Annotated in this window: 60 protein-coding genes and 4 pseudogenes (1 of these 64 cut by a window edge); 34 read left to right on the plus strand and 30 right to left on the minus strand. The window is 32.5% G+C overall.

Annotation, left to right across the window (positions count from 1 at the left end; translation table 11 throughout):
* Positions 1–455: 455 nt before the first annotated feature.
* Positions 456–794, plus strand: a complete 339-nt coding sequence (locus tag CD036_RS08250) for a transcriptional regulator, SarA/Rot family (RefSeq protein ID WP_002509528.1) — start codon at positions 456–458, stop codon at positions 792–794.
* Between the two features lie 85 nt (positions 795–879).
* Here the strand turns inward: CD036_RS08250 and CD036_RS08255 are convergent, their stop codons facing one another.
* The 3 genes from CD036_RS08255 to tadA form a co-directional block, all read right to left on the minus strand.
* Positions 880–1446 carry an NADPH-dependent FMN reductase gene (locus CD036_RS08255; protein ID WP_002509527.1) on the minus strand — a complete coding sequence of 189 codons (567 nt, stop codon included), beginning with the start codon at positions 1444–1446 and terminating at the stop codon, positions 880–882.
* 18 nt (positions 1447–1464) lie between these two features.
* Positions 1465–2334: a Cof-type HAD-IIB family hydrolase gene (locus CD036_RS08260; protein WP_002509526.1), complete on the minus strand. Its 870-nt coding sequence runs from the start codon at positions 2332–2334 to the stop codon at positions 1465–1467.
* Positions 2335–2434: 100 nt separating this feature from the next.
* Entirely contained in the window at positions 2435–2926 is a 492-nt protein-coding gene (gene tadA, locus CD036_RS08265; protein ID WP_002509525.1) for a tRNA adenosine(34) deaminase TadA, read from the minus strand.
* 62 nt (positions 2927–2988) lie between these two features.
* Here tadA and CD036_RS08270 point away from each other — a divergent pair, with 62 nt between their 5' ends.
* Both CD036_RS08270 and CD036_RS08275 read left to right on the plus strand, forming a co-directional pair.
* Positions 2989–3606: a deoxynucleoside kinase gene (locus CD036_RS08270; protein WP_021459104.1), complete on the plus strand. Its 618-nt coding sequence runs from the start codon at positions 2989–2991 to the stop codon at positions 3604–3606.
* Positions 3599–4267 carry a deoxynucleoside kinase gene (locus CD036_RS08275; protein ID WP_002509523.1) on the plus strand — a complete coding sequence of 223 codons (669 nt, stop codon included), beginning with the start codon at positions 3599–3601 and terminating at the stop codon, positions 4265–4267. The genes CD036_RS08270 and CD036_RS08275 overlap by 8 nt, the downstream gene beginning before the upstream one ends.
* Positions 4268–4317: 50 nt before the next feature.
* On the opposite strand, the gene CD036_RS08280 is transcribed toward CD036_RS08275, so the two are convergent.
* The 5 genes from CD036_RS08280 to CD036_RS08300 form a co-directional block, all read right to left on the minus strand.
* The gene (locus CD036_RS08280; protein WP_002509522.1) at positions 4318–4707 is read right to left on the minus strand and encodes a UCP033725 family protein; all 390 of its coding nucleotides are present in this window, start codon (positions 4705–4707) and stop codon (positions 4318–4320) included.
* Between the two features lie 74 nt (positions 4708–4781).
* Positions 4782–5471: an HAD family hydrolase gene (locus tag CD036_RS08285; protein WP_103388411.1), complete on the minus strand. Its 690-nt coding sequence runs from the start codon at positions 5469–5471 to the stop codon at positions 4782–4784.
* 233 nt (positions 5472–5704) lie between these two features.
* On the minus strand, positions 5705–6781 hold the full coding sequence (locus CD036_RS08290) for a branched-chain amino acid aminotransferase (protein WP_103388412.1): 1077 nt from the start codon (positions 6779–6781) through the stop codon (positions 5705–5707).
* 337 nt (positions 6782–7118) lie between these two features.
* Positions 7119–8285: an aminotransferase class I/II-fold pyridoxal phosphate-dependent enzyme gene (locus CD036_RS08295; protein ID WP_021459101.1), complete on the minus strand. Its 1167-nt coding sequence runs from the start codon at positions 8283–8285 to the stop codon at positions 7119–7121.
* 19 nt (positions 8286–8304) lie between these two features.
* Positions 8305–8832 (minus strand): sodium:solute symporter family transporter, encoded by a 528-nt coding sequence (locus CD036_RS08300; RefSeq protein ID WP_227006523.1) that lies wholly within the window; start codon positions 8830–8832, stop codon positions 8305–8307.
* Between the two features lie 11 nt (positions 8833–8843).
* Between CD036_RS08300 and CD036_RS13420 the strand changes: the two are divergent.
* The 3 genes and pseudogenes from CD036_RS13420 to CD036_RS08310 all read left to right on the plus strand — a co-directional run.
* Positions 8844–8924, plus strand: a pseudogene (locus CD036_RS13420) (hypothetical protein); the annotation flags it as partial.
* A gap of 57 nt (positions 8925–8981) precedes the next feature.
* A complete protein-coding gene (locus tag CD036_RS13315; RefSeq protein WP_021459099.1) occupies positions 8982–9143 on the plus strand; it encodes a hypothetical protein in 162 nt (53 codons plus the stop codon).
* Between the two features lie 4 nt (positions 9144–9147).
* Entirely contained in the window at positions 9148–9432 is a 285-nt protein-coding gene (locus CD036_RS08310) for an LOG family protein (protein ID WP_258027394.1), read from the plus strand.
* 87 nt (positions 9433–9519) lie between these two features.
* On the opposite strand, the gene CD036_RS08315 is transcribed toward CD036_RS08310, so the two are convergent.
* The gene (locus CD036_RS08315) at positions 9520–10806 is read right to left on the minus strand and encodes an MFS transporter (protein WP_021459097.1); all 1287 of its coding nucleotides are present in this window, start codon (positions 10804–10806) and stop codon (positions 9520–9522) included.
* Position 10807: 1 nt separating this feature from the next.
* Positions 10808–11566, minus strand: a complete 759-nt coding sequence (locus CD036_RS08320; protein ID WP_103388414.1) for a glycerophosphodiester phosphodiesterase family protein — start codon at positions 11564–11566, stop codon at positions 10808–10810.
* A 220-nt stretch (positions 11567–11786) separates the two neighbouring features.
* Between CD036_RS08320 and CD036_RS08325 the strand changes: the two genes are divergently transcribed.
* Positions 11787–11993 carry a helix-turn-helix domain-containing protein gene (locus CD036_RS08325; protein WP_103388415.1) on the plus strand — a complete coding sequence of 69 codons (207 nt, stop codon included), beginning with the start codon at positions 11787–11789 and terminating at the stop codon, positions 11991–11993.
* A gap of 92 nt (positions 11994–12085) precedes the next feature.
* On the opposite strand, the gene CD036_RS08330 is transcribed toward CD036_RS08325, so the two are convergent.
* Together CD036_RS08330 and cstR are read right to left on the minus strand one after the other, a co-directional pair.
* On the minus strand, positions 12086–12841 hold the full coding sequence (locus tag CD036_RS08330) for a sulfite exporter TauE/SafE family protein (RefSeq protein ID WP_103388416.1): 756 nt from the start codon (positions 12839–12841) through the stop codon (positions 12086–12088).
* Positions 12841–13101 (minus strand): persulfide-sensing transcriptional repressor CstR, encoded by a 261-nt coding sequence (gene cstR, locus CD036_RS08335; RefSeq protein WP_019468539.1) that lies wholly within the window; start codon positions 13099–13101, stop codon positions 12841–12843. The genes CD036_RS08330 and cstR overlap by 1 nt, the downstream gene beginning before the upstream one ends.
* Before the next feature lie 137 nt (positions 13102–13238).
* On the opposite strand from cstR, the gene cstA reads away from it, so the two are divergent.
* From cstA to CD036_RS08365, 6 genes are all read left to right on the plus strand, one after another.
* Positions 13239–14306 (plus strand): persulfide response sulfurtransferase CstA, encoded by a 1068-nt coding sequence (cstA, locus tag CD036_RS08340; RefSeq protein WP_103388417.1) that lies wholly within the window; start codon positions 13239–13241, stop codon positions 14304–14306.
* A 30-nt stretch (positions 14307–14336) separates the two neighbouring features.
* Positions 14337–15671, plus strand: a complete 1335-nt coding sequence (cstB, locus tag CD036_RS08345; protein WP_103388418.1) for a persulfide dioxygenase-sulfurtransferase CstB — start codon at positions 14337–14339, stop codon at positions 15669–15671.
* A 170-nt stretch (positions 15672–15841) separates the two neighbouring features.
* Entirely contained in the window at positions 15842–16435 is a 594-nt protein-coding gene (locus CD036_RS08350; protein ID WP_103388419.1) for a recombinase family protein, read from the plus strand.
* On the plus strand, positions 16407–17849 hold the full coding sequence (locus CD036_RS08355) for a TnsB C-terminal domain-containing protein (protein ID WP_103388420.1): 1443 nt from the start codon (positions 16407–16409) through the stop codon (positions 17847–17849). The genes CD036_RS08350 and CD036_RS08355 overlap by 29 nt, the downstream gene beginning before the upstream one ends.
* Positions 17842–18657, plus strand: coding sequence for an AAA family ATPase (locus CD036_RS08360; RefSeq protein ID WP_103388421.1), 816 nt, complete (start codon positions 17842–17844; stop codon positions 18655–18657). Before CD036_RS08355 ends, CD036_RS08360 begins: the two co-directional genes overlap by 8 nt.
* Before the next feature lie 254 nt (positions 18658–18911).
* On the plus strand, positions 18912–19463 hold the full coding sequence (locus CD036_RS08365) for a recombinase family protein (RefSeq protein WP_103388422.1): 552 nt from the start codon (positions 18912–18914) through the stop codon (positions 19461–19463).
* Between the two features lie 87 nt (positions 19464–19550).
* On the opposite strand, the gene CD036_RS08370 is transcribed toward CD036_RS08365, so the two are convergent.
* Positions 19551–20588, minus strand: a complete 1038-nt coding sequence (locus CD036_RS08370) for a 2,3-butanediol dehydrogenase (protein WP_002508690.1) — start codon at positions 20586–20588, stop codon at positions 19551–19553.
* Between the two features lie 196 nt (positions 20589–20784).
* Here CD036_RS08370 and CD036_RS08375 point away from each other — a divergent pair.
* Positions 20785–21459: pseudogene (locus tag CD036_RS08375) on the plus strand (IS6-like element IS257 family transposase).
* Positions 21460–21689: 230 nt separating this feature from the next.
* Here the strand turns inward: CD036_RS08375 and CD036_RS08380 are convergent.
* Positions 21690–22586 carry a glycerophosphodiester phosphodiesterase gene (locus CD036_RS08380; protein ID WP_167868116.1) on the minus strand — a complete coding sequence of 299 codons (897 nt, stop codon included), beginning with the start codon at positions 22584–22586 and terminating at the stop codon, positions 21690–21692.
* Positions 22587–22726: 140 nt separating this feature from the next.
* Between CD036_RS08380 and glpT the strand changes: the two genes are divergently transcribed.
* Complete coding sequence (glpT, locus tag CD036_RS08385) at positions 22727–24085, plus strand: glycerol-3-phosphate transporter (RefSeq protein ID WP_103388423.1); 1359 nt, start codon at positions 22727–22729, stop codon at positions 24083–24085.
* Between the two features lie 141 nt (positions 24086–24226).
* Here glpT and CD036_RS13030 read toward each other — a convergent pair whose 3' ends face one another.
* On the minus strand, positions 24227–24322 hold the full coding sequence (locus CD036_RS13030; RefSeq protein ID WP_107365925.1) for a type I toxin-antitoxin system Fst family toxin: 96 nt from the start codon (positions 24320–24322) through the stop codon (positions 24227–24229).
* A gap of 109 nt (positions 24323–24431) precedes the next feature.
* On the minus strand, positions 24432–26036 hold the full coding sequence (locus tag CD036_RS08390; RefSeq protein WP_103388424.1) for an amidohydrolase: 1605 nt from the start codon (positions 26034–26036) through the stop codon (positions 24432–24434).
* 242 nt (positions 26037–26278) lie between these two features.
* On the opposite strand from CD036_RS08390, the gene CD036_RS08395 reads away from it, so the two are divergent.
* From CD036_RS08395 to CD036_RS08405, 3 genes are all read left to right on the plus strand, one after another.
* Positions 26279–27460 carry a YhgE/Pip domain-containing protein gene (locus CD036_RS08395; protein WP_103388425.1) on the plus strand — a complete coding sequence of 394 codons (1182 nt, stop codon included), beginning with the start codon at positions 26279–26281 and terminating at the stop codon, positions 27458–27460.
* A gap of 58 nt (positions 27461–27518) precedes the next feature.
* A complete protein-coding gene (locus tag CD036_RS08400) occupies positions 27519–28058 on the plus strand; it encodes a PadR family transcriptional regulator (RefSeq protein WP_039069762.1) in 540 nt (179 codons plus the stop codon).
* Positions 28059–28119: 61 nt separating this feature from the next.
* The gene (locus CD036_RS08405) at positions 28120–29583 is read left to right on the plus strand and encodes an APC family permease (protein ID WP_103388426.1); all 1464 of its coding nucleotides are present in this window, start codon (positions 28120–28122) and stop codon (positions 29581–29583) included.
* Between the two features lie 120 nt (positions 29584–29703).
* Here the strand turns inward: CD036_RS08405 and CD036_RS08410 are convergent, their stop codons facing one another.
* From CD036_RS08410 to CD036_RS08425, 4 genes are read right to left on the minus strand one after another with little or no spacing between them, the layout of a single operon-like run.
* Positions 29704–30465 carry a glucose 1-dehydrogenase gene (locus CD036_RS08410; protein WP_039069760.1) on the minus strand — a complete coding sequence of 254 codons (762 nt, stop codon included), beginning with the start codon at positions 30463–30465 and terminating at the stop codon, positions 29704–29706.
* 25 nt (positions 30466–30490) lie between these two features.
* Positions 30491–31246, minus strand: a complete 756-nt coding sequence (locus CD036_RS08415; RefSeq protein ID WP_103388427.1) for an SDR family NAD(P)-dependent oxidoreductase — start codon at positions 31244–31246, stop codon at positions 30491–30493.
* Positions 31239–32519 (minus strand): MFS transporter, encoded by a 1281-nt coding sequence (locus CD036_RS08420; RefSeq protein WP_103388428.1) that lies wholly within the window; start codon positions 32517–32519, stop codon positions 31239–31241. Before CD036_RS08420 ends, CD036_RS08415 begins: the two co-directional genes overlap by 8 nt.
* 27 nt (positions 32520–32546) lie before the next feature.
* Positions 32547–32990 (minus strand): MarR family winged helix-turn-helix transcriptional regulator, encoded by a 444-nt coding sequence (locus CD036_RS08425; RefSeq protein ID WP_039069757.1) that lies wholly within the window; start codon positions 32988–32990, stop codon positions 32547–32549.
* Positions 32991–33141: 151 nt separating this feature from the next.
* Here CD036_RS08425 and CD036_RS08430 point away from each other — a divergent pair, with 151 nt between their 5' ends.
* Both CD036_RS08430 and CD036_RS08435 read left to right on the plus strand, forming a co-directional pair.
* A complete protein-coding gene (locus tag CD036_RS08430; protein ID WP_103388429.1) occupies positions 33142–33585 on the plus strand; it encodes a GNAT family N-acetyltransferase in 444 nt (147 codons plus the stop codon).
* Positions 33586–33653: 68 nt separating this feature from the next.
* Positions 33654–34388, plus strand: a complete 735-nt coding sequence (locus CD036_RS08435; RefSeq protein WP_103388430.1) for an SDR family NAD(P)-dependent oxidoreductase — start codon at positions 33654–33656, stop codon at positions 34386–34388.
* Positions 34389–34524: 136 nt separating this feature from the next.
* On the opposite strand, the gene CD036_RS13035 is transcribed toward CD036_RS08435, so the two are convergent.
* Together CD036_RS13035 and CD036_RS08440 are read right to left on the minus strand one after the other, a co-directional pair.
* Positions 34525–34620 (minus strand): type I toxin-antitoxin system Fst family toxin, encoded by a 96-nt coding sequence (locus tag CD036_RS13035; RefSeq protein ID WP_107617563.1) that lies wholly within the window; start codon positions 34618–34620, stop codon positions 34525–34527.
* Between the two features lie 880 nt (positions 34621–35500).
* Positions 35501–36067, minus strand: coding sequence for a GNAT family N-acetyltransferase (locus tag CD036_RS08440; protein WP_021459886.1), 567 nt, complete (start codon positions 36065–36067; stop codon positions 35501–35503).
* 294 nt (positions 36068–36361) lie between these two features.
* Between CD036_RS08440 and CD036_RS08445 the strand changes: the two genes are divergently transcribed.
* Together CD036_RS08445 and CD036_RS08450 are read left to right on the plus strand one after the other, a co-directional pair.
* Positions 36362–36670 carry a DUF2089 family protein gene (locus tag CD036_RS08445; RefSeq protein ID WP_232190796.1) on the plus strand — a complete coding sequence of 103 codons (309 nt, stop codon included), beginning with the start codon at positions 36362–36364 and terminating at the stop codon, positions 36668–36670.
* Positions 36671–36672: 2 nt separating this feature from the next.
* Positions 36673–36969, plus strand: coding sequence for a hypothetical protein (locus CD036_RS08450; RefSeq protein ID WP_021459884.1), 297 nt, complete (start codon positions 36673–36675; stop codon positions 36967–36969).
* Positions 36970–37199: 230 nt separating this feature from the next.
* Here the strand turns inward: CD036_RS08450 and CD036_RS08455 are convergent.
* Positions 37200–37292 (minus strand): annotated as a pseudogene (locus CD036_RS08455) (helix-turn-helix domain-containing protein); the annotation flags it as partial.
* 53 nt (positions 37293–37345) lie between these two features.
* On the opposite strand from CD036_RS08455, the pseudogene CD036_RS13385 reads away from it, so the two are divergent.
* Together CD036_RS13385 and CD036_RS08465 are read left to right on the plus strand one after the other, a co-directional pair.
* Positions 37346–37600 (plus strand): annotated as a pseudogene (locus CD036_RS13385) (hypothetical protein); the annotation flags it as partial.
* A 4-nt stretch (positions 37601–37604) separates the two neighbouring features.
* Positions 37605–37790 (plus strand): helix-turn-helix transcriptional regulator, encoded by a 186-nt coding sequence (locus CD036_RS08465; RefSeq protein WP_021459883.1) that lies wholly within the window; start codon positions 37605–37607, stop codon positions 37788–37790.
* 75 nt (positions 37791–37865) lie between these two features.
* On the opposite strand, the gene CD036_RS08470 is transcribed toward CD036_RS08465, so the two are convergent.
* Positions 37866–38216: a LysR family transcriptional regulator substrate-binding protein gene (locus CD036_RS08470; RefSeq protein WP_021459882.1), complete on the minus strand. Its 351-nt coding sequence runs from the start codon at positions 38214–38216 to the stop codon at positions 37866–37868.
* Between the two features lie 498 nt (positions 38217–38714).
* Between CD036_RS08470 and CD036_RS08480 the strand changes: the two genes are divergently transcribed.
* From CD036_RS08480 to CD036_RS08500, 5 genes are all read left to right on the plus strand, one after another.
* Positions 38715–39617 carry a PhzF family phenazine biosynthesis isomerase gene (locus CD036_RS08480; protein WP_103388432.1) on the plus strand — a complete coding sequence of 301 codons (903 nt, stop codon included), beginning with the start codon at positions 38715–38717 and terminating at the stop codon, positions 39615–39617.
* Between the two features lie 222 nt (positions 39618–39839).
* Positions 39840–41387 (plus strand): BCCT family transporter, encoded by a 1548-nt coding sequence (locus CD036_RS08485; RefSeq protein WP_103388476.1) that lies wholly within the window; start codon positions 39840–39842, stop codon positions 41385–41387.
* 282 nt (positions 41388–41669) lie between these two features.
* The gene (locus tag CD036_RS08490) at positions 41670–42650 is read left to right on the plus strand and encodes a tripartite tricarboxylate transporter substrate binding protein (RefSeq protein WP_103388433.1); all 981 of its coding nucleotides are present in this window, start codon (positions 41670–41672) and stop codon (positions 42648–42650) included.
* A gap of 12 nt (positions 42651–42662) precedes the next feature.
* On the plus strand, positions 42663–43106 hold the full coding sequence (locus tag CD036_RS08495; RefSeq protein ID WP_103388434.1) for a tripartite tricarboxylate transporter TctB family protein: 444 nt from the start codon (positions 42663–42665) through the stop codon (positions 43104–43106).
* Positions 43107–43120: 14 nt separating this feature from the next.
* Entirely contained in the window at positions 43121–44617 is a 1497-nt protein-coding gene (locus CD036_RS08500) for a tripartite tricarboxylate transporter permease (protein ID WP_172606427.1), read from the plus strand.
* A gap of 234 nt (positions 44618–44851) precedes the next feature.
* Here CD036_RS08500 and CD036_RS08505 read toward each other — a convergent pair whose 3' ends face one another.
* A complete protein-coding gene (locus CD036_RS08505; protein ID WP_103388435.1) occupies positions 44852–45808 on the minus strand; it encodes an L-threonine 3-dehydrogenase in 957 nt (318 codons plus the stop codon).
* Between the two features lie 339 nt (positions 45809–46147).
* Between CD036_RS08505 and CD036_RS08510 the strand changes: the two genes are divergently transcribed.
* Positions 46148–47578, plus strand: a complete 1431-nt coding sequence (locus CD036_RS08510; RefSeq protein ID WP_103388436.1) for a YfcC family protein — start codon at positions 46148–46150, stop codon at positions 47576–47578.
* 142 nt (positions 47579–47720) lie between these two features.
* Here the strand turns inward: CD036_RS08510 and CD036_RS08515 are convergent, their stop codons facing one another.
* Complete coding sequence (locus CD036_RS08515; protein WP_369946171.1) at positions 47721–49091, minus strand: MDR family MFS transporter; 1371 nt, start codon at positions 49089–49091, stop codon at positions 47721–47723.
* Positions 49092–49548: 457 nt separating this feature from the next.
* On the opposite strand from CD036_RS08515, the gene CD036_RS08520 reads away from it, so the two are divergent.
* On the plus strand, positions 49549–50196 hold the full coding sequence (locus CD036_RS08520; RefSeq protein WP_103388437.1) for a FusB/FusC family EF-G-binding protein: 648 nt from the start codon (positions 49549–49551) through the stop codon (positions 50194–50196).
* A 563-nt stretch (positions 50197–50759) separates the two neighbouring features.
* Here CD036_RS08520 and CD036_RS08525 read toward each other — a convergent pair.
* Positions 50760–51650, minus strand: a complete 891-nt coding sequence (locus tag CD036_RS08525; RefSeq protein WP_103388438.1) for a LysR family transcriptional regulator — start codon at positions 51648–51650, stop codon at positions 50760–50762.
* A gap of 120 nt (positions 51651–51770) precedes the next feature.
* Here CD036_RS08525 and CD036_RS08530 point away from each other — a divergent pair, with 120 nt between their 5' ends.
* Entirely contained in the window at positions 51771–52949 is a 1179-nt protein-coding gene (locus CD036_RS08530; RefSeq protein ID WP_021459871.1) for an MFS transporter, read from the plus strand.
* 207 nt (positions 52950–53156) lie between these two features.
* Here CD036_RS08530 and CD036_RS13320 read toward each other — a convergent pair whose 3' ends face one another.
* From CD036_RS13320 to CD036_RS08540, 3 genes are all read right to left on the minus strand, one after another.
* Complete coding sequence (locus CD036_RS13320; RefSeq protein ID WP_002509501.1) at positions 53157–53288, minus strand: hypothetical protein; 132 nt, start codon at positions 53286–53288, stop codon at positions 53157–53159.
* A 214-nt stretch (positions 53289–53502) separates the two neighbouring features.
* A complete protein-coding gene (locus CD036_RS08535; RefSeq protein ID WP_002509500.1) occupies positions 53503–53982 on the minus strand; it encodes an SRPBCC domain-containing protein in 480 nt (159 codons plus the stop codon).
* 39 nt (positions 53983–54021) lie between these two features.
* Positions 54022–55404, minus strand: coding sequence for an amino acid permease (locus CD036_RS08540; RefSeq protein WP_002509499.1), 1383 nt, complete (start codon positions 55402–55404; stop codon positions 54022–54024).
* Positions 55405–55712: 308 nt separating this feature from the next.
* Between CD036_RS08540 and CD036_RS08545 the strand changes: the two genes are divergently transcribed.
* Positions 55713–56654, plus strand: a complete 942-nt coding sequence (locus CD036_RS08545) for an agmatinase family protein (protein ID WP_103388439.1) — start codon at positions 55713–55715, stop codon at positions 56652–56654.
* 28 nt (positions 56655–56682) lie between these two features.
* Positions 56683–57671, plus strand: the 5' portion of a protein-coding gene (locus tag CD036_RS08550) for an Nramp family divalent metal transporter (RefSeq protein WP_103388440.1). The gene runs 235 nt beyond the window's last position; 989 of the gene's 1224 nt are visible here — the first part of the coding sequence; its start codon is at positions 56683–56685; the stop codon falls past the right edge of the window.

A 57671-nucleotide genomic window follows, 5' to 3' on the forward strand; every position in this document is an offset into this window, starting at 1 on the left:
GCCGGAAACTTGGTCAGTTTTAGCCATCCATGTCGAAGTAAGACAACGCAATCCATTTAATAAATTCAGATTTCTATCCCACCCCCATTTTGTTAATTTGTAAATAAAAGCATTATTTATTAATATTTTAACAATATCTAGATTATCAACATTTTATATAGTAAATATTTAGCTACTAAGAGTAAAAAAACTTTATTTCTATCTAGTCAAAAAAATATTACAATAATGGGCATATAGTAAATACTTATATGGCTACTACTTAATACCTGTTAACCATCTTATTTTAAATTTATTTTCCACCTATTATACATACATTAAAGTGACACAATGTTCGATAACACACTATCATTTCACACACAGAAATAACTCAGCTTAATTGATTTTTTATATAGCCGGAATTTATTAAAAATCCGACTCACTGACATTGTCACTTTATTCATTGGAGGTTTTATATTATGAATATTATTCATTACGAAGAAAAACGTACTTTAATAAAACGATTAATCAAGCAAGATTTAAATTTAACATTAGTTGAAATTGTTATATTAGATAAAATTGCGACAATTAATAAGCACAGCATCGAAGCAACTGAATTAAAACAAGCACTGTACAACAAAAACACACCCATTTCAACACAACTCAGTAACCTTATCGCTTTAGGTTTACTCAAGAAAGAACGTGATTTACACGATGAACGCCGCATACACTTATATGATATTCAATTAGCTAAAATCAACAACTTACTTTTACGGTTCAAAGAAATTGTTAACACTGTAATTATGACGCCACAATAAAAGCTACTTAAGTACGACGCCTTACGTAGACCGATGTAACTGTCTCTAACGCAAACATCATATTTAAGTAGCTAAGAAAAATGGTTTATTTTAAATGTTCATATGGACTATTTTGAGCAAATGAAACAATTTGATCTACGAACAATCTCGCACGTAATTGGAACTCTTCATTTGCTAAATAATATGTACCATCATCTAATTTTTTATAATCAGAGTCATGTGTAGCAATTTGAGTTGGTATCGCGATACCTAATAATGTACGGACGATCAAACGTAAATGAGATAGTGGTTCTGCACTGACAATTCCACCACTGTTACCAATTAAGCCAACTGGTTTCATTTTAAAATCATCCATAGTTAAATGATCTAACGCATTTTTTATAATACCAGAGTACGAACCGTGGTAGTTTGGTGTACCTAGCACGAAAAAGTCCGCTTCGCGTGCTTTAGTTTGTAGCTCTTGTAAATTTGCTTTGTAAGTTTCTAGAGGCGCTAACGCTCCTGAAACATCTAACTGATGTATAGGTTTATCAGCTAAATCAAAAATTTCTACTTCAAAATCATGCGTTTCAAAATGACCTTTCAAATATTTTGATAACGCTGTTGTATGAGAGCCAACTTTGGCACTTCCAACAATTATTAAACCTTTCATTTATGTCACCTCATAGTATTATTTGTTACATTCTGCAAGCAATTTCATGATGGCTTTGCCCACACCACTGTTTTCATTTGTTTCAGTGATATATTTAGATGCTGCTTTCACTTCTTCAGTACCATTTGACATTGCTACCGGATAACCAACACGTTCTAACATAGAAATATCATTGAGATTATCTCCTATCGCCATAACATTATCCATATCAATATGTAGTTTTTCGGCAATTGTAGCTAATGCAATTCCTTTTTGAGCATCCGCATGTGTGATTTCAATATTCCCTCTAGAAGAAGAAGAAACAGCTAGACTACCAGACTCGGCCAACTTAGCACTGACACGATCAATCTTCTCCAAATCGCTATCAAATGCTAATATTTTCATGACGATTTCTCCGGGAGTTTCTTTAATTTTATCGTAGTTTTCCACCACTTTTAACGTACCATTATCAATACGTTTTTGAATACCAGCTTTAATCTTTTCAACATCTGCTTGTTGACCTGCACGTTCTGCAATATCGATATAAATTTCTAAATCACGTTCTGGATTTTCCGTATAAATACCAATATTCGTATAGATTTGATAATAAATATCTTCACTGTTCAGTTCACCAGTAATTCTATCAATTAACTCACGGTTTAAATTTGAAGTACTACTAATATTGAAAGATTCATCCCTAACTTCTGCACCATTCAAACATATATATGGTACTTTTAAATCAGTTTGTGCAACGGGTGTACTCGCTTCATAAAAAGCTCTTCCTGTGGCAATAACTACTGTGATACCTAGTGATTGCGCATAATGAATCGCATTTATATTCTCCTCTGAAATCTCATGTGCCGCATTTAATAACGTCCCGTCCATATCTGTTGCAATTAAATTTATCATTATTAATGACCTCATTTCCTTCTTTTCTCAATCACACAAACACTATGAATTATTCTCATTTGCCACAAATTTGTAACACATTATATAGTTTAACAAATCTTTAGCTATTTGTATTATCCTCTGTTCGACTGATTTTTTTCTGTTTTCTAATGTTTTTAAAAAAACACGTTAACATTTCAGCACAACTTTGCTCTAATATACCAGATGTTACACTGGCACGATGATTAAATCGTGCTTCTTGTATTAAATCCATCAAGCTACCGCCACATCCACCCTTCGGATCTGGTGCGCCATACACAACATGTGGTATACGACTCATAACAATAGTCCCTGCACACATCACACAAGGTTCCAAAGTAACATACAATGTACAACCTTCTAAGCGCCAACTACCTATTACTTCAGCTGCCTTTTGAATTGCAATATGCTCTGCATGCGCTGTTGGGTCTTGCAAAGTTTCTCTCAAATTATGTGCTCTAGCGATAACTTCTTCATCTTTCACAATGATTGCACCAATCGGTACTTCTCCAATATTATTTGCTTTGCGTGCTTCTGCCAACGCAATTTCCATATAAAATTCATCTCTTGTCATGGGTCTTACTCCTCACATATGGTACAATACTTATTGTCTATTTTAACATTGGAGCGTTAATTATGAAAAACACATTTATAGCAATAGAGGGACCGATTGGTGTCGGTAAATCCTCATTAACACATAAACTCAGTTGTGAGTTCAATTTTTACGAAGAAAAAGAGATTGTCGATGAAAATCCTTTTTTATCAGAGTTCTATGAAGACATTTCAAAATGGAGCTTCCAAACCGAAATGTTTTTCTTATGTAATCGATATAAACAATTTCAAGACATTGCCCAAATTCAAAATGGTATTGTCAGCGATTATCATATCCACAAAAATAAAATATTTGCACATAACACACTTACACCTGTAGAGTTTGAAAAATTCTCCCGTATCTATGATATTTTAACTGAAGACTTACAAATGCCTAATATGATTATCTTTCTGGATGCCGACTTACAAGTGTTAAAGTCACGAATTGCACAACGCAATCGTAGCTTTGAGCATCAAATTTCAGATGACTATTTATTATCATTGAAACGAGATTATAATCAATATTACGATACGTTAAAAGCTGAAGGTGCGAATGTCATTAAAATTGATACGACCCATCTTGATTTTGTACAACACGCAGATGATTATGCTTATATATTAAATTTAGTGAAACCCATGATTGGAGGAAATGTACATGAATAATTACGGTATACCACAAGACGCAGTGATTACCATTGCGGGTACAGTAGGTGTAGGTAAATCAACGTTAACTAAAGCATTAGCCGAACGCTTAAACTTCCGTACTTCTTTTGAGAACGTAGAACATAACCCATATTTAGATAAGTTTTATCACGATTTTGAACGTTGGAGCTTTCATTTACAAATATATTTCTTAGCCGAACGTTTTAAAGAACAAAAACGTATGTTTGAATATGGTGGCGGCTTTATTCAAGATCGTTCTATTTATGAAGATGTCGATATTTTTGCGAAAATGCACGAAGAACAAGGAACTATGACTCCTGAAGATTTCCATACGTATTCTGAATTATTTAATGCTATGGTTATGACACCATACTTCCCAAAACCAGATGTCCTTATTTATTTAGAATGTGATTATAATGATGTCATTGAACGTATTAAACAACGTGGCCGTCAAATGGAAATTGACACAGATCCTGCATATTGGCAAAAACTATTCCAACGCTATGACAATTGGGTTAGCGAATTTAACGCTTGTCCAGTAGTCAGAGTTAACATCAATGAATATGACTTACATGATGACCCAGACTCCCTTGACGGTGTCATCAATAAAATCAAAACAGTTATTGATACTTATAGAAACGTAGATCAACGACAACATTAAATATTCAACCTAAAAAGAGGAGCTATGAGTAAACTCATGCCCCTCTTTTTTTATTCTAAATGATGTCGATGAATAATTTTTTCTATGTCTTCTTCAGCCACCACTGCACTATAATAATCATCAAGTGATGCAACTAAACCAAACGTATTCGCTTTTTCTTGATCATTTGTACCTATATAATGATTGCCTTCATTATCTTGATAATAGTCAAATATAGCCCCTTGATATCGTGCTTCTTGAAACAACTCATATAACTCATCTAACTTATCACGTTGCACATGTTTATAATACAGCGTATGTAATGTGTGTGTTGTAGTTTCTGCTTGAAATCCCTTTAGTTCGCTCGCTGCATCTTCTGTAACAAGCAACACTTCACTACCACTTATATCAACAACTTTATATGTTTCGCTTTGATATACAGCATACTTCCCATCAATCACGTCTCTCACCTCTGTTATAAAAAAGTCATAATATACGTTTCGTATATTATGACATATCTTAGAAAACTCTACTATTAATTTAATATATCTAACACTTGATTGGCAGTAGGTAAAATATAATCTGCTTCTGTAAACGTTTCTTTAATATCCACACCCGTTAATACTGCAACACTAAGCCCAAGTTGTGCATTTTTCCCAGTTTTAATATCATTAGCTGTATCACCGACGATCATAACATCAATTGAATCGACATCATAGTTATCAAATAATGGTTTTAGCACCTCTGGATTAGGTTTCTCTACTGCATTTGCTTCAGTTGAAATAACCACATCAAAGTATTTATGCATATTTGTATCAGTTAAAAATTGTTCGACACCTTTTTTCGTATCGCTAGTAACAATACCTAGTTTATAGCCCTGCTGATGTAAAGCTTTGACTGTTTGATCGACACCTTCTACCCACACATTTTCAGGCACACGTTGATCAACTAATGTTTGACTTCGTTGTTGTGCCCATGATGAGACATCTTGACCTGCTAGGTTATCAAAGGCATTAATGATTTCATCTAACGAGCCAGACGCCATAACTGTACCTTGTTGAATTTCATTATTCACGATACCTAATCGCTTATAAGCCTCTGTCACATCACCTATAGCCGATTCATATTGTATCATAAAGTCATCTACTAATTGGAGACCAATCTTCATCCAACTCCTATCAAAATGTATCAATGTGCCATCTTTATCAAATAAAATCCATTTCATAAGTGCCTACTCTCCCATACTTACATCCATTTTATTAAGTTCATATCAATTATGCCATGCTATAGCATAACTATTAGTATTATACTTTCTCATCATATCAAAAAATGATACTCAATTTAATTAAAAAAGAAGTAGCGCTGAAATCAATAGATTTTCATGCCCTACTTCACTGTACTATGTTACAATTTTAGTTAATTTTTGCGTCTAATAATATTAGTTATAACATAAAAAGTTTAATATTTAGGAACAACTACTCTCCAATTTTGTGGATCAGCTAATTGACCACTTTGAATGCCAACATAGTTGTCATAAAGTTTTTGCGTAACTGGACCTGTTTCATTATTATTAATAATAATTTCTTGTTCACCATACTTCAATTGGCCTACTGGTGAAATAACTGCCGCTGTACCTGTACCAAACACTTCAGTTAACTCACCTTGTTTATGAGATTCAATTAATTCCTCAACGGATACACGGCGTTCTTCTACTTCATAACCTAATTGATTGGCTAGCTCAATTACCGATTTACGTGTAATACCTGGTAAAATACTGCCATTCAATTCTGGTGTTATAACTTTACCATTTTCGACGAAGAAGATATTCATACTGCCAACTTCTTCTACATATTTTTGTTCCACACCATCTAGCCATAACACTTGATCATAACCTAATTTAGAGGCATTCGTTTGCGCTAATAAACTCGCTGCATAGTTACCTGCTACTTTAGCATGGCCAACGCCACCACGAACTGCACGCACATATTCATCTTCTACATAAATTTTAGTTGGACTTAATGATTCACCACCATAATAAGAACCAGACGGCGATAAAATGATAAGTAATTTATAAGAGTAAGATGGACGTACTCCTAAAACACCTTCTGTAGCAAAGACATAAGGTCTTATGTATAATGATTGTCCTTCACCTTCTGGTACCCAATCACGTTCAATATCTACAAGTTGTTTTAATCCTTCTAACACTGTCTCTTCATCTACTTGGGGCATTTCTAATCTTGCTAAAGAGTGATTGATACGTTTAAAGTTTTCATCAGGTCTAAACAAGACAACTTCGCCATTATGTTTGTATGCCTTCAAACCTTCAAATACAGCTTGACCATAATGTATTGCTTGAGCGGCTGGAGAAATTTCAATTGGACCATACGGCACAATTTGTAAATTATGCCATCCTTTATCTAAATCATAGTCGTAGCTCAACATATAGTCAGTGAAATACTTTCCAAAACTTAAATCAGTTGGATCAGGTTTTTCTTTAAGATTTTCACGTTGCACAAATTCAATTTTTTCTGACATAGCGTATTCCTCCAGTATATTCGTAATTCATATGTATTATAAAGTATATCAATCCATATAGTCGCATTCAATAATTTTCAAAAAATTTAAACAAATTGACTAATAAGAAACAACGACCTTTGCGTTATAGAGGTCTAATCAATAGATTATCTACTCTACATATTATTTTAATTGGCTAATCAAGATAATTCTTACGAATAAAACTGCCACTCATATTTATTTTCAAATATATCTAAACTTTTAAAATAAGCTAATAACTATATTAAATGTGCCTATCTACTTGCGATACGTTAAATGATGTTTCAACATAAAATTACAAACAATATTCTTTTGCTTATTAATTTACTTGCTTATCATAGTTTGCTAAAAATCGTTGTAGTCTATCACATGCTTCTGCTATTTCTTGCATAGTACAAGCAAATGACAATCTAATATGTCCCTCACCAAATTGTGAAAATGATTTCCCTGGTACTACGGCTAGTTGCTCACTTTCTAAAAGCTCCGTACAAAATTCAAATGAATTTGGATTATATTGACTAATATCAGGAAAAATATAAAAAGCACCTTCTGGTTTTTCAACAGGTAAACCCATCTTTTGAATTCGACTATATATATAATTACGTCGTTCCACATACGCTTGACTCATTTTTTTAATATCTTCATCACCATGTTTCAATGCGCTGATTGCTCCATATTGACTTGGTGTAGCAACACATATTGAATTATATAAATGTACAGCTGTTACTTGCTCAATTAGATGGGGCGTAGAGAGTACATAACCTATTCTTGCACCCGTTAATGCATGGGATTTAGATAAGCCATTTATTACAAATAGTTGATTGCGAATTGCTGGAAATTCCATAAATGAGCGATGTTTCCGTTCATAAACATTTTCACTGTATATTTCATCGGTAATAATATAAATGCCTGTACCTTTTAGTACATTGACAATCGATGCTATTTCATCATAAGTCAGCGTCGTGCCTGTTGGATTTGTAGGATAATTAAAAATAACTGCTTTCGTCTTTTCAGTAATAGCTTGTTCAAGATTGTTCGCCGTAGGTTTAAAATTTGTAGTTGTGGTATCTACCAATTTAGTATCACAACCTGCTAATTTTATAATAGGTTCATAACCTAAATACGTAGGAGAAGGCAAAATCACTTCATCACCCGGATTTAATATTGTCCTCAATACGTCATCTATACCTTCAGAGCCCCCATTAGTCACGACAATTTCATTTTCAGGATTAAAATATGTTTGATGCCTGTTAAAAGTATATTCTGAAATAGTTTCTCTTAACTCCAACAGACCTTTGTTATGTGTGTAACGTAATTTGTTGTCTGTTATTGCCGCAATCATTGCTTCTTTAATATATTCAGGTGGGTCAAATCCTGATTGCCCTAAGGTTAAATCAATCGTATTTTCATATTGATCAACTTTATTTGCAAATTGACGGGTACCAGGTACTTCAATATCATAAATATATTGATTTAATGGCTTCATCGAAAAACCTCCTTTTATTTCACTCGGTACGCGTTGAATCAATACTATTCTTTTTCTTTGCTACGTTATTATCATAATACGATATACCTAGTAAAGTAAGTGTGTTTAAAATAATCGCATAAATAATTGTTCCGGTTGAACTTGGACCAACAATAATTAAAGATAAAAAAACTGTAATAATACTAACTAGAATTGCCAAAAATGCTGCTCTACCAGTAATCCATTTGAAAAATATTCCTAACATAATTGGCATAAAAATAGCTCCTGTTAAAATAGCATAAGCGATATCGATTGCAACGAGCACTTCTTTAATCGACATTGCAATTACAATGGCAATAATAGCAAGGCACAAAGTCGTTATACGCGTTAATAATAAAAACATTTTGTCCTCGATATTTTTAAAGAAAAACGGCTTTAATAAATCATTGGCAATAATGGTAGCTGATGCGAGTAATGTTCCAGAAGCAGTAGACATAATAGCAGCTGCGAGTGCTGCAAATACAATGCCTAATAAACCGGGTTGTAATGTCTCAAATGCCATATGCATAAATACATTTTGTGTATAAGGAAAATTTAGTTTACTGCGATTTATTTGAACACCTCATATTACACACGCTAATTGCGAAAGAATCTAATGGTATTCATGGACTAGCAGGATATCTTGTATTCATCTTACCCAATATTGAGGAATGGTATGTGAGTGAAATAGATCCTATACTAGAATGGCAAAAGTATTGTAAAGATAAGGCTAACTTATCAAAAGAATATACTGAACAATTATTAATAGAGATTGATAAAAAAGTAAATAATACTGATATGTATAAACAATATAAACAAGAAATATCTAAAAATATCTAAATTCATAGAATTAGGGCAAGCTTGCATAGCTCTTCCTGGGGGCCCAGGTACTTTGGAAGAAATAACAGAAGTGATATCTTGGGCAGGTGTTGGCAAAAATGATAGTCCTTGTATATTCTATAACATAAACAGTTATTATCATCCAATGGAAAATATGTATGATGACATGGTTCAAAATGGCTTTTTAACTATAACTGATAGAGAAAAAACACTTTTTAGTAATTCTTTAGATTCTATAGAAGAATTTATTTCTAATTATGAAAAACCAGTAGTACGTAGTTATAAATAAAAAGCAGCGATAATTATCGCTGCTTTTTTAATACCTTTGAAACCTCGTTTATTGCAGTGGTGGAGTAAAAAAGTACACCTAATTCACTTATATAGTATTTCCGCTTTTTCGTTTGTTAATAATAACTAATAATAAGGAGGATAAACTACCTAAAATAGCTATTCCTATACCTATTTTAAATATCAATTCGTAAGCAACGATTTTATCATCAGAATACAAATCAAGTAATGACCCATTCATGGTATAAACCCAAAATATTGGAGCGTAAGCAACAAAAGATCCTATGCTCATTGCAGACCCCATATATTTCTCAGGTATCTTAAGTTCTGCTATCGGAGCTAAAATAACGCTTTTAGATAAAAAGGTAGTTACTGAGAATAAGATTAAAAGTACAAAACTGAAAATCATATCCACTTTAAAAAATACAACAATCGATAATGTGACAGCCGAAATTAATAAAGCAACAGAAATCATTTTAGATGAGGATTTAAAAACGAAATCTGAAACAACTCCAGCTACAAGCCCCATTAAAACGCCCATTAAACCAGTATTAAAAATCCCAAATAATGCTGTTTGCGACGTCGATAAATTATACATGTTTTGTAAATATGGGACACTATAGATTAAAATTATGTAACACCAATATATAGTTAAAGCACTGATTGAAGCAAGCCAAACCTTTGGTTTTGAGAAAACAAAAAAGATTCCCTTAAGCGCTTCGAGTGACTTATTTGATGTATCACTTTCATTGATTTCTCCCTCTACGGCTATACCATTCTTAGGTACATACTTAATAATTAAGAAAATAAGAGGTATTATTAATAAATTATATATCAACATACCTCCTTTAAATATAATAAGTCCACTAAAGAGTGCCATAACAGCAACGATTAATAAATTCATTAGCATTTCTTCTGCTCGTCTCACCGATTCTAAGAGACCAAAACCGAGTGCACGTTTATTTTCGTTAGTAAATAAAGTAACTCCATTTAATACTGCTGGCCAAAAGAAAGCGTCCACTATTCCCCATATAATGGCAATTATTTTTAAAATACTAAATGAGGGAGAAAACATTATTACGACAGTCATGGTAACAAAGCGAACGACCAAACCAAAAATTAATATAGATTTAACAGAAAACCTGTTGTTTATCCATCCGCCAGGTATATAGAAAAATACAGATATACCAATTAAACTAAATATAACGCCTAACTCTGAATTAGATATGTTCAAAACTTCAAGTAATAAATTGTAAAAAGTTCCTTTGAAGGCTTCAAAACCTGAGTATATAAGTTGTCCTGCTGTTAAAACAGAAAAGAAACCTACTAGGTCTTTTCTATTTTTTAAGCCTAATTTTTCAATTAACATATTCATATTACTGCACCGTTTCTTCCGAACTTAGGTGTAGTAACTCATTGGCTATATCTGTAAATATGCCGTTTACGCCCCAATTAAACAGTTCGTTAGCTCTTTCTTTATCGTTTACTGTCCAAACATTTAAAGTATAACCTTGAGTAATAATATGATTAACCTTTTCTTTTGTTAATCCTTTATCCTCTATATGTATAGTTTTAGATCCTAAATAATCGACGATTGATTGCCAATCTGGATAAAATGCATGTTCTTCAAATAAAACAGCTCTTTCAACTTCAGGCAATGATTCTTGAGCTAATTTTAATAACGTAAAATTAAAACTAGATATAAGCACTTTAATATTGTCATTCAATAAACCAAGATTTTCTTTTAAAAGTTGGATTAACTTTTTCGATTGGTTTACACTATTATTGCCTGTAACACCTTTCAATTCAATATTCACATTAAGATCATATTTGTTTACAATATCGATTAATTGTTTGAATGTAGGAACTGTTTCTTTATTGTATTGTTCCCCGAACCATAGTCCAGCTGAAGCATTTTTAATATCTTCATAATATGATTTAGATACTTCACCCGTCGTGTTTGTTGTTCTATCTAAAAAGTCATCATGTATAATAATTAATTCTTCATCAGCTGTAATAGCTATATCTATTTCTATCCAATTTAAACTATCAATTTCCCCACATTTTACAAAAGAAGCTAATGTATTCTCTGGTGTGATTTTAGGTAAACCTCGATGTGCAAATATTGTATTCATTTATAAGACTCCTTATTATTTTATTCGACAATATATGATACTACATTATGTAAACGCGTCCAACACCTTTTTCAAAATTTGTTAATAATGTTCAATTTATATTTAACATTATTAACAAAGAGGGCATATAGAAACAAATTAATAATATAAAAAAGACTTCTTAGAATTGATGTGCACCCCAATAGTTAGATTTTTAGTCTAACTTTTGGGGTGTATTTTTATGGGTAAACATTATAAATATGAATTTAAATTAAAGGTAGTTCAAGAATATTTAAATAGTTCATTAGGTTATAGAGCATTAGCAAAGAAATATGAAATATCGACTAAAAGTTTAATCGAAAGATGGATTGCACAATATAAAGAATTTGGACCCGAAGGGTTAAGTAAACGATCGTTTTTGACACAAAACCTCTCACTTTTACAGTGAGAGTGTTATTTTACTTGCTATATGAGAATGTTTTAACTTTATAAATAAGAAAGAGAAGTACAACTAATATTAGTTGTACTTCTCTTTCTTATTTATAAAACAATTTGAATAATTGCAATAATAATTAAAATACTGATGATCCACTTTTGTAAAAAACTAGGGACTTTTTTACCTAATTTTAAACCTAACGGAGCGAAAATAATACTCCCTATTATTAAAAATAACGCATCTTCTAAAGGAATGTAACCTTGTATAAGTTTAATGATAAAGGCGCCAATTGAAGATATAAAAGCAATTACTATACTATTAGCAACTACCGTATTCATTGGTAATTTGAATAAAACTAGCAATATAGGAATAATAATAAAAGCGCCGCCTGCTCCAACTATACCTGAAATGATACCAACGAAAAGACCAACCATAACTAATAATGGTTTGTTAAAGGAAGACTGATTTAAATTCGGTTTTACGTTAATAAACATTAAAATTAATGCGAGTAAAGCAATGATAATATATATCGTATTTACAAATGCAGCATTAAATAAATTTGCTAGGAGTGCGCCTAACATGCTCCCTGTAATCATACCTCCACTCATATAAATAACTAATGGTGGGGAGAATTCTGTTTTTTTTCGCGCTTTTAATGACCCACTTAAAGTACTGAAAAAGACTTGACTGGAAGTAAGTCCTGATGCGATGTATGCACTGTATGCAGGAACGCCAAATAGTGGTGGTAATAATAAAATGGCTGGATAAATAATGATAGCACCACCTATACCTACTAGGCCCGAAATAAAGCCCCCGAACACCCCAATAAGTAACATCATAATAACAGTTGAAATATCCATTATTTACTTTTTACCAATAAGTTAACGGCTTCATTAATCAATTCTTCAGAATTTTCACCATTATCCTCTGCTGCTTTTACACATTCTATTAAATTTTCACTAATGATAATTCCCATCAAACGTTGGATTGAACTTTTTGATGCACTGATTTGAGTAATGACATCTTTACAATCTTTTTCTTCTTCCATCATTTTAATAACGCCATTGAGTTGTCCTTGTATTCTATTAATACGATTAATCATTTTTTTATCATAATGCATAGTTATTTCCTCCACTTTTAATTGAATAAAGTCATAATAAGCGATAAAAGCAAAAATGTCAAATACCCCATATGGTATTTGACATAATATAAATGATTAGTTAATATACCCATATAGGTATTTATTAGGAGGTTACTATGAAACAATATAACGAAAAGCATATCAATAATTTCAGTAAACAAGAATTAGAAAAATTAGGCGCACAAGGTCAACTGATTGACGTTAGAACACAAGAAGAATTTGAGCTTGCACACATAAATGGTGCGACATTACATCCTGTAGATAAGATTGAATCGTTCAATAAAGATAAAAACACAACCTACTTTGTACACTGTAAAAGTGGTACCAGAAGTGCTAAAGCGAGCGAATATCTAGCTGAACAAGGCTACGACATTGTTAATTTAGACGGTGGCTATAAAGCGTATGAAGCAAAAAACGACGATGATAATACATTCGAAGAAAATACTAATGTAGCAATTAAAGCAGAGCGTAAACAATTTAACTATAGTGGTCTTCAATGTCCAGGTCCAATTGTAAACATCAGTAAAGAAGTGAAAAATATTGAAGTAGGCGAGCAAATAGAGGTTACAGTCACAGATTCTGGATTCCTTAGTGACATTAAAAGCTGGGTCAAACAAACAGGACATACGTTAGTTAAACTGGATGAAGGTAATAATGGAATTAATGCCATTATTCAAAAAGAAAAACCAAAAGACTTGGAAGTGAACCATACTGCCAAAGGTACTACAATTGTGCTATTTAGTGGTGAGTTAGATAAAGCAGTGGCAGCAATGATTATTGCGAATGGTGCTAAAGCTGCAGGAAGAGATGTAACCATCTTCTTTACTTTCTGGGGACTTAACGCGTTGAAAAAAGCGCAAACAGTTAACGTTAAAAAGAAAGGTATCGCAAAAATGTTTGATTTTATGTTGCCAAAAACACCTTTGAAAATGCCACTCTCTAAAATGAATATGTTCGGTTTAGGTAATATCATGATGCGCTACGTAATGAAAAAGAAAAACGTTGATTCATTACCATCACTCATTAATCAAGCGATAGCTCAAGATATTAAATTAATCGCATGTACCATGAGCATGGATGTCATGGGCATTACAAAAGAAGAATTAAGAGATGAAGTTGAGTACGGCGGTGTAGGCACTTATATAGGTGATACTGAAAACGCGAGTCATAATTTATTTATTTAATTAAATCTATCAAAATAAGGAGTTCTTTATATGTTTTTCAAACAATTTTACGATAACAATTTATCTCAAGCATCTTATTTAGTTGGCTGTCAACGCACAGGAGAGGCAATAATAATTGATCCTGTACGTGACTTAACAAAATATTTGGAAGTTGCAGATAGTGAAGGTTTTACAATTACACAAGCTGCAGAAACCCATATTCACGCTGATTTTGCTTCAGGCATTAGAGATGTGGCAGAACAATTAAATGCAAACGTATATGTATCTGGAGAAGGTGACGATGAATTAAGTTATCGTAATATGCCAGAACAAACACATTTTGTTAAACATCAAGATATTATTCATGTAGGTAACATTAAATTAGAAGTATTGCATACACCTGGTCATACCCCTGAGAGTATTAGTTTCTTACTCACTGATGAAGGGGGCGGCTCAAGTGTTCCAATGGGCTTGTTTAGTGGCGATTTTGTTTTTGTAGGTGATATTGGGAGACCGGATTTACTAGAAAAGTCAGTTCAAATGGAAGGCTCTACAGAAGTTAGTGCGAAACAAATGTATCAATCTATAGAAAGTATTAAAGATTTACCAGATTATCTTCAAATTTGGCCAGGGCACGGTGCTGGAAGTCCTTGTGGTAAGGCATTAGGTGCGGTACCAATGTCTACGCTAGGTTATGAAAAAATAAATAACTGGGCGTTTAATGAAACTGATGAAAGCAAGTTCATTGAAACGTTAACATCAAATCAACCAGCACCACCCCATCACTTTGCACAGATGAAAAAAATTAATCAGTTTGGTATGAACATGTATCAACCATACGACGTTTTTCCTAGTTTAGATAATGCAAGAAGAGCTTTTGATCTTCGTAGTAAAGAAGCCTTTCATGGTGGTCATACTGAAGGTACAATCAATATTCCCTACAACCAAAACTTCATTAACCAAATCGGTTGGTATTTAGACTATGAAAATAGTATAGATTTAATTGGTGATAAATCTACCGTTGAGCAAGCAACACATACTTTACAATTAATTGGCTTTGATAATGTAGCAGGTTATCGTTTACCAAAATCAGAAATTTTAACCCAATCCATCCATAGCGTTGATATGACTGGTAAAGAAGAATATATACTTGACGTACGTAATGAAGAAGAGTGGAATAATGGGCACTTAGATCAAGCAGTCAATATTCCGCACGGTAAATTATTAAATGAAAATATTCCATTTAATAAAGAGGATAAAATATACGTACATTGTCAGTCAGGTGTTAGAAGTTCAATCGCCGTGGGTATCTTAGAAAACAAAGGATTTGAAAATGTCGTAAATATTAGAGAAGGCTATCAAGATTTTCCAGAATCATTAAAATAATTTAAGAGTGTACAGAAAACAACCATTTTCTGTACACTCTCTTTTTATAGCTGAATAAGTAAGTATTTCATATATTTGAGTGTTCAAAAACTCAACAAAAAATCTATGTTCATAAAAGACCTCGGAATTAAGCTATGGTACACTAGATATGTATATAGGAGGTTTGTATTTTGAAAATAGGTTATGCAAGAGTTTCAACTGGATTACAAAATTTGAATTTACAGGAGGATCGATTAAATGCATATGGTTGCGAAAAGATATTTAACGACCATATAAGTGGTTCAAAAAGTAAGCGACCTGGTTTAGATAAAGCAATTGAATTTGCGAGATCAGGAGACACGATTGTTGTTTGGAGACTAGATAGACTAGGACGTAACATGGAGGATTTAATCACATTAGTTAATGGACTTAACGAACAAGGGGTGAGTTTTCATAGTTTAGAAGAAAATATAACTATGGATAAATCAAGTTCTACAGGACAATTATTATTTCATTTATTCGCAGCATTTGCAGAATTTGAACGAAATTTAATTTTAGAACGTTCTTCAGCTGGCCGAATTGCAGCACGTGCTAGAGGTCGCTATGGAGGTAGACCAGAAAAGTTAAACCCAAAAGATTTAAATTTACTTAAAACACTTTATGATAATGGCACACCAATCAAAACAATTGCGGAGCAGTGGCAAGTTTCACGTACAACAATTTATCGTTACCTCAATAAATTGGAGGATAAGGAAGATGAAAAACAAGGAGAAGTATCTAACTAATTTTTCTGAAGCCAAGCGTAAAGAAGCTACTCAAAAGTACAATATTATAAAACCTTTTATCCTAGGCGAACAATCTTTATCAGTCATTTCAAAAAGTAAAGGTATTGCATTAAGTACCCTTTATAGGTGGAATAAGTTATATAAAGAACATGGGCTTAAAGGGTTAATTTATACGACAAGAGCCGATAAAGGAACACATAAAATAGAGCCAAATATAATTGACAAAATTGAACGCCTTGCACTTAAGAATAAAAGAAATAGTATTGCTACAATTCATAGGAAAATTGCTAATTATTGTATAGAGAATAAATTTGATAAACCCAGCTATAAACAAGTTTATAGTGTTATTAAAACAATGCCTAAGTCTGTTATTGATTTCTCTCACAAAGGTGAAAAATATTATCAAAATAAGTACGATTTAATACAAATAAGAGAATCCTCAAGCCCCAATGAAATATGGCAAGCCGACCATACTTTGCTAGATATTTATATATTAGATCAAAAAGGTAACATCAATAGACCATGGTTAACCATTATTATGGATGACTATAGTCGTGCCATTGCAGGCTACTTTATAAGTTTTGATGCTCCTAATGCTCAAAATACAGCATTAACACTACACCAAGCAATATGGAATAAGAATAATACCAATTGGCCAGTATGTGGTATACCCGAAAAATTCTACACAGATCACGGGAGTGACTTTACCTCGCATCACATGGAACAAGTCGCTATTGATTTGAAAATTAACTTGATGTTTTCAAAAGTTGGTGTCCCTCGTGGTCGCGGGAAAATAGAACGGTTTTTTCAGACAGTTAACCAAACTTTCTTAGAACAACTTCCTGGATATATAAACAATAATGATACTCCTAGCGATTTAATAGATTTTCAAAATTTCGAAGAAAAATTACGATACTTTTTAATTGAAGATTATAATCAAAAAGAGCACAGTGCTATCCAGAGCACTCCTATCAATCGGTGGAACAGTAATCACTTTTTCCCTAATATGCCAAGCAGTTTAGAACAACTTGATTTATTATTATTAGAAATACCTAAATCTAGAAAAATTCATTCAGATGGCATTCATTTTCAAGGCTTTAGATACAGTAATACAAACCTAGCTGCTTATGTAGGTGAGTATGTATTAATTCGTTACAATCCCAATGATATGGCTGAAATACGCGTTTTTTATAGAGATGAATTTCTTTGTACAGCAATATCCCCTGATTTAGCTGATTATTCAATTGATATAAAAGATATACAACACGCACGTAATCAGAGAAGAAAACACTTAAAACAAAACATTGCTAGTCCAAGCACCACTGATTTAATTAAGGAAGAAAAAAATTATGGTTATTCACCTCAAGAAACGACTAAAAACGTCAAAAAATTAAAGAGGTATCGTAATGACTAAAAATCAGAATTTCATTGAAACGAAAGAGTATAAACGATTTGCTGAATTTTGCGACGCTTGTATTAAATATCAATATATTGGTATTTGTTATGGTCAGCCTGGTGTCGGAAAAATTTTATCTTCAAGATATTATACAAATTGGGATACTATTGAAAAACAAGTTAATCATAGAGGCTGGGAAGATTTAGCTAGTAAAACGACAGATGATATTTTATCAGTAGATAAGATATTCTATACTGCTCCTGCTGAAAAACAAACAAGATTAAGCAATGATTTATATAGCATTAGTGCAAGTATTGATTTAGGTCAAAAATTACATGTCGTAAATAAGTACGGCCATGATCATAGTAAACATTATAGTGAGACATTTAAATGTATTAACCTAATCATAATAGATGAAATTGATAGGCTTAAAGTACAACATTTAGAACAATTAAGAGCTATCTATGATGAACGTAATTTAGCAATGATATTTATTGGTATGCCAGGTATAGAGAAAAAGTTATCTCGTTATCCCCAACTATATTCGCGTATAGGTTTTGCACATGAATTTGATAATCTAAGTAAAGATGAGACACATCACATATTAGAATATAAATGGCAAGATTTAGGATTTGATTTAAAACTGGAAGATTTTACAGATTATGAGGCAATAACAACGATTATTAAGATTACAAAAGGGAACTTTAGGCTGATTCATCGCTTATTTGCGCAAATAGACAGAATTATGGATATAAATGGTTTAGATAAAATAAGTACAGAAGTCGTAGAAACAGCTAGAGATAGTTTAGTTATTGGTATTCGTTAGTAGAAAAGCACCGTACTCTATTAAAGTGTACGGTGCTTTTTCCCATTTATTAGATAAAACCATTCTCATATAGCAAGTAAAGTGACAAGGAGGTTTTTCTTGGATATTTAAGTCTATAAACTTGTGCTATAATCAATGTATCATAAATATCAAAAATCATGAGTTTTTAGACGATGAGAGACGCGTTTATTTGCATCGAGAATTAGATTTCGTTAATAAGTACCCATAAAACGATTAAAAGAGGTGGTATTCAAATGGCTAAAATTGGTTATGCACGTGTATCAACACAAGATCAAAGTCTTGATGGACAGATTGATACACTTGAGGAATATGGTTGTGAACGTATCTTTAGCGAGAAAGCGAGTGGCCGTAAAACGAATAGAACAGAACTTGATAAATGCTTAGATTATTTACGTGAGGGAGATATTCTAGTGATTTATAAACTAGATCGTCTTGGACGTACAACGAAACAATTAATTGAGTTATCACAATGGTTAGATGAAAACAGCATTGACTTACATATTATAGATATGAACGTATCAACGAAAGGTGCGATGGGCAAGATGTTCTTTACCATGATGAGTGCTTTTGCGGAACTTGAAGCTAACCTACTAAGTGAACGTACGAAAAAAGGACTAGAAGCTGCGAGAGCAAGAGGACGAAAAGGTGGACGCCCTTCATTGCCCGACCATAAGAAGAGAGAGATTAAATTCTTATACGATGAACAAAAACTTACTGGAGAAGAAATTGCTAAACAAACAGGAGTGAGTCGTTCTACTGTATATAGAATAATAAAAATGAAGTAGTAAAAACAAATAATCACAGGAAGAAAACTAATGAAAGGAGAATCTCTAATTTGAAGATTCTCCTTTCATTAGTTTTTATAACCTATATTATAATTTAACGAGAATTTTTGCTTGTGATTTATCGTTTACAAGTTGTTCAAATCCTGACTCTACAATATCATTTAACTCAATTTCATCAGTAACGACGTCTTTTACTTTTAAATTACCTTCGTTAATTAAGTCTATTGTTTGTTGAAATGTAGTAGGTGTATAAGCAATCGTTGAAGTAAGTTTTACACCTGTATTCGTTAATTGCATTGGATTCCATTCAATAGGATGGCCGAATATAGAAACTATAACAACAATACCTCTTGCTTTAGTAACATCTATTGCAGATTTAAGTGTTGGCGCTACACCAGCTACCTCAAATGCTACATCAACGCCATTATCAGTGTATTTACTAATAATATCACTTGGGTTTGATTCACCAGAATTTATCGTATGAGTAGCACCTACTGATTTAGCTTTATTAAGTCGTTCTTCCGATAAATCGAAAACAAATATTTTGCTAGCACCAGCTGCTTTGGCTGCTATAGTTGTTAATAAACCGATTGGCCCTGCACCAAAAATAGCAACAGTATCGCCAAATAGAACTTCTCCTTCTTTAATTGCTTGAACTGCAACAGCCGTCGGTTCTACAAGGGCGCCTTCTTTATCAGAAACATTATCTGGTAATTTATAAACATTCTCTTCTGGGGCGTTTGTAAATTCTGCAAATCCACCATCAGAACCTAAGCCTATAAATGAATAACCATCATAAAGATCAATATTTTCTTCTTTTTCACGATTTGAAACTGTAGGATTAATGACAACACGATCGCCTTTATTAAATTTTGTAACCTTAGAACCAATATCATCTACTACACCTGCAAATTCGTGGCCTAATGTAACGGGCGCTTTTTGGCCAAGGAACGGGTCAGGTTTGTCTGTTGAAATAAATATAGGGCCTTCTAAGTATTCATGTAAATCTGTACCACAAATGCCAGCCCAAGACACTTTAACTTTAACCTCATTATCTTGTAACTCTTTAGATTTTCGATCTTCAACTCGTACATCCTTTTGACCATACCAAACTGCTGCTTTCATTGATAAAACCTCCTTGTTTTAGTTAATTTAATAGTATGCCTTTTAAAAGTTATTTTCAAATAAACTAACCTTTTAATATAGTGTTTCTAAATTATTATATGATTAGAGTGTACCTTAAAAATACACAAAACGAATTTTTTGGTTCTGTTGCAAAGTTGAATTTATAGTATAATTTTAACAAAAAGGAGTCTTCTGTATGAACTATTTCAGATATAAACAATTTAACAAAGATGTTATCACTGTAGCCGTTGGCTACTATCTAAGATATGCATTGAGTTATCGTGATATATCTGAAATATTAAGGGAACGTGGTGTAAACGTTCATCATTCAACGGTCTACCGTTGGGTTCAAGAATATGCCCCAATTTTATATCAAATTTGGAAGAAAAAGCATAAAAAAGCTTATTACAAATGGCGTATTGATGAGACGTACATCAAAATAAAAGGAAAATGGAGTTATTTATATCGTGCCATTGATGCAGAGGGACATACATTAGATATTTGGTTGCGTAAGCAACGAGATAATCATTCAGCATATGCGTTTATCAAACGTCTCATTAAATAATTTGGTAAACCTCAAAAGGTAATTACAGATCAGGCACCTTCAACGAAGGTAGCAATGGCTAAAGTAATTAAAGCTTTTAAACTTAAACCTGACTGTCATTGTACATCGAAATATCTGAATAACCTCATTGAGCAAGATCACCGTCATATTAAAGTAAGAAAGACAAGGTATCAAAGTATCAATACAGCAAAGAATACTTTAAAAGGTATTGAATGTATTTACGCTCTATATAAAAAGAACCGCAGGTCTCTTCAGATCTACGGATTTTCGCCATGCCACGAAATTAGCATCATGCTAGCAAGTTAAGCGAACACTGACATGATAAATTAGTGGTTAGCTATATTTTTTTACTTTGCAACAGAACCAACTTTACAATGAAGTTGGACCTTCACAATGGGTAACTGCTTAATATAATTTTTAAACACAAAATGATCAAAAATTAATACTGTTTAAAATAAGTCACGAACTGCAATTTCTCACAAGAAAAACTCTCTTCATTATGAAGAGAGTTTTTTTAATACTATATAATTAATGATTCATTTTAAATTGATATATTTATCAATATAATTAGAAAATACGCCATCAACTCCAATATTTAACATTTGTTGCATGTCTTTTTCAGTATTCACAGTATAAGGATGTACTTTCAAATTATAATTATGCAATTTCTGTACCATTTGTTCATCTAAATCACTGTAATCTGGCCCTACCCCTATAGCATATGATGAAATGAATTTTAGATCTTTAGAGGTAAACGTTGACAATTTATTTTCATCTACTAATTGGACTAATGGGATTTGATTATTCATATTTGCAACTTTTAATAAACTTTCTTGTGAAAATGATTGAATGACAACTTGACCTTTATTTAATTTTTGATCACTTAATAAATTGTGTTTTTCTAAACTATGTAACAGTTTCTCTTCCATTCCTGGATAAACATCTGGTGATTTCGTTTCTATATAATAGTTGGCATTATCGCCATAACGGTCTAGTATTTCTTCTAAAGTAGGGATTTTTGCCCCTTTATATTCTTTTTTGGCATATTTTGGATATTTTTTATTAAACCAACTTCCAACGTCCATTTGTTTTAACTCTTTGGTAGTATAATCTTCAACTCTTCCTTTATGACCTGTAGTACGTTCAACATCTTCATCATGCATTGCAATCAAATTACCATCTTTAGTCATTTGTAAGTCTAATTCAATATAATCCGCATTAAATTCTTTATGAGCTTTATCATAAGAATCAAATGTGTGCTCAGGAGCATAACCACTAGCTCCGCGATGTGCTATTGAAACATTATTATCTAAAATATTTTCATTAACCTTATCTTTTGAAGAAGAAAAACCACTCGCACTGACAATACTAGTATTGAAAGATGTAAAAATCACAAAAATACATAATAAATAAAACATTCTTTTTATATTCATTCTCTTTTCATCTCCTTAAATATTTTCATTTAGCTTAGCAAAATAAAATTGCATTGACAACGCTTACTTATTCACTTAAACTCGATTTGCAATTACTTTTCGTAAATATTATATAAAAATTATAAAAAGGAGGGATTATCATGTTCGATTTCTTAAAACCAGCTAAACATATCGATCCATTGCCATCAGAAAAAGTGGATGATACATATAAAAAATTGCGACTTCAAGTGTTTTTAGGTATTTTTATAGGTTATGCTGGTTATTATTTATTGAGAAAAAACTTCTCTTTGGCTATGCCTTCATTAATTGAACAAGGTTTTAGTAAAGGAGAGTTAGGTATTGCACTTTCTGCAGTTTCCATTGCTTATGGTTTTAGTAAATTCGTGATGGGAACCGTAAGTGACCGAAGTAATGCTAGAATGTTTTTAACTTTAGGGCTCATATTAACAGCTATTGTTAATTTACTGCTTGGGTTTGTTCCATTCTTTACGTCCAGTATTACTATTATGTTTATAATGCTATTCTTAAATGGTTGGTTTCAAGGCATGGGCTGGCCACCTTCAGGTCGTGTGTTAGTCCATTGGTATAGTGTAAGCGAGCGCGGAAGTAAAACTTCAATTTGGAATGTAGCTCATAATGTTGGGGGCGGCTTAATGGCTCCAATAGCCACATGGGGGATTTCCATGACTGCTTTATATAACTTTGGATACTTAAAAGGATTTGAAGGCGTTTTTATTTACCCAGCTTTATTAGCAATTATTATTGCAATCATTTCTTATGCTTTAATTAGAGATACACCTCAATCTCAAGGTTTACCTCCTATTGAAAAATATAAGAATGATTATTCTACTTCATCTAAAGAAACGCTTGAAACAGAATTAACTACGAAAGAAATATTATTTAAATATGTACTTAATAATAAATGGGTATGGGCTATTGCATTTGCGAATATTTTTGTTTATTTCGTACGTTACGGCGTTTTAGATTGGGCTCCAACATACTTAAGTGAAGAAAAACAATTTGATTTAAATGCTTCAGGATGGGCTTATTTCTTATACGAATGGGCTGGAATACCTGGTACTCTACTCTGTGGTTACTTATCAGACAAACTTTTTAAAGGGCGTCGTGGCCCAGCTGGTTTTTTCTTTATGCTAGGCGTAACAATATTTGTATTAATATACTGGTTAAACCCACCAGGAAATCCATGGTTAGATAATGTTTCTTTAATCGCTATTGGATTCCTAATATACGGTCCCGTAATGTTAATTGGATTACAAGCCTTAGATTATGTGCCTAAAAAAGCCGCAGGTACTGCAGCTGGATTGACAGGACTATTCGGTTATCTGTTTGGCGCAGTTATGGCTAATATTGTATTAGGTTTCGTAGTTCAGCAATTCGGATGGGACGTTGGTTTTATTTTACTAACAGTGATTAGTATATTAGCAATGTTAAGTTTCATTTTAACTTGGAACAAACGAGGACAAGAACAAATTGACTAACATAATTTTGCATTCCTATCCACTATGGTGTTATAATGTAAATAACAAATATGGTGCTAAGCATGATAAACACCGAGCCCGATAACTATTCACAGTAGTTATCGGGCTCTTTTTTGGTGTATTGACTATGTCGTCGTTTAATTATCTATCACGCTTATTTAGCCAATAAGAAAATAACGTGAGTATAACCCCTACTATTATAGGAGCTATTAAAGATACAAATATGATGCTGAACATGAGTTCACCTCCTTCCATGCTAATTACAGCACAGAAGTAAAACGACGACTTTTATATTATATCATTTGTAAATACATAAGCATATGTACTTCCGATAAGTTGAAATATGTTAAATAGAATATACGACCTCACTGTTACATATGGTCATTTCAATTAAATCATCATTCAATACTACATCATCATTAAGTGGGTTTTGATTTAAAATTACAAAATCAGCTACATTGCCTTCTTTGATAGACCCTTCATAGGCATGAGTATTATTCAATTTAGCAGCATCTATAGTCATTTTTTTATATGCTTCACTACGTGTTAAACGTTGGTTTTCACCTAAAACTTTCCCGTTTTTTGTGATCCTATTAACTGCAATTTGAATTGATTCTAAAGGAGAAATAGGTGTAACAGGTGCATCTGTATGAATTGTGAATATCATATTTGCATCTTCAGCCCATCTTAATGGATTTAAATTTTGTGCTTTCTCTTCACCTAAAAATACATCACGATGTAAATCTCCAAAATAATATACGTGATTGATAAAGAAAGAACCACCAATGTTGTGTTCAGCCATTTCTTTAATATCATCCTGTGTGACTGTTTGTAGATGTTCAATACGATTTAATAAAGGGTTTTTTTTATAATCAGCTGTAGATTTATAAGCGTTAATGACTGCCTTAGCAGCAAAATCACCATTAGCATGCGTCACGATATTAAATCCTAATTTTTGAAAATGTTTAAATATATCAATTAATTTGTTGTTACTCATTAATGGTGCAGGCGCTTCACTGCCATCCAAGTATTTATTACGAATTGATGCAGTTTGTAATTGTATAGAGCCATCGCTAAAACATTTAACTCCACCTAAATGTCCCATACCATTACTTATATTATTTAACTTTTCTTCAATTTCGTTAGCATGAATATTTTTTAAATTGTGATTTTGCTCTAATAACTCATGACTTAACATCCAACGTGTGCGAATTCTCTGAGGAGACTCCAAAAATTTAAGTACTCCCTCATAATCTATATATCCTCTACTACCAATTAATAAATCAGATGTACTAGTTATACCACTTTTAACATAGTCATCTACAGCTAAATTCATTGTATAGATAGTATCTTCTGGTTTAGCCTCAGGCAAAACACGTTGTAATTTTGCAGTTGCTGGAATTTCAATTAATACACCATTAACTTTGCCATGTTGGTCACGCTCATAGTAGCCACCCTCAGGATCTGGGTCATCCAAACTAACCCCCATATATTCTAAAGCTTTTGTATTAACAGTAGCCATATGCCCTGAATAGTGCATAACGCATATAGCAATATCTTCTGAAATTTTATCTAAATCAAAGCGATTAGGATGTCTTTGTTCTTCTAATGATTTTTCATTATAACCGAAGCCCATAACCCAACCCTTTTTGTATAAATTTTCTTTTTGTACTTTGAATTGCTGAATTAATTCATCTATATTAGAAATTTTATTTGCAGAACAATCTACCATTGTTTTTGTAGTACCATATGCTGTGGGATGACTATGAGTGTCAATAAAACCAGGTGTAATCCATTTTTCTTCTAAATCAAGTGCCTCATTATCTTTTATAATTGAATCTTGGGAGATAATTTGATCAATATACCCATCTTTTAAATACAATGTAGCAAGATAAGGCTTGTTATCTATCATATCTAAAATATTTGCATTAACTATCTTTGAAATTTCCATTTATAAAACCTCCTATTTTTTTACTATTAGAAACTCATTGAATACCTTATTCTTAAAACAAAAATTTTTCAACATTTTGTAATTTACTATTTACACTAATACCGAAAAGCTATGCTGAAAAATTTATTGTTTTAATATATTGAGTCTTATTTTTGCATTTTAAAAATTTAATCTGTAATATTGCTAAGTGTTTTAATCAAAGTACTTTTAAAAAAGTATAATTATGAAAGGAAAAAATATAATTGAAATTCAAAGAATTTATAAAAACAAAAGGTGCTAAAGGAGCAATATTTATGGGTATCTTTTATGCATTAGTAATGTTAGCTATCTTTTTGCCAGGATATAAAGCTATGCCTGAAAATATTGATAAACTTCCTATCGCTATTATTAATGATGATAAAGGGAGTTATGGAGACCAAATTTCAAAGCAGTTAAATAAAAGCTTACCGTTTGATAATATTAATAAAAACATTACTTACATAGAAGCAAATAAAAAACTAATGCATAATAAGTTAAACCTTATAATTCATATCCCTAAAGACTTTTCAAAAAATTTAAGCTCTAAAAAAGACACTCCTGGATTAAATTTTAAAATAAACGATGCATCTCCCACAATGATCAGTCAATCAATGGATTCAATTGGCAAAGAAATCAATAATCAATTAAGTAATCAATTTTCTAACCAAACTGCTAACGCAGGATTAAAACAGATAAAAATCCCAGAAAAACAAGTGCATGGATTAATTAATCAAATTAATAATTCATATTCTGGTGACATTTCTCATGTTAATCAAATGTCACCAAACATGAATTATAAAATGTTGCCTATGTTTTTAACATTAGCTGTTTATATCGGAGCAATGATTGGTGCCATGCAATTAGTTAGTGCGTTTAAAGAAAATCGCCACAAAACTAGTAACATAAGATTATTTGTTTATGTTCAATTGACTGCGATAATAATTGGATTGGCAGCGTCTTTAATTGCGTTAGGAATTACATATCTAGTTAACGACTTAGATATTAGTAACTTTTTTAGTATTTTTGCTCAATCAACGTTAAACTATTGGGTTTCCTTTAACTTTACTGCAATAATAGTATTTTTAATTGGGCCAACAGGTATGATTGTAAATATACCTATTTTATTAATACAAACAATCTCGAATGGTGCCACAATGAGTCGTGACATGATGCCTACTTTATATAATTGGATGAGTTACATTTCCCCGATGTATTATTCTGTTCAAGGACATTTTGCAAATATTTTTGGCAACATTTCACAAATGCCCTATATTTTCTCAATGATAGCTATTGGTTTAGTGTCAATGTTAATTAATATCGCTATCATAACTTTTGCTTCTAAAAAAGAAAGCACAGAAATCGTTCAAAATGATAAAAATTCAACTCCAATAATGGAAAGGCAATAAGAAAGTTGTTAATTATACTAAATTAATCTAACTAGCAAATTATAAAGGAGGATGCAAAATGTCTATTCAAATATTTATATTAAGTAAATTAATGGAAAAAAACACTTATCCTTATTTACTTAAAAAAGAATTATCTGAACCAATACCTTATGACAAAATGAGCGATTTAACGGAAAATAAACTTTATTATCATTTTGAAAAATTATCGAAAAAAGAGTTTATTGAAGTAGTAGAAACAATCAAAGAAGAAAACCGTCCAGATAAACAAGTGTTTAAAATTACTGAACAAGGTAAGGAAAATTTGCCAAACATGATGTACAAATTATTTGAAAATGCAAATGAAATTGAGGAAATATATGTTGGTATTGCATATCTTAAATACGTTGATCGTAAAAAAGTTGTTACTATATTGGAAAATAAAGTCCAAGATTTCAAATATAGTTTGAAACAATCAAAAGAATTTTTAAAAAAATATGAAACAGTATCTAAAAATGAAGAACTTTTAAATTTTATGTGGGATTATTTCAACTCAAAATTAACATATAAAATTAACTTTTTAGAAAAAATAATAGAAACAATTAAAAATAGGGATATCTAATTTTTATTATTTATAGAATATTAGTTTAATCATAAAATTTAATTACATGGAGTGAATTTTAATGGAGGATATTAAAATAAACAGGGGAGACTTAAAACACAATCTTTCGGAAAAATTTGTATGGGCAATTGCTTATGGCTCTTGTATAGGATGGGGAGCTTTTATTCTTCCTGGAGATTGGTTGAGTAAGTCAGGTTCTATATCGTCTATGATAGGTATCACAATTGGAGCCCTCCTGATGATATTAATAGCAGTTAGCTATGGAGCTTTAGTTGAGCGTTTCCCTGTTTCAGGAGGCGCGTTTGCTTTTAGTTTTTTAGGTTTTGGACGATATGTAAGTTTCTTCTCTTCCTGGTTTTTAACTTTTGGTTATATTTGTGTGGTTGCACTAAATGCTACAGCTTTTAGTTTGTTAGTTAAATTTTTAATACCAGGCGTTTTAAAAATAGGTAAATTGTATACAATTGCGGGTTGGGATGTATATATTACTGAAATTTTAATCGCCTCTGTATTATTAATTGTTTTTATGTTCATTACCATTAAAGGAGCTAGTGTATCAGGATCATTACAATATTATTTTTGTATAGCTATTATTATAACTATTTTATTATTATTTTTTAGTTCCTTATTTAGCCATAGTTTTTCATTTGAAGGATTAAAACCATTAACAAATGAATCTCAAGGCTGGTTTGGTTCTATAATTATGATGGTGGCCGTGGCCCCATGGGCATATATAGGATTTGATAATATACCACAAACAGCAGAAGAGTTTAATTTCCCTCCAAATAAAACTTTTAAATTAATTGTTTATAGTTTACTTGCTGCTGCTTTAACTTATGTTATTATGCTACTATTTACAGGGTGGCTAAGTTCAAATTCGGATCATTTAAATGCTGACTTATGGCTAACAGGGGCAGTAACTCAAAATGCATTTGGCAATATAGGTTTAGCATTATTAGCAATTGCTATAATTATGGGGATATTCACTGGTCTAAATGGTTTTTTGATGAGTTCAAGTCGTTTGTTATTTTCAATGGGACGTTCAGGTATTATGCCAAAAATATTCGGTAAATTACACTCTAAATATAAAACGCCATATGTAGCTATAATATTCTTAGTTACTATTACTTTAATCGCACCTTGGTTAGGTAGAACAGCGTTAAATTGGATTGTAGATATGTCCTCTACAGGCGTATCTATTGCCTATTTTATTACGTGTTTATCAGCAATGAAATTATTTAGTTATAAAAAATCAAGTAATTCATATGCACCTGTTTATAAAACATTTGCTATTTTAGGATCATTTGTATCTTTTGTTTTTTTATTATTACTATTAATTCCTGGTTCTCCTGCTTCTTTATCCATGCCTTCATATATTGCATTAGGGGCTTGGGCAATTATAGGATTAATATTCTTTGTAGTAAGGTACCCGAAATTAAAATACATTGATGGAGATTACTTAAGTAGGATGATTTTAAATCGTAGTGAAGAAGAGATTAATGCTATGATCAATGATAAAAAATAAATTAAAATATCGCTTTCATTTACTATGTCTATTATTGACATAATATTTTTAGCAATATTAATGAGACCCTTAACTAATTCTTTAGTTAAGGGTCTCATTATCAGTTTATATTTATTAAATTTATTCTGCAGTTTCTCCACCATCAACAGGTAGATTAATACCTGTAATAAAAGAAGCCTGGTCAGAACATAACCAAACCGCAGCACTTGCTTGTTCATTTGGTATTCCCATACGTCCCATCGGAATACCAGATTCAAAAGCTTTCGCTTGATCTTCAGCATCTTGACTCCAACTTTCTACGGCTGCTGTTTTTGTCATACCAGGACAGATTGAATTAATGCGTATATTTTGTTTGCCAAATTCTAATGCTGCACTTTTAGTTAACCCATTAACACCGTGTTTAGCAGAAATATAAGGCGTTAAACCAGGTGTTCCAACTAAACCACCTGTAGATGCTGTATTAACAATTGCACCTCCACCAGATTCAAGCATAGCTGGTATTTCGTGTTTTAAGCATAAAAATGTACCTGTTAAAGTAACATCTATTACACGTTGCCAACGCTCTGTGTCAATTTCTGTTACTGGAGCCGTTGGGGCACCTACTCCTGCATTATTATGCGCCCAATCTAATCGTCCAAATTTCTCAATAGTTTGATCTATTAGATTTTTCACTTCTTCTTCTTTACCAACGTTACACTTAATAAAGTGTGCTTCTCCATCTTGTTCCTCAATGAGTCTCACAGTTTCATACCCTGCATCTTCAGAAATATCTGAAACAACAACTTTTGCTCCTGCTTTCGCAAAGGCAATAGCACTGGCTCTACCAATCCCATTACCTGCTGCGGTTACAATACCAACTTTACTATCCATTAATTTATTCATAATTTTTCTCCCTTTCTTTATATGTTTAATATAGTTTAATACTACCGCCGTCTACCATTACGGTTTGTCCAGTAATATATTGAGCATCTTTACTTCTTAGAAATACAGCGACCGGTCCAATGTCTTTTTCAACGTCTCCAAATTTTTGTAGTGGAATACCTTGGATAACTTGGTTATAATATTCTGGGTTATCTTTTCTCCATTGATCAACACCTTCAGAATAAGCAATAGGGGAAATCACATTAGCATTGATACCAAATTCTCCAAACTCATTTGCAATAACACGAGTTATGCCACGAATAGCCTCTTTAGCAACAACATAAGACCCTTGATTTTTGTCTCCTTTTACAGCTGCGCCAGAACCAAAGTTTATAATGTTCCCTTGTGTTTCTTTTAAATGAGGAATCACCATTTGGCATAAATAAAATGTCGCATAAAATCCTGTATTGAATGATAAATCTAAATCTTCTTCAGTAATATCTAAAAAGTTATTCATACGAGACGCATGGGCATTGTTAATTAATATATCTATTTGTCCATATGTTTGAATAGTTTGATCCACACAAGATTTTAATGACTCTTTATTACTTAAATCTGTTTTGATAAATAAAGTTTCATATCCTTGTTTGTTTAATTCTGTACTTAACGTTCGACCTTTCTCTTCAGCGATGTCAGCAATAACAACTTTAGCATTTTCTTTAACATAGGCTCTTACAATCCCAGACCCAATGCCTCCTGCGCCACCCGTTACAATAGCAATTTTATTATCTAATCTAGTCATTTAAATCACCTTTCTTTCTAGAATTCCAATATCCTTCTTTAACAAGTTTTTCTTTATTTTTAAAAGCCAAAATAATAGCAATGATATTAGCCAAAAATAGTAAAACAATAATAATAAGGCCCGTTGTATAGCTGCCTGAAATATCATATATAAATCCATAAGCTGGTAAAGCCACAATAGATGCAAGAGCTAAGCCAATTGATGAAGTGGAATAAATTTGACTATAGTCCTTACTTCCAAATAATGCCGAAGCCATTGCTGGTGCTATTGTTCCAATCGATGAAGTGAACATACCAAATAAGAATAAAGCAACAGCTACGATCACAATAAAACTAGGCATAGCAATCAATAAAATAATGGCGATTAGGCCTAGTGTCATAGCCAATAAACCTACTTTTTTTGCGCCAATCTTGTCTGTTAGATAACCAAATACAAGTGAACCTACAAAAACCCCTACCATAAGTGCAGACATCATAGCTCCAGCAATACTAACTTTTTGTCCATGGTTAACAAGGTAAGTAGGAACGTGCATTGTAAAGCTCGATATAGCAGTAATAATGAAGAAAAAGAGGCCTAATAAGAAAAATGCTGGTGTTTTTTTGGCCGTAGTATATGCAATACCTTCAATGCTTTGTGTTTTTTTATGAGAATCTATACCGGCGCTTGTATCTTCATAAGCTTTTGTATTTTTATCCTTAGGAAAATTACGGATTAATAATAAAATGATAGGCGCAACAATAATAAGGACACCTATACCTGTAATAAAATATGTATTTCTCCAACCAAATTGACTAATTAAAGTACCTATAATAGGTTGCGCAAATACACCCAGTAATCCCCCAATCGCTGATAAAATACCAAGCGCAATCCCTTTACCTTTACTAAACCATCTTTCAATTAAAACAGGGCCACCTATTACGGTAATGAAAACACCACCAATAGCGAGTGGTATGGCTAAAAGATACCATTCCCAAACTGAGTTCATTAAACCAAATAAAGCGAACGCGCCTGCTTGTAAAACAATAGCAAAAAATAATACTAACCGTGCACTATATTTAGATAATAGTTTTCCTCCAAACGGAAGAAACAGCAGGGTCACAATCGAAGAAACACTTAAATAAATCGTTAAACTCCCTACGCCTACATTTAAATCTTGGGACACAGGGGATAAAAATAAACCTGCTGAATTATTTAACGCTGCTTTACCTAATCCTACAGAAACACAGAGCCCTATTAATATTAACCACGCAAAATGTAACCTTTCTTTATGCATTTAAGCCACCTCTAAAATTTAAAATATTTATCTGCTTTCTGTATTTAGATATTTTACACGTTCAAATAATTTCTTTTGTATGCTTAGTAGTTGCTCAACTTCTTCGGTATTTAAAACAGAATAAACTTCATTTCTCATGTTTCGCCCTTGCTTTTGGGCTTCTTCTAAAACATCTAATCCTTGATCAGTGATTGTAATTAAAATAACACGTCGATCATTTTCTTGTTGCTCTCTAACTATATAGCCTTCCTTTACAAGTTTATTCGTTAATTTAGTAATAGCTCCTGAAGTATAGCCTAGAGAAAGTGCAAGAGACGAAGGTTTCTGTGGGCCCTTCTCTTTTAATTTAGATAAAGCCAAGATTTGTGAAATGTTAACGTTCATATCAAATTTTTTCATAAAAAGTGTCATTGTAGCGTCATTAAACAGTTCAACATTATGAATCAATTCAAAAAAATTATTTTTTTCCATAATTGCTCCTTTCCCAAAAATTACTACGATACTAATATACCAGTAATTATCTTTCTGGTAAAATATTTGATAGTATAATAAATACCTACTTTTTTATAAATTGAAAATAAGCTCAAAGATAATAATTTTAGGGAAAAGACGAGGAGGAATTATGAGTATTTATATAGAAAGTGTTGATTCATTTAATATAAATGAAGTTAAAAATTTAAAAATAGCTAAGAAACAATTTCATTTTATAGAAACAATAACGGATTGTTTGAACGAAGCAATGAAATCTTCACAGTGGCATCCAATAGCAATTTATAAAGGTAATATTGTCGTTGGTTTTGCGATTTATGGTTGCTTTGGAGAAAACAAAGAAACTTGGATTGATCGAATTCTTATTGATGAACAACATCAACGTAAAGGCTACGGTCGAGAAGCTATGAAATTGCTGATAAATTTAGTTTTAAATAAATATGATATAAACACAATCTATTTAAGTATTGTTAGAAACAATGATATTGCAAGAGCGTTATATGAAGAGTTAGGTTTTCGTTATACATCAATAGATGATTTAAATGGTGAATTAATATTTAAGTATAATAAACATTAATTGTCACTGTAGTGTTTAGTAGCTAAGATTCATAACATAAATTAAACCAAATAAGGAGTGCATAAAAAATGAAAAGATTAAAAGATAAAGTTGTAATTATTACTGGAGCAGCACAAGGTATGGGCAAAATGCATGCTGAAAAAGCATTAAATGAAGGCGCAAAAGTTGTAATTACTGACATAAACAAAGAACTAGGGTTACAAACTTCACAAACACTTGGAGAAAACGCTATATTTATTCAACATGATGTGGCGAATGAAGAACATTGGAGCAATGTAATAAGCACAGTTATTGAGAAATGGGGGCGTATTGATGTATTGGTTAATAATGCAGGAATTACTTATAGTACACCTTTAGAAGAATTGAGTTTAGCAGCTTATATGAAGATTGTGAATATTAATCAGGTTTCTGTATTTTTAGGCATGAAGACAGTAGCAGAGACTATGAAAGCTCAAAACGCCGGTTCAATTATTAACATATCATCTATGAACGGCTTAGTAGGGGGTGCTATTGGATATACTGATACAAAATTTGCTGTTAGAGGTATGACTAAAGCAGCATCTAGAGAATTATCTCCTTATAATATTCGTGTTAATTCCGTACATCCAGGGGTTATCCAAACCGCTATGTTAGAGCAAGAAGATGTTAAAGAGCAAGTAGAACAATTCAAAAAAACGATTCCCATGAGACGTGTAGCACAAGTAGAAGAAGTATCAAACATGGTTATCTTTTTAGCTTCAGATGAAGCTAGTTATTCTACAGGGGCTGAATTTGTTATTGATGGCGGTTTGACAGCATTGTAATAAAAATGGTTTGAAGAGTTTTGCATTATAACACTATAGTGTTATAATGCAATTAACAAATATATCTGCATTTAATGCACCAAACCCCTCACTATTCCTAGTAGTGAGGGGTTTTTAGTGCGGTTATGTCGCCTATTTACTTATCGTTAAGCTTACGTAACCAATGCGCAAACGGCGCAACGATAAAACCACTGATGACTGTGGTCGTGATATGAACAAAGATATCTGTCATTTTTAGCGCCTCCTCTCTACGTCAAATAGACGCCTGAGAGATAGGCAACCTCACTATTATATCATCAATAAATATACAAGCATATCCACTTCTGATAAGTTGCGTTATGTATACTGCAACGAATATGTACAACAAAATAAATATGCTTATTCTTATCGCCTTAGCAGTCATTTTAGGTGTTGCAATTCATTACATAAGTGAATCTATTTTCAATCAAATAGAAAAATATCAAAATAAGTAATTTTATAAAGAAGGCGCATTAAAAGATTACTTTATGTATTACATTAACCACTACATGGTTGATTATAAGCATGTGTTACAATGTTATATATTTAAGGCACAAGAAGAAACTCGTTTCAAAAACCACAAAAGTGAGGTCAGTTTATGTTTCTCGAAAAATTAAAATGCAATAAATGTCAAAAAGAAATTAACAACAACGAAAACATCACAATATACACAAATACTAAAAATCTTAATGGAATAACAAATCTAAAAAGTTGGGCTAAACTCCAAAAAGTATTGTGCGAAGCATGCTCAAAATAAAAAATTGCTTTATTGACTTTGACCCTCAGAACCGTTAACTTCAATAAATTTTCATGGTAAAACCGTCCAACCATACCGGTTGAACGCTATAGTTCCTACAGGGGCAAAAATATATAAAAAAAACGCTAGCTTTTTAGCTAACGTCATTAATTTGCTTTTATAAAAACTTCTCTCAAAAACATAATTCTTCCTTAATCACCAATATGTCCTCTACCTCTTTTTACTGCTCTTCGAAAATAAATACCACCACGTAAATGAAGAAATCAAAAACGTTAACACATCAAAATTTCCCATATACCAAAAGGAGGCTTTTTAACACATATAATTAAAATATTAGTTACTCAGAAGAAATACTATTAAAATTTTGCCACTCTTCTCTTAGAATACCCATTTGTATGGCGTCATAGAATTCCCCTTTAACTACTCTTCCTCTACGTATACGAGCCTCTTCTATCATTCCAGATTTACTTGCTACTTTCATCATTCTAATATTACCAGACCATGTTGAAATACCTATTCTATTAGCATTTGTTGCTTTGAAAAGGTAGTCAATCCATTCTTTGAACACTTGAAAGCCAAAGCCTTGTTCCCAATTATTATTTTTGTATATTACAATACCACATTCTAGCCATTTAGATTTCTTATCTTTCCAATATGATGTGACTACACCTAAGAAGTCATTTTCATACTTTATTGCTAAGGTAGATAACGTATTTTTATAAAGATATTTATTTTCTCTATATTTATTTTTGAATTCAATAAATTTAATTTTTTCTTCTTCGATGTATGGTCCATTCCATTCTTTAGCTTTTTGTAAAGGCTCTAAATATTTCCAATAATAATAAATTTTTAAATCATCTTCATTTAACTCTTCTAGAAGTACTTTCTTATTTGTATTTTTCAACTTTAATCTACTCCTACATTATTCATAATTTATTGATAGTATATACTCTTTCTTGAATTAATTAAACATACTAAATTCTATTAGCTTAAGTGCCTGAAATATTAGTTGATGAGAAATATTTGATTTTGAAACGATTAAAAGACTCCTTATTGAAATAAGGGGTCTTTTAACATGTTTTCTGATAAAAATGAGTTATACTGTTTCAGGTGGTTTTTAATAAAACTAATTTAATGTTAAATAATGTTAAAGTTTTTTCGAACAATATTTAGAAGCGTGGTAAATTATGTTTAGGGAGTGAATATATTGAAAAACAATGATAGGCCTAAATGGATGATGAATTTAGAAAAAGAAGATTTTGAATTTGTTAAAAATTTCGTTATTAATTCTGGATCACTAAAAGCACTAACTAAATATTATGAAGTGTCTTATCCAACTGTTCGAAATAGATTAAATAGCGTGATAGAACGAATAAAATCTGCAAAAGATAATGAAGAAAGTTCACTAGTTAATTATATAAGGAAGTTAGCTATCGAAGAAAAATTAGATTTAAATGACGCTAAACAATTATTAGAAATATATAATCATGAAAAGGAGAGTGAGTGAGCTTGAGTAACTTATTAACATTTTTTCCAGCAATCTTATATGCCTTATTATTTGCTATACAGTATTTTTTATCTAAGACAGGAAATAAGATAATAGGTAGTATTGTTCCTCTTTTATTTATAGTAGTATTAGTGGTTCTTTATATGACAGGTAAATTAGGATTAAATATTTGGGGAACTCTTATTTTTGGTGTAATAGGTTTATTATTCTTATTAGGTCAGTGGGATAGTGCTCAAAAAGATAATAAAAAGAAAAAACAAAGAGAATTAGATAAAATGATAGGCAAAGATTTAAAGTAAAAGTTCAGATAACTCTACCAACTTTAACCAAAGTGGTGGGGTTATTTTTGTATTCACTATCGAAATGATTTGTTATTGGGACATAATTTTGAATAGATTATTAGTAAGTTAATTACTTATATAGAAAAAGTTCAAATCACGGCTCTTTTTTCTTGCTTTTTATATTAAAATTTCAAGTTAATCATATACTATGCGATTCAGGACTCTGGACCTCTCCTCTGCATCGTCAATCAATTTATCAAGATAATCCCCTTATCGTGTTTAATTCTATAAATCGTCTGTCTTGTAATATTAACCTCTTTTGCGATCTTACTAATCGATTTGCTTTATTAGGTACAGTATTTCCTTAAAATTTCAAGTCTTCGAATAGAATTTGATAGATAAAAAAGGACCACAGGATCGATACGACGAAAGACAACGTAAAATATTCATTGAAATACTCGCGAAAAGTTTTATTTGGATTATCTATTGCATGTTATTTTCATTATTACTTAGATTTACTGGTTTAACACCTACCCTTAAAAATACTTGGTTTTCTCAATACCCTGAAGTATTCTTTATCATTGCTGTAATACTACTTGTGGCTTTTAATTACTATACTACAAATAAAAAATATACATCCAAAGGGTAAACTAATGAAAAATAAAATTAGAGAATATAGAAAGCAAAACGGTATTTCTCAAGAAGTATTAAGCAAAAAGTTAAATGTCTCTAGACAAACGATTAATGCAATAGAAAACAATAAATATGATCCCACATTAACGTTAGCATTTAAATTGGCAAAGCTATTTGATACAACCGTAGATGAACTATTTTCTTAATCGTTGCTTCATCAAAAAAAGAGTGCAAATATGCACTCTTTTTTGCATGGTTAGGGTGTTCTCTAATTACATTGATTATTCACTTATAGTGCTCCACACTTTTTGCGCTATTTTTTTATTATATGCTATTAATCCAACTTCTCTTGAATAATCTTCCAACTCTTTGCTTAATAGGCTCATATTTTCAACTCGCCCTATTAATGATTGAGGAACGATTGTTATGCCTTGTTCAGCCTTAACATTAGCCAATATAGATTCTAAATCACTTTTGTGTTCAATATTCATTTTAGTCTTAGAAAAATATTTTTGTATAAAAGCTAAAGTATCACATGGTGGATTAAGTATAAGTATCTGCTCGTTCATTAAATCACTAGCATATATATTATCAAATAGTCTTAAGCTACTAGTTTTTGGAAAAACCACCATATAGAACTTAAATTTATCAACACTTCAGACGTAATAAGAGATGGAAAGATAGTTAATGTCTATCATAATGTCATACCTTCTTATGAATTAACAACAACCCATCCAACAAGTTCAAGAATATCTTTAGAGGGCGAACGTACGAAGTCAAACATTAAATTTTATCAAGATATATACAAAATATTTCCTATAGCAACTAGAGCTGAAGATATTGCTTATTATTCATCATTAAAAAGAGAGAAAATCATGCAATTACATAACATATTGACTAAAGAAGGCGTGCTACAGACGCAATAAATATACGACTAAACTATGTATTTTTCACCGTTACTATAACTAAAGACTTCACACCATATTAGGTTTCATTTATTAAGACACTAATTAAATTCCGTTGTAAAAAGTTTGTTTTTATACAATAACTTTTATAGTAACAATTGCAAATAAAAATATATTTCGTTAGCATTTTGATTATAATTTATGCGAAATCACAGGGAGATAATAATGAAATTAGTTCAAGTATATCACTACGATGCATTTAGTAACGAGCCTAACAAAGGAAATCCAGCTGGTATTGTACTAGATGCCAATAATTTAACAGATGCACAACTGCAAAACATTGCATCACGTGTTGGTTTTAATGAAACTGCTTTTATTTGCAAATCTGCGAAAGCAGACTTTAAAATACGCTATTTCACACCTGGTCATGAAATGGATCTTTGTGGTCATGCGACTATTGCAACTATTTATGCTTTAACAACAAAAGGATTAATTGCAAATAAAACTGAGATTACAATCGATACAAATATTGGTGTATTACCTATTAGTATAAGCAAGTCCCCTAGTGGAGAAGCATATATCACTATGCAACATGCACCACCTCAATTTGAAGCGTTTTTAGGCTCTAAAAAGGATTTAGCACAATCATTGGGCATAGCAGAAAACGATATAGATGATGAATTTCCTATTGTATATGGAAGTACTGGAGTGTGGACACTTCTCGTTCCAATAAAATATATTGATATATTTAAAAATATGAAACCTAACAATCAACTATTTCCTTCTATCTTACGGCAAAAACCTAAAGTATCCGTACACCCATTTTGTTTTGAGACTTATAGTCCCAACACAGATATGCACGCAAGACACTTCTCTTCACCCTTTTCAGGAACTATAGAAGACCCTGTTACTGGTACAGCTTCTGGAGTAATGGGCGCATATTTCGCAAAATATATAGAACATTTTGATCGAGGCTCTCAAAAATTTGTTATTGAACAAGGTCAAGAAATTAATAAGGATGGAAAAGTCATTGTCGAAATCGCTACTAATGACAATAACTTTGACGTAAAAATAACTGGGAGCGCTGTTTATGTTAAAGATTTCACTTTAGATTTAGCAAATAATTAACAATTCATAAATTCATACGAAAATGCAGCACAATTATATACCATTTAATGTAAAAACACATTATTATTTTAAAAATTTACATTTTATCACTCTTTGTTTAAATTGCGAACCATTAATTTTCGATTATACTTTGTTTAAGTCTTTATTACATAGTTGAACTAAATTCTCATTATGTTATCCTGTTTCACGTCTTTATAATATTTATTTTTAAGGGATGTGGAAATTATTAAAACAGAAAAACAGTTTTCTAGTGTTTTTGTTTATGCAAGTTCAATTGTAGGATTACTTGTTATTTTAGGTGCTATATTCCCTACAGCATTTGGTGAAATCACAGGGATTATTTCAACTTGGATAACAAAAACATTTGGTTGGTATTATATGTTACTTTACACTGTCATTTTAGGATTTGCAGTGTTCTTAATATTTAGCCCTATTGGCAAATTAACTTTAGGAAAACCTGGGGACAAACCAGAATTCCGCACAGTTTCTTGGTTAGCCATGCTCTTTAGTGCTGGTATGGGGATTGGCCTAGTTTTTTACGGCGCTTCAGAACCAATTGCACATTATTTAGCTCCACCTACGGCCTCTCCAGAAACGAAAGCTGCCATGACAGAAGCATTTAGATCTTCATTTTTAGATTATGGTTTTCATCCATGGGCAGTATATGGCATTGTTGCACTTGGTTTGGCTTATTCACAATTTAGAAAAGGTGAAAATGGATTAATTTCTAGAACTTTACGTCCTATACTAGGTAACAAAGTAGAAGGCCCTCTCGGCGTTACTGTTGATGTATTAGCCGTATTCGCCACTATTATCGGTGTCGCTGTATCATTAGGTATTGGTGCTATACAAATTAACGGTGGCTTAAATTACTTATTCGGTATTCCAAATAATAAAGGGATTCAAGGAATTATTATTTTAGTCGTTACCGTACTGTTCTTATACAGTGCATGGAGTGGGTTGAGCAAAGGAATCCAGTATCTTAGTAATTTAAATATGGTTTTAGCTGGGCTGTTGCTCCTTATTATGTTTATCGTTGGACCAACATTATTTATTTTAAATATGATGACTTCAGGTATCGGTGACTATTTAAATACATTGATTTATAACAGTCTAGATGTTGCTCCACTCAACAAACAAAAATCAGATTGGCTAGAAACATGGACGATTTACTATTGGGGTTGGTGGATGAGCTGGAGTCCTTTCGTAGGTATTTTCATTGCTCGTATTTCTAAAGGACGCACTATCCGAGAATTTTCAGCTGCAGTGTTAGGTGTTCCTGTATTAATAAGCTTTATCTGGTTCAGTACTTTTGGAGCTACAGGTATTAAAGCTGGTCAATCACATAATGCGATTTTTAAAATGCCTCCAGAAACGCAACTATTTGGCATTTTCAATGAAATTCCTTTTAGTATTGTCCTATCTATTATTGCATTAGCACTTATTGCATCATTCTTTATTACATCTGCGGACTCTGCTACATTCGTTTTAGGTATGCAAACATCATATGGCCGATTAAACCCTTCACCTTTCGTCAAAATTGTATGGGGCGTATCTCTATCAGCCATTGCTTACGTACTATTATTAGCTGGTGGTACTACGGGCCTCGATGCATTGCAATCAGCCGCTATTATTTCTGCCTTACCTTTTAGTTTTGTAGTTATTTTAATGATGATTGCCTTCTATAAAGATGCTAACCGAGAACGAAAATATCTTGGTATCGAATTACAAGCTAAACGACAATATCGTAAAGAGACTATAAATAAATAATTTTCAATTGATACAAAGCCTAGAACAAATTAATTTGTTCTAGGCTTTGTTCATTGCACTCTTAATACTCACTAGCGTGTTATTACATTAAATACAAGCATTTCCTCTATCTCTAATCAACCTTAACAAGACAATACTAGCTGTTCAGCATCCCCCATTGCTTTCACACTATTACATATTCTTTTAGAAAATAAAAATATTATTATCTATTGAATTTATAGAATATTCTGATAATATTTAATATAGTTTGCAAACGCTTTCAATAAAAAGGGGGGAGTTTTTTTGAAAAAATTATTATGTCTTATTCTAAGTACATTTTTAATCTTATCGTCTTGTAGTAATGAAAATGATAAAGATGCCCCGAAGGCTAAATTTCCAAATGAAACAGTGGAAATTGTCGCACCTGCATCTCCCGGTGGCGGCTGGGATACTACTGCAAGAGCTATTCAAAAAATTATGATTGACGAAAACCTAACCACACAAAATGTTAATGTAATTAACAAACCTGGTGGCGGTGGTGAAGTTGGTTGGCAATATTTAAAATCACGTAATCCTAATACTATTGCTATTAACTCAAGCTTATTATTATCTAATAATGAATTAGATTTAAGTGATTTAAGTACTGAAAGTTTCACACCTATTGCCATAATGGCAACTGAATGGATTAGTTTAACCGCTTCAAAACAATCCAATCTACAATCTGGTAAACAAGTGATGGATAAATTAAAAAAAGATCCTGAATCGTTAACAATTGGGGTAGCTCCAGGTTTAGGTAATAATGATCACTTAGCTTTTGTTCAAGCTGCTAAAGCATCTGGTGTAGATGTCGATAAATTAGACTTTCTAGTTTATAAAAGTGGAGGCGATTTACAAACAGCTTTACTCGGAGGACACGTTGACGTCGCTTCCACAGCAGTATCAGAAGTTAAAGAACAGCATCAAACAGGTAAACTTAAAATGCTTGCAGTGACATCGGATAAGCCAGTAAAAGGAATTGAAGATGTCCCTACTTGGAAAGAACAAGGATTAGATATCGTTTTCCCTCATTGGCGTGGAGTTATGGGACCGAAAAATATGAGTCCTGAACAACGACAATATTGGGATAAAACAATGAAAAAAGTTGTTAAATCTGACAATTGGCAAAAGATTCGTCGCAATAATGATTGGGATAATTTCTATAAAAATAGTGAAGAAAGCGAACTATTTTTAAAAGAACAACGTAAAAAATATAAAAACCTTGTAGAAGATTCCGGATTAAAATAAAGGAGGTATTTTATGGCTAGACTCATTTTTCCCATAATTTTATTGCTATTTGGCTTAGTTTACCTTATTTTCACGTTAAATCTACCTAAATCTAATATAGGTGATCCAAATAGTCCAATGTATTTCCCATTACTTATCGCCAGCTTACTCATTGTTATGAGTGCTATTTACTTTATTCAAGAATTACGTAAAAGAAGTGAAAATTTTACCGCTTTTGCACAATTACTAGAACGTGCAACGTTGCTAAGAATTATTTTCACGATTGTCTTCGCCCTAGTTTATGCACTGCTTTTTGAGCCACTTGGCTTTTTAATCTCAACGATTTTATTTTTAGGAGCTGTGTTATTTTTAATTAATGGCTTTAAGCATTGGTTTCAAAACATATTAGTGACCATTATATTTTCAGCAATTGCTTGGTACACATTTTCACAATTACTCGATGTTAGCTTACCTTAAAGGAGGACTAAAATATGGGGATAGATATGAATAGTTTTATGGAAGGCTTATCGACAGCCTTACACCCAATGAATATTTTATGGGTACTTATTGGAGGCTTTTTAGGCACTGTAGTAGGTATGTTACCTGGTTTAGGTCCAGCAACAGCAGTTGCGGTGTTGATACCTGTAACATTTGGTATGGAACCTGTAAGTGCCTTAATATTAATGATTTCCATTTACTATGGCGCCATGTATGGTGGCTCTCGTAGTTCCATTTTGCTTAATACACCTGGTGATGGTTCTGCTATAGCAGCCACATTTGATGGTTATCCAATGACTAAAAATGGAGAAGCTGGAAAAGCTTTAACTATTTCTGCCATAGCATCATTATTTGGCGGTATCGCTGCAGTATTTGGTTTTATTCTACTAGCAAAACCACTTTCGAATTTCGCTTTAGAGTTTGGTCCACGAGAATACTTTTTATTATTTTTGTTTACTCTGTCTGCCATCGTCACATTATCATTAGGTAAAATGGTCAAAGGTTTTATAGCTATGGCCATAGGTTTAATGATTAGTACGGTAGGTGTAGATTTACAAACAAGTATCTATCGATTTACTTTTGATATTCCACACTTAAGTGAAGGCATTGACTTTTTAGTAGTTATTATAGGCGTCTATGCTGTAGCCGAGGTATTGTATAACTACTTAAATTTACACGCTTTAAAGCCGCCAAAAGCAGATGTCGGCTCAATGAAATTATCTAAAAAAGACTGGAAACAAACACGTATGGCTATGTTGCGTCAAAGTCCAATTGGTTTTATCATCGGTGTCTTACCTGGTGCTGGTGGATCAATCGCAGCATTATTAAGCTATTCTACAGAAAAACAAATTTCTAAAAATGGCAAAAATTTCGGTAAAGGGCAAATTGAAGGAGTAGCAGCACCTGAAGCTTCCAATAATGCGGCTTCAGTAGGTGCATTGATTCCATTACTGACGATGGGTGTCCCTGGATCAGGAACAACTGCCGTTATTCTTGGGGCTGTTATCATGTTAGGTTTGCAGCCAGGCCCGCTATTGTTTGAAAATGAACCTGAAACAATCTGGACATTAGTTAACAGTATGTTTATCGGGAATATCTTTTTAGTTATTTTGAATATAGCACTCATCGGCTTATTACTAAAAATTTTACGGACACCACCCAAGATTTTATATCCAATCATTTTGGTACTCGCTTTTGTAGGTACATATACATTAGGTTATAGCGTAACTGATTTTTATATTTTAATTATTTTCGGTATTATTGGCTTAGTATTAAAGTTACTAGATTTCCCTATTGCTCCATTAATTTTATCAGCTATTGTCGGTTCAGATATGGAGCAAAACTTTCGTAAGAGTTTAATCGTTAGTAATAACAATGTTGGTGATATATTCTTAGGCTCACCTATTAGCGTAGTATTAACCTTAATGACTATTCTTGCTTTATTTTATCCACTCATTTTAAAAGGATTTAAAAAATTGAGAGCTAAATAGTTAATATAGAAACTAAAATTGTACAAGTTAAGGTATGAAGCAAATTACACTATAACCATTAATCTGGCTACTAAATAACTCATGATGATAAGCATGTGAGTACCCTACTTTTACTTTTATTTTAAAGTTCATTTGTCGGTACACTGCAAAATAGCCTCTTAGGTTATTCATTTTTATCAATATATTCATAAAATAAACAGCGCGCTAAATATTTTTAGCGCGCTGTTGCCTTTATTATTTTACCTTATCTTTATGCTCAATAGCTTCTAACATAACTTTAGTCATTTCAGTCAAATCATATTTTGGTTCGAAGCCCCACTCTGCTCTAGCACAACTCACATCTATATTATCTGGCCAACTGTCTGCAATGGTTTGTCTTGTGGGATCCACATCGTAAGCTAATTCAAAATTTGGATAAAATTCTTTAATCGCTGCTGCTACCATTTCCGGTTCGATACTCATTCCACTTAAATTATATGCATTACGATTAATTAGTTTTACACCATCAGCTTCCATTAACTTAATAATAGCATCGATGGCATCATCCATAAACATCATATCCATAAATGTATTTTCAGCTATAAAGCTCGTGTATTTTCCTTCTCTCACAGCTTCAAAATATATCTCAACTGCGTAGTCAGTCGTACCGCCACCTGGTTCTTTAACATGTGAAATTAACCCAGGAAAACGAACACTACGTGTATCAACACCAAATTTATCAAAGTAATACTGACAAAGTAATTCCCCTGCTACTTTATTGACACCATACATTGATGTCGGACGTTGAATAGTCACTTGCGGCGTGTTTACTTTTGGCGTTGATGGTCCAAATGCTCCTATAGAACTTGGAGTAAAGAATTTCAAATTATAAGTTCGTGCAGCTTCTAAAGCATTCATTAAACCACCCATATTTAAATCCCAAGCAAATAAAGGATTCTTCTCAGCTGTAGCTGATAATAAAGCTGCCATATGCATCATCGTATCTACTTTAAATGTCTCTACTAACTCGAACATACGATCACGATCTGTAACATCTAAAATTTCAAACGGCCCTTCCATAATAGGTGAATCTAACTCTGGTTTTCTAATATCTGTAGCTAATACATTTTCATTACCATATAATGCTCTACATTTCACTACTAATTCAGTACCTATTTGCCCTAGTGCACCAGTAATCATAATTTTTTTCATTTCTCTCTCTCCCTGTCTATTGTTAAAATGCAATGTATTTCTCATATGAACATTTAACTCATTTCAACTATTATTATAGTATAAAAAGCAGATTTTGTATACTGTGAGTGAACATAAATACTTGAATTAATTTATTTCAGCATCTTATTAAAAATGCATCAGTAGCAACAATCAGCCAATTTTGTGCAGTAAAAACAAAAATTCTAAATATTTTTACTATTTGACTATATATTTTTAAGTTAAAATACACTTCATTATAATATACAAAATATTGTGCTAATATTTGTTTTTAATAAATTGTTTTTTATTAAAATTTATAAACAAAGGGGATGACAAACAATGTCTAAGTTACCACAACAAAATGATAGTCATAAACAGCCTAAAAAATGGCTGAAGATGCCACATATTTATGTGTTACTATTTATTTTTGGTGTTATTGCTACCATTTCTACTTATTTAATACCTTCTGGTGTATTCAAACGTGTAAAAGGTCCAGAGGGACGAGAAATGGTAGACGCTGACTCGTTTAAATATGTACAATCAGATCCAATTGGTCTTATCGATTTCATTACAATCATACCTAGAGGTTTGATAGAAGCTGGAGAAATTGTATTCTTCACTTTAATAATCGGTGGTATGTTTATGGTTTTACGTCGTACTGGCATTATCGAAATAGGGGTCGATAAATTAGCACGTCGCTTTATGAATCAAAGTATTTTTATTATTCCTGTCTTAACTATTACATTTGCTATTATTGCTACTTTAATTGGTACAGCCGAACTATCACTCGTATACATACCAGTTATCTTACCGTTAATCATCGCACTTGGTTATGATTCCATTACGGCCAGTGCTATTGCTTTGTGTGGTACGGTAGTAGGTTTTACTATAGGGGTACTTAATCCAATCAACACAGGTTTAGCACAAAAATTGTCTGGTATTCCCGTCTTTTCAGGTTTAGGTTTTCGACTAGTTTTATTCGTAATTGTTATTATAGTTACCGTATTATTTATAATGAGACATGCCAAAAAAGTAAAAAGTAATCCTTCGTATAGTTTAGTTTATGAAGAGGATCGAGAAAAACGTGAAATTTATAAAGATATTACGCAACATCAACCACTTGTGGCAACAAAACGTCAAAAAATTGGTATCGCAGTAGTCTTACTTTTCTTTATAGTTTTAGTTTACGGTGTTATCACACAAGGCTGGTTCATGGTCGAAATGTCAGGACTTTTCATTGTTATGGGTATTGTCGTCGGCTTAATCACTGGACTCAACACTCAAGAGATTTGCGAAGCCTTTAATGATGGTTTTAAAGATGTCTTAATGGGAGCAATCATTGTCGGTTTAGCCCGTTCCATCGCCGTTGTACTTGAAGATGGTAAAATTATGGATACGATTGTTCACAGCTTAGGTTCTGTACTTGATGGCGCCACACCAACGGTAGCTGCCGTTGGTATGTATGCTGTACAAGTTTTAATTAATTTCATTATATCTTCAGGTAGTGGTCAAGCATTAGTAACTATGCCTATCATGGCTCCATTAGCCGATATGTTAGGTATTACGCGACAAACAGCTGTCCTCGCTTTCCAATTAGGTGATGGCTTTACACACGTGTTTTATCCAACAAGTGGTTACTTTATGGCCGCATTAGCAATTGGCGGTGTATCTTATACTAAGTGGATTCGTTTCTTTTTCCCACTATTTATTATTTGGGCCGGTATATCAGTCATCGCATTAATTATTGCTCAGTTAACAGGCTACTCTTAAAAAATATATTATAAAAAAAGGATGACTTCTACGTTAATCACGTAAAAGTCATCCTTTTTATTGTAGATATTAGCACAAATTGTGTACTAACCATCCGACGAAATATGTTGTTTGAAAGCTACAACTATCAACTTACCGCTCATTAACTTTGCATTTTCTTAACTTTTTTAGGACCTTCATGTAGTTTAAATGATAATGCAAAAGCTAAGAATGTTACGATAGTGGCTACTATGAATGAAATGTTCACACCGTGAATAATACCTTCTGCTCCACCATCTGATACTGCAGCTAATGACATAATAGTAATAAATACAGCTGTACCGATAGCACCTGCCATCTGTCTAAATGTATTATTCATCGCTGTACCATGTGGTATTAACTGTTTTGGCAACTGATTAATTGCTAAAGTTGTCATAGGCATCATAACCATTGCAATAGCAACCATACGTATACTGTTCATTATAGTTAAATACGTAACACTAGTATGACTAGTTAAAAATGTAAATGGCAAGGTAGATAATGCTAATAGTAATAAACCAATTCGTGCCAACCACTTACCACCGAATTTATCAAACATGTAACCGGTGATCGGGTTCATAAGTCCCATAACTATTGCACCTGGTAGTAAGACTAAACCAGATTCTAATGCTGTAAGTTGTAACATATTTTGCATATATAGAGGCAAAATAATATTTGTGGCAATCATTACTGCAAAGACGAACATGCCTAAAATAGTACCAATGGTAAAAATATTATAATTAAATACTCTAAATTCAAGCATAGGTTCTTTGAGTTTCAATTGACGTTTAATAAAGAAGTATAATGTTACGACACCAATAATTAATGTGATAATAACACGCAGACTCGTAAATCCAGCTTCACTTACTGTACTAAAGCTGTATAATAAACCACCAAAACCAACTGTAGATAAAAGCACTGATAGTTTATCTAATTTTGGATGAGTTAACTCTGTAACATTTGATAATAAATAATACGCAGTAATAATATTAACTACCGCAATTGGTAAAATTACATAGAAAACACTTCTCCAAGTAAAGAACTCTACTAAAATTCCTGATAATGTAGGCCCTATCGCAGGCGCAAAAGCGATAACTAAACCGAATAATCCCATCGCTGTTCCGCGTTTTTCCTCTGGGAATAATAAGAATAAAATTGTTTGCATCAGTGGCATCATAATACCTGCACCTGCTGCTTGTAAGATACGACCGATTAATAAAATACTAAAATTAGGCCCAATTGCACAAATTAATGTACCTACTGTAAATATCCCCATCGCTGATAAGAACAATTGCCTCGATGTAAAACGTTCAATAAAGAACGCTGTCACTGGAATCATAATACCGTTAACTAACATAAAAATAGACTGTAACCATTGCACGGTACTATTAGATAGTTGCAAATCTTTCATAATGGGTGGAAGCGCAGTACCAAGTAATGTCTGATTTAATATTGTGATAAAAGCACCAGATAATAGCACAATAAATAATGGCATGTTTTTGCCCAAATTAAATTTTTCACTTTCAGCCAAAAAAACCCTTCTCTCTTTTTATTAAATTTTTATTGTTGGCCTCAACTTTAAAAATATAAGCGTTCTGTAGTTGTAATTTCGTGTTGTTGACTTTCATTGAGTAGCCAGAAAACCGCGAAAATACAATTGTAATAAGCCTTGAAATGACCGCTTTTTACCCTCGTCATAACAGCAATTATTAAATTGTACCACTTTCAAAATCACAAGTCTAATGACTGATTTATCACACAATTATAGCGCTGTTGACAATGTTCAACTATCTTGGTATAAACAACTTAACATTTAAATTGGAGATGATGATATGTTGCACCTAAATGCTACATGCTTAATACACAACGCATTTTGTAATGCTTTGTAAATCACTCACTTTTCACAAAGCATTATCTTACCTAAAATACGTTTTGTGAAAGGAAAATAAACAATGAATCTTAATCTATACCCATATCAATATAACTTTATTGCAGACAAAGTAGCACATTTACTCAATGTTTATCATTCAGTGAATGACCCTAAAACAGTAACATCTATTCAAGAAGCCGTACGAGAAGACATACTTCAAACCTTCCCAAGCACAAATTCTGAAATTACTAACAGTATTGAAGTGCTAATGAATAGAAAGTGTTCCACAGCACAAGCTGAAAAGGTACTCAAATCATTTCAGTCCTATGTTATTCCTTTTGAACATCCGACCAAAAAACAAGTCGAACGCGTTTTTAAAAAAGTAAAAAAATTAAAAACGCCATTCATAAGTGATGAGGTCTTATTAGAAAGTACGTACATCGGCTGGAACGATATCGCATCAAATCGTAAGTACATCATATATTATGATAATAATCATCAACTTCAAGGGTTTTATGGCGATATCACACAAAATACCGTCAAAGGATTTTGTGCCATATGTAATAAACAATCCAACGTCACGTTATTTACAAGAAAAACAAAAGCTACTAGTGATGGGCGCTATACTAAAAAAGGTGATTACATTTGTTTAGACAGTACGAAATGTAATCAACAATTATCAGCAATACAGCAGTTCTATCAATTTTTAACGAAAATCGAAGCACAGTAGTACTTTCAGACTGTCGATAACCCTTAGGTGATAATTCGACTAAGGGTTATTTGTTTATATATTAATTAATGTATTAAATAACAGCGGTCATTTATCATTGGTAGTACTTGAGCCGACTCCTGCTGAAATAGCACTCGCCGAAGACTACAGGCTGAGGCAGTGCCCGCGGAAAGCGTGCACAAAAACTGCCAACAAAGTTGGAAACTCTGCTGACAGTCTGCGGAGTGTGACAGAAATCTGTATTGTGACAACAACGTGTATCGTTTGTTACTGAACAGTTACTAAATGTGGTGTATTATCTAAAAATATAACTGATGCTTGCATGGAAATCCACTTTAGCTATTATTTCTGTAATACCAAATGGACTATGAATAAAATAAATAATATTGGCAGTGATTTGGGCCGACTCCTGCGGGAATAGCACTCGCCGAAGACTACAGGCTGAGGAAGTGCCCGCGGAAAGCGTGCACAAAAACTGCCAACAAAGTTAGTACTTCATCGAAAGTCTATGAACTGGATGCATCAATGATGTTCGAGCGTTTTTTGCTCGATACCTTGATGTTTTACTGTTTTATATAAGTAATAAAGGTATTTGCCACAGAATATTTATTTTGCACTCCTTTAGTCAGAGCGGTGAAATAAATATAATAGTCAAAAGGATTGCCAATAGGTATTTGTTCAATCATTCCACTTTCAATTAATAAATCTTCTTCCAACATTAAACTCGACACAATACTAACACCTAAACCTTCAGCTACTGTACGTAGCACTACTCCTGGGTTATTTGTGCGAAACACAATTTTTAATGGGCCATAAACCTCTTCAAATTCTTTAAAATTATGTTGATAAAAACTACGATCATATAAAACAAATGGATATTGTTGTATTTCCTCTAAACTCACTACATCTTTTAACACCAATTTAGATTTTTTGGGCACTATTAATTTAAAATCACTAGTCCGATTTAATGAATGCAAGGTTATAGTTGAACTAAGTTGTTCATTATCACGAATACCTATTAAACCAATATCTACTTCATTATTTTCTACCAACCGGATGATATCTTCACGTGAACTTTCAAAAATTTCAACATTTATATGTGGGTAATCTTTCTTAAATGCTGATAATGCCTTAGGGATAATTTTATTGAATAAAGTAGGAATAGTGGCGATAATTAAAGATCCTTTCAAATGAGAAGTCATCGCTTCAACTTCTGCTGACAACTTGTCACGCGAATCTAAAATATCAATAATAAAGGGTATCAATTGTTTACCTTCTGGCGTTGGTAACGTCCCTTTACGTGAACGATGAAACAATGTATAACCTAGTTCTTGTTCTAAATTCGCTAATGATTGACTCATAGCTGACTGACTAATATGAATCGCTTCTGCAGCATGAATCATAGACTCCAATTCGTAAATCTTTTTGACATATGCCAGTTGCTCAAAATTCACCAAATCCCCTCACTTTAGTAAAACTTATATTAATATCACAAATTCCAATTATACATAAGTATATTTTAATTATTATAATATTAATTGTTTTGATATTACAACTAAAAGGAAGGTCTTACTATGTATGACAAACTATGGTCTAAAGATTTTATCTTTATTACTATTGTTAATTTTTTAATGTATCTCATACATTATGCGCTTATTGTGTCCATTACTGTATTCACAATAGAAAAATATAACGCTTCCGAAAGTATGGGAGGATTGGCAGCTGGTATTTTTATCATTGGTATGCTGTTTGGTAGATTATTTGCCGGAAGAATTATAGATAATATGCAACCTAAAAACGTCTTGTTAGGTGGCATTTTATTTTCTATTGTTACGGTAGCATTTTATTTTGCTATACACAGTCTAATTATTTTAATGATAGTTCGTTTATTACATGGCGTTGCATTTGGTTTATCATCCACTGCAACTGGTACTATGTCTTCGCGTATTATTCCCGAAAATCGTAAAGGCGAAGGAATTGGCTATTATGCTTTAAGTGTCACAGTAGCTTCTGCTATCGGTCCATTCGCTGGTATTATTATCAATCAAAATTTAGGCTATCAAGGAAACTTTTTACTTTGCTTGATTGTTATTTTACTAGCATTTGTTGTTGCGTTAAGTATTAAAAAATTACCTTTATCTAAACCATCAACTGACAAAACACGCCCTTCTGGAATACAAGCTTATGTTCAAAAAGAAGCACTACCTATTGCAATGGTCGCAGCCTTAGTAGGTATAGCCTATTCTAGTGTGCTATCATTTATGACTGTTTTCACTGCTAAAATTGATTTGGCAGCCGCTTCCAGTTTCTTTTTTATAGTTTACGCCGTAAGTACATTTGTTACACGCCCTATTACTGGAAAAATCTTTGATCAATACGGAGAAAATAAAATTATGTATCCAGTACTCGTTAGTTTTATCATCGGGTTGATAACGCTAGGAATGACAAATGGTAGTATTGTTTTATTTATTTCTGCGATCTTTATTGGTATTGGCTACGGTACAGTTATCCCTAGTGCGCAAGCCATTGCTATCCAACAGTCACCAAAAGAAAAAATTGGTCTAGCCACATCTACTTTTTATATGTTTGCTGATCTAGGTGCTGGTATTGGACCATTTATTTTAGGCTTCATTATTCCATTTATTGGTTATCGTTATTTATATATTGTCATGGGACTACTCGTTATCGTATCACTTTGTGTTTATTATTTCGTACATGGCAAAAAAGCGTCACAACAACAGTATAATACCTAATAAAATAAAACAGAGATTATGGCTGACTTCCATAATCTCTGTTTTATTAATAAATTTAGTGACTGCACCTTTGATAATGTTGATTAGTAGAATAAAATGTACTCATTAAGTATGTTAAAGACTCTATGTCACTGTTCATGTTAATCATAAAAACGCCCAGAACATTATTAATGTTCTGGGGAACATGATCACCGTAGTGACTATATTTTAAAACTTGTCTTTTAAATCATTCGCTTTATCTTTTGCTTTATCTTTTAATTCTTCTTGTTTTTCTTTGTCATCTTTCACTTCATTCACTTTGTCTTCAGCTTGGTCTTTAAATTCGTCAAATTTACTCATTATAAATTCCTCCTTAAGTTGAATGTATATTAACTTTACCACTTATAACTTTATTTAAACTTAATTTTTAAATTTTTTGATAAATCTACTTTACTATATTATCTATAATGCTTATTAATATAAAAAATCATTTTTCTTTAAGTTTTAATTAAGTATTTTATCTATAACTAAATAGACTGCACAACGTAGTGTACAGTCTAGCTCAGTATACACTTCACTGTTCTATATTTAAGTGTTGTGCTATTTCAAATTTTTTATTTTCAAAATCCAAGTTTTGTTGATCGATCGGTTCACCTTGCTCAATTACATGTTTCACATTGTCTAGTTGAAATTGCCATCCAGCAAAATCTAAAATGATGTGCGGAAAAGTATAAGGTAAATATTCTTCTAACGTTAATATCGTACTATTATTGTCTGCTTCTAGCTGAAATTTTACTTCTCCTACATCCCATGTATAACTTATACGTTGGTCCTCAGCAAATTCGGTAATATGCATTGTTTCATAGTTGTCACCTTCTAAATGAAAGTAAATATGTCCGCCTACTGCGCGTTCGTCCACTTCTAATTGTGGAAACCATTGTTGAATACCTTCCGTCGTACTTAAATATTTAAAAACCGTCTGTGGTGTAGCTTCAATATATGTTTTCGCAGTTTGATATGCACCATTGTCATCTTGTGAATATTTAATATCCATTAGAATCCTCCACTCATTAATTGAAATCCATTATATTTATTACCCAGTATTACCACGGCTTAGTGATAAATCTCCACTTTTTTTCACTGCTTTATAATACACTGCAATTAAGAATATAAACCATAATGGTGTGATATACATACCACTGCGTGTTTCAGGTGTAACAGCTAAAATGACTAGCACAAATACGAAGAATATTTGCACAAAATACGCCATCGTTAGACCACCTGGCAATTTGAAGCTACTCGTTTTATGTGATTGAGGTTCATTTTTACTATATTTTACGTAAGCATGCATAATAAACATCCAATTAATAATTAATAATATAGTCGATAAAGATGTAACATAGAAAAATACTTGTGTCGCATTTGGAATGAAGTAATTCATGATTACAGTTATCGACAACAATAAACAAGTGACCATAATTGCCACAAAGGGCACGCCTTGTTTATTTTGTTTTAACAATAGTGGATGCACTTGTTTTTTATCTGCTAATCCAAATAAAATTCTACTATTTGCAAAGATTCCACTGTTACATGAAGATGAAGCAGCAGTTAACACGACGAAATTGATCAATCCTGCCGCGAAAGGTACACCGATTAATGCAAATAATGCTACAAATGGACTGTTATCTGGATTTGCTTGATTCCAAGGTATGATAGACATAATAACAGCCAATGCCCCAACATAAAATATTAAAATTCTAATAGGTACATTGTTTATGGCCTTAGGTATCGTCTTACGTGGGTCTTTCGTTTCACCTGCTGTAATACCCACAATTTCAATTCCAGTAAATGAAAAGACTACCATTTGAAAGGACATTAAAAACCCGGAAGCACCATGTGGAAAAAAGCCGCCATGTGAATATAAATTAGATAAGCCAGTTGTGCCATAATGTGTATTAAAAGCAAAACAAATCATGACAATACCAATGACGATTAATGCAATAATTGTCACTACTTTAATAATAGAAAACCAAAATTCAAGCTCACCAAACATTTTCGTACTTGCCAAGTTCAATGTCATTAAAATTAAAATACACGCAAGAGATGTAATCCAGTTTGGTAATTCTGGCAACCAATATTCAACATATTTGGCAACGGCAGTAATTTCTGCCATGCCAGAAGTAATCCAAGTTAACCAATACGTCCAGCCTGTCAAAAATCCAGCTAATGGCCCTATTTGATCATGAGCAATATCAGCAAATGTTTTATATTGCGTATTAGAAATTAACATTTCCCCCATTGCACGCATAAACATAAACAGTACAAATCCTACAATAATGTAGGTCAATAAAATCGAAGGCCCCGTCAAACTAATCGACTGGCCTGCACCTAAAAAGAGTCCAGTGCCTATCGCTCCTCCTATAGCAATCAATTGAATATGTCTATTGCTTAGCTCTCTATTTAACTTATGTGCCATCTAATTCCCCATTTGTTTATTAGATTAAAGTATGCATGATAAATATGTAGTTTATTCAAACCCCTTTTTGAACAAACAATTGTACATTCATAAACATATCTCAACAATACTTTATTGTATAATATTCTTTTTTTCTAAAAAATTCAACAATCTTTAAATTTTATAATATTTTTGTTTATTTAATCAACATTTTACATAAAAATAAATTAATGGCACAACATAGTGATGATAACGCTTACGCTACAATATTTGAAATGGGTAATTATACTATATATAATAATAAACTAACAAAGGGAGTTGATTTCACGATGAAAAATAATATTTATGGTAATGTACCAACTTTTCTAGGCAGCAAGAATTTATCACATGCAACTGAATTAGATACTGATGTCCTTGTTTATGGCGTACCGTTTGAAGGTGAAAGCACTTGGGGAGACTATACTGGAGTGGAATTAGGTCCAAAACAAATTCGTTTATCTTCTGCTCGTTATAGCCAATACTTACCCGAACTTAACCATATTGATGTCAGCAAACATTTATCTATGGGTGACGTGGGAGATGTCCCTTTCGTAGCGCATGACAATAAGCAAAGTTATGACAATATAGAAAGTTTTGCTTACAATTTATGGCAAACGAATAAATTTTTAATCGGCCTTGGTGGCGAACATGGTGTTACATATCCAATCTTAAAAGCATTAACTAAAATGAATAAGCGTGTAGGTATTATACATTTAGACGCACATTACGATAATATGCCTGATTATGAAGGTGAAGCATATGCACGAAGCACACCTTTTATGCGTTTGTACGAAACTGATGGTATTAGAAATGAAAGTATCATCCACACAGGCATTCACGGACCGCGTAACAAACCTGAAACTGGTCAATATGCCGAACAAGCAGGCGCCGTGACATTAACCATTAATGATATTCGCGAAGCCACAAACTTAAAAAAATTAGCTAAAGATATTTATGCTTTAGCTAGTAAAGATGTAGACGTCGTCTATTTAACTATTTGTAGTGACGTATTAGATTTCGCCTTTAATCCAGGTGGCCCAGTTGATGGCAACGGTATTACTTCTTATGAATTATTAACGTTAATTCATGAATTTGGCAAACTTGGTTTGTGTGGCATGGATTATGTAGAAGTATATCCAATGCAAGATGCCAATCAAAATTCTGCTCATTTTGTCTCTACAGCTGTACTTTACGTATTAGCCGGTCACGCGAAATATTTAGGTAAACTATAGGCCTAAGCAAACAGGGGATGTGGTTCTGATGTTGGGTGGTTTCAAAAAAATACTAAAATCTTTAGGTCCAGGAATGATTATTACTGCTTCATTTATTGGCCCGGGTACTGTAACTACCATGACTCAAGGTGGTGCAGGTTTTGGTTATAGCTTATTGTGGGCAGTAGTATTTTCTATCATTGCGACGATTGTATTACAAGAAATGATTATTAGACTTTCTCTTGTCACTCGAGAAGGTTTGGGTGAAGCGATTCAGGAATTGTTTGCCCATAAAATCGGTAAATTTATCATTGTCTGGTTTACACTTATTGCAGTTACTATTGGCTGTGCGGCGTATATAAGTGGAGATCTAATAGGGACCTCTTTAGGTGCTTCATATTTATTACAGTTGCCTGAGCATTTAGTGGCACCAGTAATCGGTGTAATTATTTTACTTATCGGCTTATTTGGGAATTACCGTTTCTTAGAAAAAATCATGCTTGTATTAATGGTTATTATGGGACTTATTTTTATTATTACGATGATTGTGATTCAACCTGACGTCATTGGAATACTGCAAGGCGTCTTCGTTCCCACAATACCAAATGGTTCAATTTTAACGGTTATCGCGTTGATTGGTACAACTGTTGTTCCGTACAATTTCTTTATACATTCTACAGCTGTACATGAACGTTTTAAAGATTTAACTGATTTAAAATTTGCCAGATGGGATACTATTATTTCAATTACTATTGGCGGAGTTATTTCTGCCGCCATTTTAATCTCTGCTGCAACTTTAATTAAAGGCGAGGAAGTTACTAGTGTAATTCAGCTAGCGGGACCGCTGAAACCGGTGTTTGGAGATTTTGCTCCTATTATTATTAGTATCGGGTTATTTGCGGCTGGTTTATCTTCTGCCATAGCCTCTCCTACTGGAGCAGCTGCGACAATAAGTAGCTTGTTAGGATGGAAAGGTGGTATGCGCAGCAAAAAATATAAAGCAGTATTCGTTGTTATTATCATCATAGGTATTATTAC

The sequence above is a fragment of the Staphylococcus arlettae genome (assembly GCF_002902345.1).
GTDB lineage: Bacteria > Bacillota > Bacilli > Staphylococcales > Staphylococcaceae > Staphylococcus > Staphylococcus arlettae.

What these genes read in the sequence shown, in the direction of transcription:
- CD036_RS08470 (WP_021459882.1), bottom strand. Translation starts at nt 38,216, where the DNA reads ATGGTGGTTTTTCCAAAAACTAGTAGCTTAAGACTATTTGATAATATA.
- CD036_RS13030 (WP_107365925.1), bottom strand. Translation starts at nt 24,322, where the DNA reads ATGTTCAGCATCATATTTGTATCTTTAATAGCTCCTATAATAGTAGGG.
- CD036_RS08390 (WP_103388424.1), bottom strand. Translation starts at nt 26,036, where the DNA reads ATGGAAATTTCAAAGATAGTTAATGCAAATATTTTAGATATGATAGAT.
- CD036_RS08250 (WP_002509528.1), top strand. Translation starts at nt 456, where the DNA reads ATGAATATTATTCATTACGAAGAAAAACGTACTTTAATAAAACGATTA.
- CD036_RS08315 (WP_021459097.1), bottom strand. Translation starts at nt 10,806, where the DNA reads ATGAATATGTTAATTGAAAAATTAGGCTTAAAAAATAGAAAAGACCTA.
- CD036_RS08500 (WP_172606427.1), top strand. Translation starts at nt 43,121, where the DNA reads ATGGGGATAGATATGAATAGTTTTATGGAAGGCTTATCGACAGCCTTA.
- CD036_RS08355 (WP_103388420.1), top strand. Translation starts at nt 16,407, where the DNA reads ATGAAAAACAAGGAGAAGTATCTAACTAATTTTTCTGAAGCCAAGCGT.
- glpT (WP_103388423.1), top strand. Translation starts at nt 22,727, where the DNA reads ATGTTCGATTTCTTAAAACCAGCTAAACATATCGATCCATTGCCATCA.
- CD036_RS08420 (WP_103388428.1), bottom strand. Translation starts at nt 32,519, where the DNA reads ATGCATAAAGAAAGGTTACATTTTGCGTGGTTAATATTAATAGGGCTC.
- CD036_RS08275 (WP_002509523.1), top strand. Translation starts at nt 3,599, where the DNA reads ATGAATAATTACGGTATACCACAAGACGCAGTGATTACCATTGCGGGT.
- CD036_RS08320 (WP_103388414.1), bottom strand. Translation starts at nt 11,566, where the DNA reads ATGAATACAATATTTGCACATCGAGGTTTACCTAAAATCACACCAGAG.
- CD036_RS08325 (WP_103388415.1), top strand. Translation starts at nt 11,787, where the DNA reads ATGGGTAAACATTATAAATATGAATTTAAATTAAAGGTAGTTCAAGAA.
- CD036_RS08505 (WP_103388435.1), bottom strand. Translation starts at nt 45,808, where the DNA reads ATGAAAAAAATTATGATTACTGGTGCACTAGGGCAAATAGGTACTGAA.
- CD036_RS08360 (WP_103388421.1), top strand. Translation starts at nt 17,842, where the DNA reads ATGACTAAAAATCAGAATTTCATTGAAACGAAAGAGTATAAACGATTT.
- CD036_RS08255 (WP_002509527.1), bottom strand. Translation starts at nt 1,446, where the DNA reads ATGAAAGGTTTAATAATTGTTGGAAGTGCCAAAGTTGGCTCTCATACA.
- CD036_RS08545 (WP_103388439.1), top strand. Translation starts at nt 55,713, where the DNA reads ATGAAAAATAATATTTATGGTAATGTACCAACTTTTCTAGGCAGCAAG.
- CD036_RS08300 (WP_227006523.1), bottom strand. Translation starts at nt 8,832, where the DNA reads ATGCATATGGCATTTGAGACATTACAACCCGGTTTATTAGGCATTGTA.
- tadA (WP_002509525.1), bottom strand. Translation starts at nt 2,926, where the DNA reads ATGACAAGAGATGAATTTTATATGGAAATTGCGTTGGCAGAAGCACGC.
- CD036_RS08435 (WP_103388430.1), top strand. Translation starts at nt 33,654, where the DNA reads ATGAAAAGATTAAAAGATAAAGTTGTAATTATTACTGGAGCAGCACAA.
- CD036_RS08365 (WP_103388422.1), top strand. Translation starts at nt 18,912, where the DNA reads ATGGCTAAAATTGGTTATGCACGTGTATCAACACAAGATCAAAGTCTT.
- cstA (WP_103388417.1), top strand. Translation starts at nt 13,239, where the DNA reads ATGAAACAATATAACGAAAAGCATATCAATAATTTCAGTAAACAAGAA.
- CD036_RS08430 (WP_103388429.1), top strand. Translation starts at nt 33,142, where the DNA reads ATGAGTATTTATATAGAAAGTGTTGATTCATTTAATATAAATGAAGTT.
- CD036_RS08285 (WP_103388411.1), bottom strand. Translation starts at nt 5,471, where the DNA reads ATGAAATGGATTTTATTTGATAAAGATGGCACATTGATACATTTTGAT.
- CD036_RS08410 (WP_039069760.1), bottom strand. Translation starts at nt 30,465, where the DNA reads ATGAATAAATTAATGGATAGTAAAGTTGGTATTGTAACCGCAGCAGGT.
- CD036_RS08515 (WP_369946171.1), bottom strand. Translation starts at nt 49,091, where the DNA reads ATGCCATTATTTATTGTGCTATTATCTGGTGCTTTTATCACAATATTA.
- CD036_RS08495 (WP_103388434.1), top strand. Translation starts at nt 42,663, where the DNA reads ATGGCTAGACTCATTTTTCCCATAATTTTATTGCTATTTGGCTTAGTT.
- cstR (WP_019468539.1), bottom strand. Translation starts at nt 13,101, where the DNA reads ATGCATTATGATAAAAAAATGATTAATCGTATTAATAGAATACAAGGA.
- CD036_RS08405 (WP_103388426.1), top strand. Translation starts at nt 28,120, where the DNA reads ATGGAGGATATTAAAATAAACAGGGGAGACTTAAAACACAATCTTTCG.
- CD036_RS08295 (WP_021459101.1), bottom strand. Translation starts at nt 8,285, where the DNA reads ATGAAGCCATTAAATCAATATATTTATGATATTGAAGTACCTGGTACC.
- CD036_RS08465 (WP_021459883.1), top strand. Translation starts at nt 37,605, where the DNA reads ATGAAAAATAAAATTAGAGAATATAGAAAGCAAAACGGTATTTCTCAA.
- CD036_RS08260 (WP_002509526.1), bottom strand. Translation starts at nt 2,334, where the DNA reads ATGATAAATTTAATTGCAACAGATATGGACGGGACGTTATTAAATGCG.
- CD036_RS08540 (WP_002509499.1), bottom strand. Translation starts at nt 55,404, where the DNA reads ATGGCACATAAGTTAAATAGAGAGCTAAGCAATAGACATATTCAATTG.
- CD036_RS08530 (WP_021459871.1), top strand. Translation starts at nt 51,771, where the DNA reads ATGTATGACAAACTATGGTCTAAAGATTTTATCTTTATTACTATTGTT.
- CD036_RS08520 (WP_103388437.1), top strand. Translation starts at nt 49,549, where the DNA reads ATGAATCTTAATCTATACCCATATCAATATAACTTTATTGCAGACAAA.
- CD036_RS08290 (WP_103388412.1), bottom strand. Translation starts at nt 6,781, where the DNA reads ATGTCAGAAAAAATTGAATTTGTGCAACGTGAAAATCTTAAAGAAAAA.
- CD036_RS08330 (WP_103388416.1), bottom strand. Translation starts at nt 12,841, where the DNA reads ATGGATATTTCAACTGTTATTATGATGTTACTTATTGGGGTGTTCGGG.
- cstB (WP_103388418.1), top strand. Translation starts at nt 14,337, where the DNA reads ATGTTTTTCAAACAATTTTACGATAACAATTTATCTCAAGCATCTTAT.
- CD036_RS08480 (WP_103388432.1), top strand. Translation starts at nt 38,715, where the DNA reads ATGAAATTAGTTCAAGTATATCACTACGATGCATTTAGTAACGAGCCT.
- CD036_RS13320 (WP_002509501.1), bottom strand. Translation starts at nt 53,288, where the DNA reads ATGAGTAAATTTGACGAATTTAAAGACCAAGCTGAAGACAAAGTGAAT.
- CD036_RS08510 (WP_103388436.1), top strand. Translation starts at nt 46,148, where the DNA reads ATGTCTAAGTTACCACAACAAAATGATAGTCATAAACAGCCTAAAAAA.
- CD036_RS08370 (WP_002508690.1), bottom strand. Translation starts at nt 20,588, where the DNA reads ATGAAAGCAGCAGTTTGGTATGGTCAAAAGGATGTACGAGTTGAAGAT.
- CD036_RS08270 (WP_021459104.1), top strand. Translation starts at nt 2,989, where the DNA reads ATGAAAAACACATTTATAGCAATAGAGGGACCGATTGGTGTCGGTAAA.
- CD036_RS08415 (WP_103388427.1), bottom strand. Translation starts at nt 31,246, where the DNA reads ATGACTAGATTAGATAATAAAATTGCTATTGTAACGGGTGGCGCAGGA.
- CD036_RS08425 (WP_039069757.1), bottom strand. Translation starts at nt 32,990, where the DNA reads ATGGAAAAAAATAATTTTTTTGAATTGATTCATAATGTTGAACTGTTT.
- CD036_RS08380 (WP_167868116.1), bottom strand. Translation starts at nt 22,586, where the DNA reads ATGAATATAAAAAGAATGTTTTATTTATTATGTATTTTTGTGATTTTT.
- CD036_RS08535 (WP_002509500.1), bottom strand. Translation starts at nt 53,982, where the DNA reads ATGGATATTAAATATTCACAAGATGACAATGGTGCATATCAAACTGCG.
- CD036_RS08400 (WP_039069762.1), top strand. Translation starts at nt 27,519, where the DNA reads ATGTCTATTCAAATATTTATATTAAGTAAATTAATGGAAAAAAACACT.
- CD036_RS13035 (WP_107617563.1), bottom strand. Translation starts at nt 34,620, where the DNA reads ATGACAGATATCTTTGTTCATATCACGACCACAGTCATCAGTGGTTTT.